A 57671-nucleotide genomic window follows, 5' to 3' on the forward strand; every position below is an offset into this window, starting at 1 on the left:
ATCCCGACGGTTTCCCGCCGTTCACCAATGCCACGTCCAGCCAGCATGAGTGGCAGACCCCCGTAGTGGGGCCGGACGGTGACCCAAGGCCTCCCGAGTGCGTGAGGGAACGTCTCCCTCCCGCCCGCAGGCGCCACATCCCGCCCCGCGCTAACAAGCGTCCCTGGCAACGCCCCTCAAAGTGGGACGGGATGCAAGGGAATATAATCTGAACTGGAATGACGTCAAGGATTATTTTCAGATTTCGCCGAACGAATGCGCGCAGCGCACCGCGCCCTCGGCACCTGCTACCACGTATAACGCGCAACGCCCTTGCCGGCATAGCTGCGCGTGACGTCCGAGAACTCGCCCTCGAATGTCGCTGCCAGCGAGAAGCCGCTGATGAAGCTCATCTCGGCCGACGCGGTGGTCAGCGCCGCATCGCGTGCCGGCGCTGCGCCGGACACCGTGAACGATGCGCCGGGCAGCGACTGGAACGTGGCGGCCACGCTGCGATCGCTGTTGAAGTCATGCGCCCACGCCGCGCGGCCACGCAGCGTCAGGATCGCATCGTTGACGGCGAAGGACTTGTCGGTGCGCAGGCCGAGTTCGCTGCGGGTCGATGTCACTGTCTTGCCCGCGTAGTTCAGCGCAAAGGTGCTGGCGCCGCCATTGACGGTTTCCGTATAGGACGGCAGGTCGAATGCGATCACCTGCGCGGCGACATAGGGCGTCACGCCGACGCCGCCGAGCCATGAACTCACAGTGCGGTTACCGCCTTCGACCCGCGCCGAATAGGAATTCGCATTGAATTGCGCATGCAGGCGATCAAGGCCGGCGACGGTCACGATGCGATCGGTGGTGATGTCCTGCCAGCCATAGGCGGCCGCGGCGGTGATATAGGCAGACGACACGCTGTGGCGCACGAAGGCGCCCATCTGAAACATGTCCGAATGACCGCTGCCGCCATTGGCCACGGAGAAATTCGTGCCGGCGCCCGCAAGCGAGAAACCGGCCACCGTGTTCGGCGACAACAGCACATCGGCGCCGACGGCGGTGCCGCCGATGCTGCTGCGCGCGGTGTTCGATCCCGTCGCCGCATTGCCGTCGGTGGTCTGCGACCCGCCGAAGCCCGACGCCCAGACGCTCCAGCGTGGATCGTGGGACTTCGCCAACGGAGCCTTGGTGAACATCGCGAAGGCATCACGCGGCTTGCGCGCATCCGCATATCCCATCGCGCCCGGCGCATCGAATCCCCTGCCCGCGCTGAACGGATCGGTCATCATGCCCATGAACTGCGTCATGGCGTTGAAGGTCGTCTGCTGCGATCCCGTCGCGGTTTCGCCCGAGGTCTGCGTCAGCGCGTTGCGCAGCGCGTCGCCGGTGAGCGCAAACAGCGCGTTGAACTGGCTCGGCATCGTGCCGCCGCTCACCAGCGCATTGTCGATGGCGGTTGCGACGGCCTTCTGATTGCGGCTGGCACTGTCCGGCAGGTTCGGGCTGAGCAGGCCGGGATCGACGGTCAGCAACACGTCGTTGCCCACATAGCTCAGCCGCGCATTGCGCGCGAAGTTGTTGAGCAGGGTTGTCGTGTCGAAGCTGCCGCTGATCGTGCCGGCAGTCAGGATCGTATAGGTCGTCGTCGCGGCGATGCGCGCCAGCGGATCGACCGCGACCTTGCCGGCCAGCGTCGCGGTGCCGGTGACGATGGTCTTGTCCGATGATGCTCCGGAGATCTGCACCAGATAGGTCGATGCCGCCGTCATCGTCAGGCTGCCAGTGACATTGAGCGTGCCGATCGAGTTGCCCGGCGCCAGCGTGCCGCCATTGATCAGCGTGTCGCCGACAAAACCGTTGCCGCCGAGCGTGCCGCCTGGATTCACCGTAGTCAGCGACGACGATGCGATCGAACCGTTGACGCTGAGCGTGCCGACGTCGACCGTCGTCGTGCCGGTATAGGTGTTGATCCCGCTCAGCACGGTGTTGCCCGCACCGGTCTTCACCAGTTTGCCCTGGTCCGCGCCGCTGTCGGAAATGACTCCGTCGAAGCTGTAGAAGTTCGAGCGATTGAAGATCAGCGTGCCGCCGTTGGTGACATCTCCGACAATCGAACCGGTGGTGCCGCCATTGCCGATCTGCAGCGTCGAGCAGAAGCAGATCGCGGTGCCGCCGGTATAGGTGTTGGCGCCGGTCAGTGTCGTGACGCCGGTGCCGTCGATCCACAGCGACATCTTCGCCGCCGCGCCATCCTGGATCACACCGGCAAAGGTCGTGCTGCTGTTGTTGAGGCCGACGACCAGAACCGCATCGGCGGCGTTGGCATTGGTCACGTTGCCGGCGCCGGCCAGCGAGCCGATGAACTGGAACGGGCTGTCGAGGGCCAGCGTGGCGCCGGCCGCGATCGTATAGGCGCTGTCCGGGCTGAGCGAGCCGCTCGCGAGCAGCGTGCCGGTAAGAATATTGGTGGCGCCCGTATAAATGCTGTTGCCGGTGAGCGACAGTGTACCGGCGCCGGTCTTGGTCAATGCGCCAGGCGTCCCGCCGCTGTCCGCGATATTGCCGGACAGTTCGAGAGTGCCGGTATCGACCTGCAGGGTGCCGCCGCCAGTGCCCAAAGCAATGCTGCGCGCCGATGAAAAGCCGGCAGTCGTCTGCAGCGTGCCGCCGGTGAAGGTCAGCGCACCCGCTGCAGCGCCGAGGTTGGCATCCTGCGCGACGCTGATGGTGCCGCCGGCAAAGGTCGTGCCGCCGGTGTAGGTGTTGATCCCGGACAGGATCATCGTGCCGGCGCCGGTCTTCACCAGCGAGCCGCCGGTGCCGCCGTCGGCGATGACGCCGGTGACGTTGGTCGAGAGGTTGTTGCCACCGACCGTCAGTTCGTTTTGGCCCAGTCTGAAAGTGCCGCCGCCGTTGATCGAGCCGGCGCTGAGCTTGTTGTCGCCAAGGGGGCCGGTCGATCCGCCGAAATCCGTGGTACCCGCCGCGCCATTGGTGATGGCCGCGTTGCCGGCCGTGCTGGTGTTGATGAATTGCAGTTGGAAGTTGTTGGCGATGGTGGCACTGCCGGCCGTGCTGGAGTTGGCGAAAGTCATGACGCTGTTGTTGGTGATGTCGACTGAGCCGCCGTTGACGACGATGCCGGCGCCGACGAAAAAGAGACTGCTGCCGACGGTGAAGCTGTAAGCCGAAGCACCGGCATTGAAGGTCCAGCCGCCGAGGGTCGTAGAGGCCGAAAACGACAGCGCGGCGACGCCGGACGTGCCGAAGAACGCGGTGCCGGTCGGCACCGCGGCCGGACCCCAGTTCGCTGCCGTGTTGAAGTCGCCGCTGCCGGGGGCGTTCAGCCATGTGGCGTCCTGCGCTGCCACCGGCAGCGTCGTCAGGACCAGCGCCGTTGCGGTGACAAGGCGGGCGAGCCAGCAGCGCGCCACTCGTTGATTCAAAACCCGCATCCTACCCGCCACCCGTTGCAATTTAACGCAGAGAGCGCGGTGAGTTCATGCACTCGAATCCAATATGGCATGATGCTACCGCGTCGTCGCCTCATTATTTCTCACCGCAAGCGACTGGACGAGCTGGCCGGCTTTTTGGCAGCGAGATTGCCGGAACACTGAGGCCGCCCGGCCACGCTCGGTAATATTCGACCATTGATTTGCCTTCAATTCTCGGCAAAACCCGTCGCAGATCTGCTATATTCCGCAGACCGCCTCAAATGATGTTGCCACCATGCCAGTAGCCCGCCGCGTTCCCGCCCTCGTCTGTGTTGTGCTGCTGTCCTGCAGCCTTGGCGGTTGCGGCTCGATCAGTTCATTCATGGCCGGCGGCATGGCCGACCTAATCCCGGCATGGGCTGGCGGCCTGCCAGCAGACGCGCCGCCGCGTCCGGGCTCTCCTGAATACGAAGCCTATGCGAAGCGGCACGAGCAGCAGCAGTCCGGCGCCATGACTGGGCCGGACCCCGCCACATCACCCTCTGCAGAAGCCGTTCGCTGATCGCGCTATCGTGCGGCGCCGCGACGGCGTCGCTCAGTTCATGAAAACAACGGTCTTCATGCCGTTGAGGATCACGCGATCCTCAAGGTGATAGCGCATGGCGCGTGCCAGCACGCGGCGTTCGATGTCGCGGCCCTTGGCCACGAGTTCTTCCGGCGTGTCGCGATGGCTGATGCGCTCGACGTCCTGGTCGATGATCGGACCTTCGTCGAGATCGCTGGTCACGTAATGCGCGGTGGCGCCGATCAGCTTGACGCCGCGCGCGTGCGCCTGGTGATAGGGCCGCGCGCCCTTGAAGCCCGGCAGGAACGAATGATGGATGTTGATGCACTTGCCGGAGAGTTTCGCCGACATCTCGTCGGACAGAATCTGCATGTAACGCGCCAGCACCACGAGTTCGGTCTCGGTCGTGCCGACCAGATCCCAGATCGCCTGCTCCTGCTCGCGCTTGGTCTCCTTGGTGATCGGCATATGGTGGAACGGGATGTCGCCGAAATCGAGATCCTTGAAGGCTTCGCGCGGATGGTTCGAGACGATCGCGGTCGGGATCATGTCGAGATCGCCGGTACGCCAGCGATACAGGATATCGACGAGGCAGTGATCGGACTTCGACACCAGCAGCATGACGCGGCGACGCGTCGCCCGGTCGCGCATCTGCCAGTCCATCTTGAAGCGCTCGGCGATGGCCCCGAAGCCGGTCTGCAGCGCCGCCAGACCGACATTCACGTCGGCGGCGTTGAACACCACGCGCATGAAGAAGTGCCCGGTTTCGACATCGTTGAACTGCTGGGCATCGAGAATATTCTGGCCATTATGGGCCAGGAAGGTCGATACAGCGGACACGATGCCGGGGCGATCTGGACAGGACAGGGTCAGGACGAATTGATGGGACATGGGACGGGCTGATCTGCTTCAAGTGAACCGGAAATCGAGGCCCTGCTCTATCATCCGCGGCGGCCTTGCGCCAATCCAATTGGCGCGCTGCAATATGGACGTCATTGCCAGCGAATTAACGAACGAAAACAGGCAGAAAACGGATATGGCTGACAAGCTCAACGGTTATCGCATCCTGATCCTGGAGACCCGCGAGGAAGCGCAATTCTCCCGGCTGCTGACCGAACAGGGCGCCAATGTGCTGCAATGTCCGATGTTCACCATCGAGGACGCGCCGGATTCCGCCCCGGTCGAGGCCTGGATCGGCCGATTCATTGCTAACCCGTTCGACGACCTCGTTTTAATGACCGGCGAAGGGCTTCGCCGGATGATGAAAATCGTGCGTCAACGCGGCATCGAAAAAGAGTTCGTCGCCGCAGTCGGTAAATCCCGCAAATTCGCCCGCGGACCGAAGCCCGGGCGCGCCTTGCGCGAGATCGGCCTCGAGGCTGACATCACCACCGAGAAGCCGACCTCCGAAGGCGTCGCCGAAATGCTGTCGCGGCTCGATCTCAAAGGCCATCGCCTCGGCCTGCAGCTCTATCCCGAGAAGGACCACACCGTCCTGATATCAGCGATCACCGCCTGCGGCGCCGAGGTCGATACGGTGCTGCCTTACGTCTACGACTCCAAGGCTGCTGAAACGAACATCCTCTCGGCCATCGACGAAATGGAAGCCGGCAGCGTCGATGCCATCGCGCTGACGAGTTCGGGTCAGGTGCGTCGTCTCGTCGATGCTGCGAAGGCGCACGGCCGCGAGGATCAATTGCGCAGTGCACTTGCAAAGACACCGATCGCGTCGGTCGGCCCTGTCGTGTCAGACGAGTTGAAATCATACGGCCTCGAAGCCGACATCACTCCGGCCAATGATGCGTTCTTCATGAAGCCGCTGATCTCGGCGATGTCGATCGCGCTCGACAAGGCTGCAGCGCGCGCCGAATGACTTGACGCCCGCATACATCTCGACATGATGCCCCGACACATAAAAAAATGATCGGGCGGAAATGCCAAACTTGCCATTATCGGATTTGCGTGTCGCGGAAATCGGATCCGGCGACACGCTGGATTACTGCGGCAAACTGTTTTCCGATTTCGGCGCCGAGGTCATCAAGATCGAACCGCCTGGCGGCGATCCTGCGCGGCACTATCCGCCGCTCGTCGATGCCGGCGATGGCCGCCGCGAGAGCGGATATTTCGCCTGGCTGAATACCAACAAGCGCAGTGTCATCGCCGATCTCGATAAGGCCGATGATGTCGCGCGTATCCGCGCATTGCTTGCGACATGCGACCTGCTGATCGACGCGCGCGCGCCTTCGGAGATTCCGAGCTCACTCCTGACGCATGATGATCTACGCAAGGAGCAACCGGGCCTCGCGATCACCGCGATCTCGTGGTTCGGCGAACACGGCCTCTACAGCAATTATCAGACGACGGACTCCGTTTGTCGCAGCCTGTCCGGCAGCGTGAAACTGGTCGGTGCGCAGGAAGGCCCGCCGGTGCTGCCGCGCGACGGACAGATCGCTGTCATGGCCGGCCTCACTGCGTTCATCCCGACGCTGGCCGGCATGTATGGTCGCAACACCGGCGCACGACGCTTTGCCGTCAGCGCACATGAAGCGATGTTGCAGATCAGCGAATTCGACACCGGTCTCGCACTGGAAGTCGGCTTCACGCGGCCGCGCATGGCCATCAATCGCTTCGGCCGCGGCTATCCCGTCGGCAATTTCCCAACCAAAGACGGCTGGCTCGGCATCACGGTCGTGACACCAGCGCAATGGGCTGCGTTCTGCGTGATGCTCGGCCTTCCCGAACTGGAGACAGAGCCGCAGTTCAACGACGGTCTCGCGCGCACCAATAATTCGAAGGCGCTGTTCGATATCTTCCAGCCCATCCTGATGCACAAGAGCGCCAACGAATGGTTCGAGATGGGCATCAAGCTGCGTCTTCCGCTCGCTGTCGTGCCGGACATGGAGACGCTGCTGAAGCAGCAATACTACCGCGACCGCGGCGCCTTCGCGAAGGTCGACATCGGGACGGCATCATTCGATGCGCCGGTGCTGCCGCAAACGCTAACCGGCTCGCGGCCGAAGCCCAATGGCCGCGCGCCATTTGCCGGCGATGACACAATCGACGCCCTGCCCGCGCATCGGCGCGTGGCCACGCGGCAGGCAACACCTGACGATCCGCAGCCGCTGAAGGGCCTGCGCATTATCGATCTCACCATGGGCTGGGCCGGTCCATCGGCCACGCGGCAGATGGGCGATCTCGGCGCCGACGTCATCAAGGTCGAGTCCTGCCAATATCCGGACTGGTTTCGCGGCACCGATCCGCGCGGCCCGTATTTTCCGGAACGCACCTACGAGAAGATCTACTGGTTTCAGCAGATGAACCGCAACAAACGCGGCATCACGCTGGATCTCACCAATTCGCGCGGCAAGGAGCTGCTGAAACAACTGCTCGCCGGCGCCGATGCTGTGATCGACAATTATGCCGCCGACGTGCTGCCGCGCATGGGCCTCGATGCGGCGGCGATGCACAAGATCAATCCGCGTCTCGTGGTGGTGACGATGCCCGCCTTCGGCATGACCGGTCCATGGAGCGGCGTGCGTGCCTATGGCTCGACGCTGGAGCAAGCTTCCGGCCTGCCGTCAGTGACCGGGCGTGAGGGCGATCCGCCGACCATGCTGCATGCCGCGCTTGGTGATCCCTTCGGCGGCGTCAGTGCTGCGGCGGCATTGATGCTCGGCTTCATGCATCAGAAGAATACCGGCCTCGGCCAACACATCGATCTCAGTGCGACGGAAGCCCTGCTGCCTCTTGTCGCACCCTCGGTCATCGAGCAATCAGCCACCGGCAAATCCGGCCCGCGCATCGGCAACCGGCATCCGCGCTTCGTGCCGAATGGTTGCTTCCCGTGTCTCGGCGAAGATCAGTGGATCACCATTGCCGTGCGCAGCGACGACGAATGGCGGGCGCTGTGCAAGGTCATGCATCGCACTGACCTGGCCGATGACGCCGCACTTGCCACAGCCGAGGGACGCCGCGCTGAAGAGGACCGTATCGAGGTCGCGGTCCGGCATTGGACGACGACCGTGCGGCCGGATCTGGCCATGGTGACGCTGCAGGACGCCGGCGTGCCCGCGGGTACCGCGCGACTGCCGCTCGATCTGGCCGGGGATCCGCACCTGCTCGCAGTCGGACATTGGCAGCCTGTGACCAAGGTATTTATGGGCCCGCATCTGCTGCCCTCCGTTGCCTATCGCGAAGGCAGTGCAAAAATGCCCTACCCGATCACCCGGCTGGCGCCGACGCTCGGCCAGCACAATGAGGAAGTCCTGCGCGATCTCCTGGGCCTCAACGCCACCGAAATCGACGAATTGCGCGCCGCGGAAATCATTGGCGACGCTGCGATATCCAAGAAAGCGAAGGCCGCGCCTACGACCAAGTGAGGCAGCAAGTGAGGCTTGCAGCTTCTACCGCCTTGGCTCACACTCCCGGCATAAGGCCAGCGACGGATGGATCAAAAGATTCGGCGTCGCGACAACGGCCAGCACAAATGCTTCCAGGGAGAAACACCATGCGCAAACTAGCCCTCATTGCGTCCATTGCGCTGCCGATGCTCGGCGGCTCGGCGATGGCGCAGGAGACCGTGAAGATCGGTTATATCGATCCACTCTCCGGCGGCGGCGCCAGCGTCGGCGAAGTCGGCCTCAAGACCTTCCAGTTTCTCGCCGATGAGCTGAACGCCAAGGGCGGCATTCTCGGCAAGAAGGTCGAGATCGTCCCCCTCGACAACAAGACCAATCCGCAGGAAAGCCTGATCCAGGCGCAGAAGGCGATCGATGGCGGCATTCGCTACATCACCCAGGGCAACGGCTCGTCGGTCGCCGGTGCGCTGTCGGATTTCGTCACCAAGTTCAATGACCGCAATCCCGGCAAGGAAGTCCTGTACTTCAACTATGCCGCCGTCGATCCGGTTCTGACCAACGAGAAATGCAGCTTCTGGCATTTCCGCTGGGATGCCAATTCAGACATCAAGATGGAAGCGCTCACCAACTACATCAAGACCGTGCCTGCGGTGAAGAACGTCTACCTGATCAATCAGGACTACTCGTTCGGTCAGTCGGTGCGCAGCCAGGCGCGCGCCATGCTCGGCGCCAAGCGGCCCGACGTGAAGATCGTCGGCGACGAACTGCATCCGCTGCTGAAGATCACCGACTTCGCGCCCTACATCGCGAAGATCAAGGCCTCCGGCGCCGATAGCGTCATCACCGGCAACTGGGGTCAGGATTTTGCCCTCTTGCTGAAGGCTGCGGCGGACGCAGGCCTGAAGGTGAGCTGGTTCACTTATTACGCCGGCGGCACCGGTGGCCCGACCGCCATCAAGCAGGCCGGCCTGAACCATCAGGTGTTCCAGATCGCCGAAGGCATCCCGAATCTCGGCCACGCCTCGGCCGACGTGTTCGAAAAGGCACTGCGCGCCAAGTATGACTTCAGCCTGTTCTATCCGCGCGCCGTGAACGAGATGCGCATGTTCGCCGCCGCGGCGGAGAAGGCCAAGTCGCTCGATCCGGTGAAGGTGGCCGCAGCCCTCGAAGGCATGGAGTTCGAGGTGTTCGACGGCGGCAAGGGCAATATGCGCAAGGACGACCATCAGTTCTTCCAGCCGATGTATATCGCCTCGTTCGGCGAGCGCACCGACAAGGAGCCGTTCGACGAGGAAAAGACCGGCTGGGGCTGGAAGCTGGCCGCGAAGATCGACACGCCGCAGACGGTGCTGCCGACCACCTGCAAGATGGAACGGCCGTAAGCCCTGCCTTCTCCCCGCCTGCGGGGAGAAGGTGGACCGAACTCGCAGAGCAAGTTCGGGACGGATGAGGGGGACTCTCAGTTTCACTCACTGCCTCCCCCTCACCCGGATTGCTGCGCAATCCGACCTCTCCCCGCAAGCGGGGAGAGGTTAAGACGCCGCCGCACTCCGGCACACTCCTCACCCGAGAGGCAGATACTTCGTGCTTGAACTGATCGTCATTTCCACGCTCAACGGCGTCCTCTACGGCATGCTGCTGTTCCTGATGGCCTCAGGCCTGACGGTGATCTTCAGCATGCTTGGCGTACTGAACTTCGCCCATGCCAGTTTCTATATGCTCGGCGCTTTCTTCGGCTTCCAGATCAGCCGTTGGTTCGGCTTCTGGCCGGCGCTGATCCTTGCACCGCTGCTGGCCGGCGCGCTCGGTGCCGCCGTCGAACGCTACGGCCTGCGTCACGTTCACAAGAACGGCCACGTCGCCGAGCTGCTGTTCACCTTCGGACTTGCTTTCGCCATCGAGGAGATCGTGCAGATCATCTGGGGCAAGAGCCCGGTCGATTTCCGCGTACCGCCGCTGCTCGACTTCCCGGCCTTCACGCTGTTTTCCACCAACTATCCGGCCTTCAAGATCTTCATGCTGGTCGTCTCCATCGTGATCTTCATCGGATTGCTGGTAGTGCTGAAGCGCACGCGGATCGGCCTGATCGTGCAGGCGGCGCTGACCCATCCGCATATGGTCGGCCATCTCGGGCACAATGTCGGGCGCATCTTCATGCTGGTGTTCGGCGTCGGCACTGCGCTCGCCGCCGTCGCCGGCGTGATCGCAGGCCCGGCGCTGGTCACGCAATCCAACATGGCCGGTCTGCTTGGTCCGATCCTGTTCGTCGTCGTGGTGGTCGGCGGCCTCGGCTCGCTGCCCGGTGCCTTCATCGCATCATTGCTGATCGGCCTCGTGCAGACCTTTGCCGTATCGATGAACGGCTCGCTGGCCGGCGCCTTCGGCCCGCTCAGCCCCGACTATGCCGCTACCTGGCTCTCCGATATCTGGAACGTCACCGTCGCCCAGATCGCACCGATCATGCCCTATCTGCTGCTGGTGCTGATCCTGATCTTCCGCCCGATGGGCCTGCTGGGAACACGCGACACATGAGCGACGCCACCGCCAAAATTCCGGCAACCATCGCGCCGCCCCGCCCTGCCGCCTCCGACCGGCTGAAGTTCTACGGCATCTGGATCGGCGCCGCGCTGGCGCTGCTGGTGCTGCCGAAACTGTTTTCATCGGGCGGATCGCTAACCACCTTCAGCCTGATCGGCATTTCGATCATCTTCTCGCTGTCCTACAATATCCTGCTCGGCCAGACCGGCATGCTGTCGTTCGGCCATGCCGTCTATTACGGCCTCGGTGGCTTTCTCGCGATCCACGCCATCAACATCATCGCCAGGAACAAGTTTGCGATCCCGCTACCGCTCGTTCCGTTGGTCGGCGGCGCGGCTGGCCTCGTCTTCGCCATGCTGCTCGGCTGGGTGTCGACGCGGCGCTCCGGTACGGCCTTTGCGATGATCTCGCTTGGCGTCGCAGAACTCGTCGCATCCTCGGCGCTGATCCTGCGCACCTTCTTCGGCGGCGAAGCCGGCGTCTCCGCCAACCGCACCAAGGTGCTTCGTCTGTTCGACTGGAGCTTCGGCCCGCAGATCCAGATCTATTATCTGGTCGCGGCTTGGACGTTGATCGCCGTCATCGCCATGTATGCCCTCACCCGCACGCCGCTCGGGCGCATGTGCAACGCCGTGCGCGACAATCCCGAACGCGTGCAATTCGTCGGCTACGACCCGCATATCATCCGCTATATCGCCTTCTGCTTCTCCGGCCTGTTCGCCGGCATAGCGGGCGCGCTGGCCGCGATCAATTTCGAAATCGCCAATTCGGCCTATCTCGGCGCCGTGCAATCGGGCACCGTGCTGTTCGCCACCTATATCGGCGGCGTCGGCTTCTTCATCGGTCCGATCGTCGGCGCGATCTTCGTCACGCTGCTGTCGCTCGGCCTCTCCGATCTCACGCAGGTCTGGCAGCTCTATTTCGGTCTGATTTTCATCGCCGTGGTGATGTTCGCGCCCGGCGGCATCACCGGACTGCTGATGATGCACCGACCGCTGCTGAAAGGCGGCACGCTCAGCCGCGTGCTGCCGAGCTATCTCGTCGCCTTCGTACCGACGCTGGCGATGATCACCGGCCTGATGCTGGCGATCGAGACCACCGTCCACTTCACCGTCAATCCCGGCGAGGATTCACACATCAAAGCCTTCGGGATTCCATTCGATGCAGCGAACCCTGCGATCTGGGCCGTTGCCGCCGTGCTGCTGATCGGCGGCTTCGTGATTGCGCGCAAGACATGGGCGCGCGTCGCCAGCAGTTGGGACGACGCCCTGACCGCCGCGCGCGAGAAGGGAGTGGCCGCATGAGCCGGAATAATCTGAGCAATGCCATTGAATTGCGCGGCGTCGAGAAGACCTTCGGCATCACCTCCGTGATCCGCAACGTCAACCTGACGGTCGCCCAAGGCGAACGCCACGCGCTGATCGGCCCCAACGGCGCCGGCAAGTCGACGCTGTTCAATCTGATATCAGGCTATATGAAGCCATCAGTCGGCAGCATCCTGCTGCGCGATCAGGTGATCTCCGGCCTGCCGCCGTTCCAGATCAACCGCCGCGGGCTGTCGCGCAGCTTTCAGGTCACCAACGTCTTTGCCAAGATGAGCGTGTGGGAGAACCTGCGCTGCGCCGTACTCTGGGCCACCGGCCATCGTTACGCGTTCTGGAAGAATGTCGACAACCTGCCCGAGGTGCGCGACCGCACCGCGCAGATCCTGCAGGATATCAACCTCGTATCGCGCCGCGACGTGCCCGCGGGTCTTTTGACCTATGCCGAGCAGCGCGCGCTCGAAATCGGTATCACCATTGCAGGCGGCGCCGACGTTATCCTGCTGGACGAGCCCACGGCCGGCATGAGTCACGCCGAGACCGAGCGTGCCGTGGCACTGATCCGGCGGCTGACCGAAGGCCGCACGCTGCTGATCGTCGAGCACGACATGAGCGTGGTGTTCGGCCTCGCCGACCGCATCTCGGTTCTGGTCTACGGCCAGATCATCGCCTCGGGCACGCCGGAGGAAATCCGCGGCAATCCCAAGGTCAAGGAAGCCTATCTCGGCGAGGAAGTGGCGTGATGCTCCAAGTTCAGGACCTGCACGCCTATTACGGCAAGAGCCACATCCTGCAGGGCGTCGATCTGCATATCGATGCCGGCGAGGTCGTCAGCCTGCTCGGCCGCAACGGCGTCGGGCGCTCCACCACCGTGAAGGCCATCATGGGTGAAGTGCCGCCGCACGGCACGATCACCTTCAAAGGCACCAATATCGCCGGCCTGCCGAGCTTCAGGATCGCGCATCTCGGCCTCGGCTATGTGCCGGAGCATCGCGACATCTTTCCGGGCCTCACGGTGCGGCAGAACCTGATGCTGGGGATCAAGGATCCGCGTCATCCCGGCAAGTGGAAGCTCGATGACATGCTCGGCATGTTTCCGAACCTCGCCGCGCGCGCCGATACCGCAGCGGGCGTGCTGTCCGGCGGCGAGAAGCAGATGTTGACGATCTGCCGCACGCTGATGGGCGATCCTGAACTGGTGATGATCGACGAGCCTACCGAGGGCCTTGCACCGATCATCGTGCAGCAGGTCGGCGACCTCATCGCCGAGATCGCACGCCGCGGCGTGGCGATCCTGCTTGTCGAACAGAAGCTGTCGATCGCGCTGCGCATCTCGCACCGGGTCTATGTGATGGGCCACGGCCGTATCGTGTTCGAAGGCACGCCCGCCGAACTCAAGGCCAATGACGCCGTGCGCAGGGAATGGCTGGAAGTCTGAACGCTCTTCCTTACCTCTCCCCGCTTGCGGGGAGAGGTCGATGTCCGCATGCGAAGCATGCGGGCGTCGGGTGAGGGGGAATCTCCACATGCTTCGAGCCCGCTGAGAGTCCCCCTCACCCGACCGCGCTTCGCGCGGCCACCCTCTCCCCGCAAGCGGGGAGAGGAAACGCGCCACCGCTGCGTCCTAGCCACGGCCTAGTCGCCGTAGCTACCCAACTTTTCGAGATCGACCACTGTCACGCCGCCATATTCGAGCCGCAGCAGACCCTCCTTCTCCAGCGTCTGCAGGCACTGGTTCGCCCTCTGCCGCGAAATGCCGCTGATGGCACCGAGCTCTTCCTGGGTGATGTCCAGATGCCTGGTCGCGTCGCGATAGAGGATCGGGTTGAACAGCGAGGCAATGCAGCGCGCGAGGCGTCCTGTGGCGTCGAGCCTGCGGCCATATTCAGTCAGTGCGATGAACTGACCGAGCCGTTCGTTCAACAGCGAAACCAGGAAGCGGTTGAAGCCGACACTGTTCTCGAACAGCCACATGAATGCCGGGCGCTCCATGAATGCCAGCTTGGAGTCGCGTAGCGGCACAATGTCGTAACGTCGCGGTTCGTTCTTCAGCACGCTGCCCTCGCCGAACCATGCGCCGGCCGTGAGACCAGTGATGCTGACCTCCTTGCCGCTGCGTGAGATGGTGCCGATCTTCGCCAGACCGCTCACCACGCCGGTCCAGTATTCGAACTGGTCACCGCGCATGCAGACGAATTCATTCGCCTTGAACGACTTCTCGACGATGCCGGCGCGCGCGACCTCGATCTCCTTTTCGTTCAGGTCCCGCGCCCACGCCGCGATGCGCTTGAGATGATCTGCAGCAATCATAGGGTCCGGCTTCACTTCGAATGTTGCAGCGCAAAAGAACGCTCGCGCGACAAATTGGCAGGCAGATTGTCCGCCGCGAGACATTTCAGGATACCGATTTGACGTAGGGAAGACCATCACGAAAGGTCATTAGTAGAATGGCTTAGCGTGACCGGGCGATATAGGCTCGGGACCATCCGAGGAACGTCGATAAAGAGCGCGACAAGCGCCGTATCTGGGAGGATTTGAGTGGCGGTTGCTCTGGACGTGCGCGGGGTGTCACTGCGCTTTGGTGGCGTTCGCGCGCTCACCGATGTGAGCTTCGCTGTCAATGACGGCGAGCTGTTCTCGATCATCGGGCCGAACGGCGCCGGCAAGACCTCCATCGTCAACTGCATCTCGGGCCGCTACCGCCCGACCGAAGGCCAGCTGTTCTATCACGGCAAGGATATCACCGGACTCAACCCGAATGCCCGCCCCGGTCTCGGCATCGGCCGCACCTTTCAGAACCTCGCGCTGTTTCATCATATGAGCGTGCTCGACAACATCATGGTCGGCCGCCATCACCTCCTGAAGAACAACTTCCTCACCGGCTCGCTGTACTGGCTGACCGGCGCACGCAAGGAAGAGCTCGAGCATCGCCGCAAGGTTGAGGAGATTATCGACTTCCTCGATCTGCAGAGCGTGCGCAAGGCGACCGCCGGCACCCTTCCCTATGGTCTGCGCAAACGCGTCGAACTCGCCCGCGCGATGGCGCTGGAGCCGAACCTTATCCTCCTCGACGAGCCGATGGCCGGCATGAACTTCGAGGAGAAGGAAGACATGGCGCGTTATATCGTCGATCTCAACGAAGAATACGGGATGACGGTGATGATGATCGAACACGACATGGGCGTCGTGATGGACATCTCCCATCGCGTGATGGTGCTGGATTTCGGCCGCAAGATCGCCGAGGGCGATCCGGCTGCCGTGCTCGCCGATCCGCACGTCAAGCGCGCCTATCTCGGTGAAGAAGACGAAGCCCTCGTCGATCCCGACCATGCGCCTATCGCTGCGGAGAGTGCCGCATGATGGACTATGCCGGACGCGTCAAACAGGCCGATACTTATCCGAAGCTGCTGCGCCTCAACGCCAAAGAACATGGCAGCGAAATCGCGCTGCGCGAAAAGGACTTCGGCCTGTGGCGGGAGTTCACCTGGAACGATTACCATGCCCGGGTGAAGGATTTCACGCTTGGCATGGTCGAGCTCGGTATAGCCCGTGGCGACGTCATCGGCATTATCGGCGATAACCGGCCGGACTGGGTCGCTGCCGAGATCGCCGCGCATGCCATCGGCGGGATGAGCCTCGGTCTCTATCGCGACGTACTGGATGAGGAGGCCGCCTATCTCCTCAACTACGGCGAAGCCAAGATCGTGTTCGCCGAGGATGAAGAACAGGTCGACAAGTTGCTGACCCTCGCCGACCGCGTCCCGGCTTTGAAGCACATCGTCTACAGCGATCCGCGCGGGATGCGGAAATACGACGACCCACGGCTGCTGGAAGCCGACAGGCTCGCCCAGATGGGCCGCGACCGTGCGGCGCGCGAGCCGGGCCTCTACGATCAGCTGGTCGATGCGACCAAGGGCGAGGACGTCGCGATCCTCTGCACCACGTCAGGCACCACATCCAACCCGAAGCTGGCGATGCTCGCGGCAGGCCGCGTGCTCGGCCATTGCGCGGTGTATCTCTCCTTCGATCCCAAGGGACCGGACGACGAATATGTCTCGGTGCTGCCGCTACCCTGGATCATGGAACAGGTCTATGCGCTCGGCAAAGGCCTCCTGAGCCGGATGAAGGTCAACTTCGTCGAGCAGGCCGACACCATGATGAACGATTTCCGGGAGATCGCGCCGACCTTCGTGCTGTTCGCGCCGCGGGTCTGGGAAGGCATCGCGGCCGATGTGCGTGCCCGGGTGATGGATTCGTCGCCGTTGAAGCAGAGCCTGTATGAGATCGGCATGAAGTCCGGCCTGTCCGCACTCGCGCAAGGCAAACGCTCGGCCGTAGCCAATACGCTGCTGTTCCGTGCCCTGCGCGATCGGCTCGGCTTCACACGGCTGCGCTCGGCCGCCACCGGCGGCGCCGCACTAGGCCCCGATACGTTCAAATTCTTCCGCGCCATGGGTGTGCCGCTGCGCACGCTCTATGGCCAGACCGAAACACTCGGCGCCTTCACGCTGCATCCGCCGGACGCCGTCGATCCCGACACCACCGGCATTGCCATGGGCAGTGACATCGAGATCGAAGTCCGCGATCCCGATGTGCAGGGCGTTGGCGAGATCGTGGTCAGGCACCCCAATATGTTCCTCGGCTATTACAAATCGCCCGAGGCCTCCGCGGCCGACTTGCGTGACGGCTGGATGCATTCCGGCGACGCCGGCTATTTCAACGACGCCAAACAGCTCGTCGTCATCGACCGCATCAAGGATCTGGCGCAGACCGCGCGCGGCGAGCGCTTCTCCCCGCAATATATCGAGAACAAGCTGAAATTCTCGCCCTATATCGCCGAGACGGTGGTGCTGGGCGATAACCGCGATGCGCTCGCGGCGATGATCTGCATCCGCTTCTCGATCATCTCGAAATGGGCCGAGAAGAACCGCATCTCGTTCACGACCTATACCGACCTCTCCTCGCGGCCAGAGGTGTACGAGATGATCCGGAAGGAAGTCGAGACGGTCAATTCCACACTGCCGCTCGCACAGCGCATCGCCAAGTTCCTGCTGCTCTACAAGGAGCTCGACGCCGACGACGGCGAATTGACCCGCACCCGCAAAGTCCGCCGCAGCGTCATCAACGAGAAATACGCCGATATCATCGACGGCATCTATGGCGGCGCCCGGGATATCCCCGTCGATACAACGATCCGCTTCCAGGACGGCACATCCCAGCGCATCCGCACACGGTTGGTCGTGGTGGACATGGCGCGGGATGCAGCTCAGGCACAGGCCGCTGAATGAGACCGTCAGCATGAACACGCAGTTCCTCCTCCAGCTTCTGGTCAACGGCCTCGTGGTCGGCACGCTGTATGGCGTGGTCGCAATGTCATTCGTGCTGATCTACAAAGCCACCCAAGTCGTAAACTTCGCGCAAGGCGAATTACTGCTGATCGGCGCCTGGGTGTGCTGGACGCTGCTGACCAAATATCAGGTGCCGTTCTGGCTCGGCATGCCGATGACCCTGGTGTTCATGTTCGCCTTCGGCATCCTCGTGCAGGTCGTGATCCTGCGCCCGCTGATCGGCGAGCCGATCATCTCGGTGATCATGGTGACCATCGCGCTGTCCGCCGTGTTCCAGGCGGCGCTGAAGTGGATCTATGGCGTCAACCCGCAGCCGTTCCCGCGCGTCTTCACCAGCCAGTCGGTGACGATCGGTAGCCTACAGATCCAGACCGTCTATGTGATGAGCCTGGTTGTCTCCGTCGCGATGATGATCGGCATGGCGTGGTTCTTCAAAGTGTCCAAATGGGGCCTGGCGATGCGCGCCACCGCGTTCAATCAGCAGGTGGCGCAATCGCTCGGCATTTCCGTCAAGACGGTCTTCGCCATGGCCTGGGCGATCTCGGCGATGGTCTCCGCTGTCGCTGGCGTCGTCGTCGCCGTCGTCAACGGCGTGTCATCCGGCCTGTCGATCTACGGCATCAAGGTGTTTCCGGCGGTCATCCTCGGCGGTCTCGACAGTATCGGCGGCGCGGTGGTCGGCGGCATCATCATCGGGCTTCTGGAGAACTTCGCGCAGTTCATCGACAGCGAATATCTGCACTGGGGCAATCTCTATGAAGTGGCGCCGTTCTACGTCCTCATCATCATTCTCATGATCAAGCCTTACGGCCTGTTCGGCACCAAAGACATCGAGAGGGTGTAAGCATCATGGCCAGTCCCTCCCTCATCCCGGCCGGCGACTTCCGCACCAGCTATGCGGTCGACACCACAATCTTTCCGACCACCACCAGCCGCAACGCGGCGATCCTCGGCGTGGTGCTGATCTGCTTCGCGCCGCAATTGCTCAGCGAATACTGGCTCAGCCAGCTGATCACGATCGGCATCTACGGCATCGCGGCGCTGGGGCTCAACATCCTGGTCGGCTTTACCGGCCAGATCTCCATCGGCCACGCCGCCTTCTTCCTGTTCGGCGCTTTCACCTCGGCCTATATCTCCAACCGCTATCCAATCCCGGTGTTTTTCTCGATTCCCATCGCCGGCGCGGTAACGGCCATCGTGGGACTCATTTTCGGCCTGCCGGCGGCACGGTTGAAAGGGCTGTACCTCGTTATCGCCACGCTGGCCGCGCAATACATTCTGCTCGACTTCTTCTCCCGCGCCGACTGGTTCAGCGGCGGCTCGGTGCCGGCGACGGCCAAAGAGTTCTCGATCTTCGACCATACGCTGCGCGGCGACCGGCAGTATTTCTATGTGGTGCTGGCCTATGTGGTGGCGAGCTATCTGCTGGTTACCAACCTGATGCGCTCGCGCGACGGCCGCGCGCTGGTGGCTGTGCGTGATCACTATCTCTCGGCCGAGATCATGGGCATCAATCTCACCAAATATCGCACGTTGTCCTTCGGCCTCGCGGCGTTCTTCGCCGGCATCGCCGGCGCACTGTACGCGCATAACCAGCTCGTGGTCTCCAACGAGGGTTTCGGCATCGAGCGCTCGATCCTGTTCCTGGCAATGGTCATCATCGGCGGTACCGGCTCGATCATGGGCACGCTGATGGGCACGGCCTTCGTCGTGCTGCTGCCGGAAGCGATGGAATGGATCAGCATGGAGCTGAAGGGCGGCGTCATCGACAAGGCGCTGGCGCTCAACAACAACCTCACATTTTTGCGCGAGATCGCCATCGGCCTCGTCATCATCGCGTTTCTGGTGTTCGAGCCGGACGGGCTCGCGCATCGCTGGCGGCAGATCAAGACCTACTGGAAACTCTACCCGTTCTCGCATTGACGCTTGAACAGGATGGACGACACGAGACCACAAAAATATAAAATCCAACGGGAGAATGCTCATGACGATGAAATCATTTCTAACGTCCGCGTCCATTGCCCTTCTCATTGCGGGGGTGTCCGCCAGTGCGCAGGCGCAGATAGCCGTCGGCCATCTTGCCGATTATTCGGGCGGAACGTCCGACGTCGGCACGCCGTATGGCCAGGGCGTGGTCGATACCTATGCCTGGATCAACAAGAATGGCGGCGTCGGCGGCAAGCAGGTCAATCTCGATAGCAACGACTACGGCTATCAGGTGCCCCGCGCCATCGCGCTGTACAAGAAGTGGTCCGGCGCTGACAAGGTCGCGGCGATCATGGGCTGGGGCACGGCAGATACCGAAGCGCTCACCGGATTCCTGGCACAGGACAAGATCCCCGATATCTCGGGCTCCTACTCGGCGGCACTGACCGACCCGACCGGTGCCGGCGGCAAGGCGAAGCCCGCGCCCTATAATTTCTTTTATGGCCCGTCCTATTCGGACGCGCTGCGCGCAGAGTTGACCTGGGCAGCGGAAGACTGGAAGTCCAAGGGCAAGTCAGGCAAGCCGAAATATGTCCATATGGGCGCCAACCATCCCTACCCCAACGCGCCCAAAGCGGCTGGTGAAGCGCTTGCTGCCGAACTCGGCTTTGAAGTCCTGCCGCCATTGGTCTTCGCACTCGCGCCCGGTGACTACAGCGCGCAGTGCCTCAGTCTGAAGAGCGCCGGCGCCAACTACGCTTATCTCGGCAACACCGCAGCTTCGAACATCTCGGTGATGAAGGCCTGCAAGGCCGCCGGCGTCGACGTACAATTCATGAGCAATGTGTGGGGCATGGACGAGAACGCCGCAAAGGCCGCAGGCGATGCTGCCGACGGCGTGATCTTCCCGCTGCGCACGGCGGTGAGCTGGGGCGGCAACGCGCCAGGCATGAAGACCGTGCAGGAGATTTCCAAGATCTCCGACCCGTCGGGCAAGATCTATCGCCCGGTGCACTACATCGCGGCCGTCTGCACCTCGCTTTACATGAAGGAAGCGCTGGACTGGGCCGCGAAAAACGGCGGCGCCACCGGAGAGAACGTCGCCAAGGGCTTCTACCAGAAGAAGGACTGGGTGCCGGCCGGCATGGAGGGCGTCTGCAATCCCTCGACCTGGACCGACAAAGATCACCGCCCGACCACCAAGGTCGATCTGTATCGCTCGAAGGTTTCCGGCGCGACCGATGGCGATCTGAACGACCTGATGGCCAAGGGCACGATCAAGCTCGAGAAGGTCAAGACAGTCGAGCTGCCGCGCAAGCCGGAATGGCATGGGTGGTAGTTTGAACTAGGACGCCGATGTTCCCCTCCCCTTGCGGGGAGGGGTCAGGGGTGGGGGTGCCACGAGCGGCGGCGCTTGTGGCACCCCCACCCGACCAGTGGGCCGGCCACCCTCCCCGCAAGGGGGGAGGGAAAAGAACAGCGACCGGAGTGACATCTGTGCAAACTACACTTCAGCCCGAGACGAAAATCACAGTGGCCCCGGCCACCACCGCCCCCCTGCTCGACATCCGCAATATCGAGGTCGTCTATGACGACGTGATCCTCGTACTGCGCGGCCTCAGCATGGAAGTTCCGAAGGGCGCGATCGTCGCGCTGCTCGGTGCCAACGGTGCTGGAAAGTCGACCACATTGAAGGCGATCTCGGGCCTCCTGAAAACCGAAGACGGCGAAGTCACGCGCGGCGAGATCCTGTTCGATGGCGCGCGCATCCACGGCATCGATCCCGACAAGATCGCCCGCCGCGGCATCTTCCAGGTGATGGAAGGCCGCCGCATCGTGTCCGACATGACGTCACTGGAAAACCTACGGCTCGGCGCCTTCACGCGCAGGGACAACGAGGTCTCCACCGATATCGACATGGTCTACGATTACTTCCCGCGGCTGAAGGAAAGAACAGGCTTGGCCGGCTATCTCTCCGGCGGTGAGCAGCAGATGCTGGCGATCGGACGCGCGCTAATGGCGCGGCCGAAGATGATCCTGATGGACGAACCCTCCATGGGCCTGTCGCCACTGCTGGTGAAGGAGGTGTTCGCCATCATCAAGAAGATCAACCGCGATCTCGGCGTCACCATTTTGCTGGTGGAGCAAAATGCCCGCGCGGCGCTATCGGTCGCGAGCCACGGCTACATCATGGAACAGGGTAAGGTGGTGCTCGACGGAACCGCTGACGAACTCCGCGACAACGAGGACGTGAAGGAGTTCTATCTCGGCGGCGCCGGCGACCAGCGCAAGAGCTTCAAGAATCTGAAGAGCTTCAAGCGACGCAAGCGATGGCTTTAGCTGCTGGCAGCCTCTGCCGTCATGACGCCGGTCTTGCACGCAAGGATCGCGCGAATGCGGCGCGACACCAGCAACAGGATGACGAGCACAATGACCAGGGCCATGGCAATCAGCACACGGTTGAGCGGCACTGGTCCATCATCGAGCAACAACGCCCGTCCGGACGCACCGAGATACACGTAAAGCACGATCTGCGGCAGCGTGAACACGAAAGTGACGAGGGCGAACGGGAGCAGTCCGATATTTGTCAAACCGAACAGATAATTTTGCACCGAATTGGGCAATGGTCCGCCGAACCGCATCAGTGCGACGATGCGCCAGCCTTCGTCATCGACGGCCTGGGCAATGAGGCGCCAGGCCGCGCGTTTTTCGGTCTGCCGTTCCACCCAACCGCGCAGAACGGAGCGCGCCAGCATGAAGGCCAGAACGGATGCAGCCGCGGCGACTGGAACAATGACAACGAGAGAGCGCAAGCCGAATGCAGCACCGGCACCGAGCACGATGAAGGTTCGCGGGACCGGCAAAAACGAAGAGGCAACCACCAATGCGGCCAGCACAACGGCAGCAGGAAGATCGAGTTGGCCGAAGCTTTCGAGCCATTGGACGATACGTTCTGACGACATGATTTCCCACTAGCACGGCGCGACAGGCTACCGGAATAATCGCGACGACGCCAAACCACCAGGATTCATCCAGATGCGCCACTTCGACACACTCGAGAATTGCGATCCGTCGCAGCGCCAGGCCAATCTGTTTTCGCGCCTGCCGGATGTGCTGCGCCACGCGATGCAGGCGCCCGCTTATGCGGAGCATCTCAAGGGCATCGATCCCGCTGCGATCGTCAGCCGCGCGGCACTGGCGCACCTGCCGGTGCTGCGCAAATCCGACCTGCCGGCCCTGCACAAGGCCAGCCCACCGTTCGGCGGCTTCGTGTCAGGCGCGACCGGCTCGTTCGGCCGGTTGTTCACCTCGCCGGGGCCCATTTTCGAGCCGGAGTCGAAACAGGCTGATCCCTGGCGCGGCGCGCGGGCGCTCTATGCCGCAGGGTTCCGCGGGGGCGACGTGGTGCTGAATACTTTCAGCTATCACCTGACCCCCGGCGGCTTCATCTTCGACGGCGCTGCGCGGGCGCTCGGCTGCGCCGTGATCCCTGCGGGCCCGGGGAACACCGAACAACAACTCGAACTGATCGAGACCTATCGTCCATCCGCCTATAGCGGCACGCCGGATTTCCTGAAGATCCTGCTGGATGCCGGCAAGGCCGCCCTGCGCGACATGTCATCCATCAAGCGCGCCATGGTGTCCGGCGCGGCCTTCCCGCCATCGCTGCAGGCGGAGATCGCATCGCGCGGTGTCGAGGCCTATCAGGCCTTCGCCACCGCCGATCTGGGCTTCATCGCCTATGAGAGCACGGCCCGGGACGGCCTGATCGTCAATGAGGACCTGATCCTGGAAATCGTGACCCCTGGGACCGGCGCGCCTGTGACCGAGGGCGATGTCGGCGAGATCGTGGTGACGTCGCTGGATCCGCACCACCCGTGGATCCGGCTGGCACTGGGCGACCTGACGGCCGCCCTGCCCGGCCCCAGCGCCTGCGGCCGGAGCAATATGCGCATCCGGGGCTGGATGGGCCGCGCCGACCAGGCCACCAAGGTCAAGGGTATGTTCGTGCGGCCCGAACAGGTCGCCGAAATCGGCAAGCGGCACCCGGAACTCGGCCGGCTACGGCTGGTGGTGTCCAGAGACGGTGAAAACGATGCCATGGTGCTGAAAGCCGAAGCGGCGGCCCGGGACAAGCCCGGCCTGCAGGAGGCCGTCACAGCCACGCTCAGGGCCGTCAGCAAGCTTGGTGGCGCCGTGGAGCTGGTGGCGCCGGCCTCGCTGCCCAATGACGGCAAGATCATCGCGGACGAGCGCGGGAACTGACCACGCAGGACTGCCGCGGCGCATCATAAAAAGCCGGACTTCCCCGGGCGATCCTGCTATGCAGCCGCCCAGATCGAGGATGCCTGCTGCCGTGAGACTGATTTTACCACAAATTGTCGAGACCTGGCTGTCGCGCCCCACGGTGTCGAAGATCATCAGCTTCGGCGTGATCGGCCTCGGCAACACCCTCATCGATCTCGCCATCTTCACCCTCGCCTATCAGGTGCTGAAGCTGCCGCTGGTGCCCGCCAATGTCATAGCCTGGCTGGTGGCCGTATCGTGTTCCTACGTGATGAACACCATGATCACGTTCCGCGCCGAATCCGGCCGCGTGCTGCGACGGAAGGATTATCTCAGCTTCGTCGCCTCGGGTGTATTAGGCGTGATCGCGACCACCACCACGCTCGTGATGCTGTCGCACTTCATGCCGGTCTATGCCGCCAAGCTTCTGGCCATTTTGGTCAGCTTCATCGTGAATTTCACGATGTCGCATTTCGTGGTGTTCCGGACCAAGCCGACGGATCCGAACGAAGCCATCCGCTAGATCGCACAGGCGGTCAGGCGCCGAGCACCCGTTCGGCTTCGGCGACCGCGCATAGAATATGATAGAAGGATGACGCCGGGATCGTATCGACCAGCGAGCGTCCCTCACCGTCGAACTGATCGTACCAGCCGCCTTTGACGGGATGCTGGAGATAATACTTGTCCAGCCGCATCAGCGCTGCCCGTGCCTCGTCGGCCGCGCCCTCGACTCCTGACTCCGCCTGCGCGACGAAGGCCTTGACGATCTCGGTCTGCGGCCAGCAGCGCCGTGTGGCCTTGACGATATTGCCCTGGGCGTCGCCTTCGTCCACCAGGCAGCCGGTAGCGTCGCGATAGCGCAGCGCGGATTCGAGCAAGGCGGCGCGCTGCTTGCCGGTCGGGCAGCCGGTGATGCGTTCGAAGCCCTTGAGCAGCCAGACCCATTCTGCCTGATGACCGGGCTCGACGCTGACCGGCTCGATCCGCGACCAGTCCTGTTCGAAATATTCGCCGAGCACGCCCTTCTTCGCATCGAACAGATTCGACGAGAACAGACCGAACAGATCGCCGGCCCGCGCCTGGAATGCCTGATCATGGGTAGCATCAAAAGCCGCGATGAAGGCCTCCAGCAGATGCATCTGCGGATTCTGCCGTCGCGGCATCGAAGCCGGCGCGCCCTCGAGATAACCGCCATCTGGCGAGCGCAACTGCGTATCAATGAACTGCATCAATTCGTCGATCTCGGCGCGCACACTGGCATCACGATCAAGCTGATAGACCGTCGCCAGTGCCAGCAGAACGAAAGCGTGGTCATAGGTGTCACGCAGCGGGTTCAGCACCGAACCATCGGGCGCGAGAATGTGCACGAAGCCCGGCTTGCCATCCGGCGCCTTCGCTTTGGCCAGCATGTAATCGAGACCCTTGCGCGCAATCTCGGCGCCCTGCGGGTACCAGCCGAGCTGCGCCGCCTTGGCGAAACAGTAGATCTGGCGAGCCTGCACGCGGACACGGCGGGGGGCGGACGTCTCGGGCGTGCCATCGGCAGCAAGACGTTCGATGAAGCCACTTTCCCGAGAATCCCAGCCTTCTCTAGACCAGAGCGGCAGCGAATTCGCCACAAGGCCGGCTTTCAATACAGTAACGATACCTTGTATCTGGCCCGTACGAGCGCCCTTGGTCGTTTCAATCATAAGAGGTCCAACTTTGCTCACACTAAGTCAGTGTAGTCGCGCTGATCGCTCATGCCAAGGCGACAGCCGAGCGTGTCTCTCGCAAAATCTCTCGTACGATTTGTCACTAGGATGACGCACCGGCAGCGTGTTGGGCGGCTTTAAATTGGCTTCGTTCTGCAATTTTTCCTAGCCGCCTTCTTAAGACACCAGCGATGCGCTGGCAGAGGTCCACAAGACCAACTTCAAACTGTCGCCTGAGCGCTCGTCGCTGCATGACTCACCTCCAGCTGTCATGGGGTCTGGCCCGATACAACTGAGCTCGTGCGTAATACATTTGAGTCGCAGCCCGCCCAGCACAAACGCCCGCTGTTCCTGATCATCTTTCGGAGGCGATCAAGCGGCCTTGCTACAACTGTGATGAGAAGCAGCGAACCAAATATCGACAATCCGGCAACGACGAACGCGCTCAATTCCTTATGACCCGTCAGGAATGCACCCCAAAAATAGGACGACAGGCTGATCATCAGCCAATGAATGATGTAGATCGGGTAAGATAACTCGCCGATTGCGCGGTCCGCCTGCCAGTACCCGATCTTGAAAGACCGCTGAAACGCGAAAAGCGCCGGCAGCGCGAGACTGAACAGGACACAGGTTGCTGTCGGCTCCCACAGGCCGGGCATGATCGTCACGTTCCACGCGCGGGCCCAATATCGCACGCCGACGAGCAAAAGCATTGTCACGGCAACGACGATCGCGTCGATGAGATGCGGCCGAAAGCGCGCCGCCAGCATTCGATAGGCGGGGACAAACCATTGGTGCGACACCGCTCCGAGCAGAAACAGCGACAGCTCGAATGCGAACATCCGGTACAGCCATGGATCTGATCCGCCGAAATAATTGAGTGACCAGATTTTCAGTGCTGCTGCAGCCATGAAGGCCAGCAGCAAAGTCCGCTTATTCAACAGCAGCAGTGGCGCGAGCACATAGAACGACACCTCTATACCGAGGGTCCACGCCTGAGGAATGGGATAAAACGTCCACAACGGAGGTTGCGACTTCCAAAAATCAGGCTGGATAACCAGATGACCTCGATCAAGGCCAAGGAAGTAGCTCCAGTCCTGCCCGAACAGCAAGATGTTGGATAGCCACAGATAAAGTTTCGCTCCGGTCGACATCTCGGCGGACAGAAGCGCGGGCCGTGCGAAAACGTCCGGAAAGACAAGAAAGCCGCCAGCCGCGAACAGCAGAACGGCAAAATAGATCGGGTAAAGCCGAAGAGCGCGGTTGGCGTAGAATGATGCCCAGTTGGTGCGATAGACTGGATTGCCGAGCAAAGCGAAGGAAATCAGGAACCCTGAGGCGACGTAGAACATCTCTACTGCCATTCCCGGCTCGATGAAAGAATACGACGAACCCGCATGGCTCAATACGACTGCCAGCGCCAGCAGCGTTCGCACAATGCCCATTTACCCTCGTCATCCCCGCATCTAGAGGACAATCCTCCGTTAGGTTGATTAATGCCGTGCAGCCGCGGTTCGTTCCCCGGCGAAGGGGACTGAGTCAAACCGTGGAACGGCGCGTCCGCGACTTGGTCGGTACCGCAGAAATTTAGGTACGCTAATGATCGGGGATCGCCTACCGACCGGACGTCCTGCTCCCGTTTGCAGCCTATCCCTTGATTGGCTTTCTTTTTCAGCGTATGCCGGCGTCGGATTGTGCTCAAAAATACCGGCCAGGGCGTTCAGAGAATGACAATGATTGTAGGAGGGCGAGGAAAATCCTTCACGTTCAAATTTCCCGTCATTCCAGACGCGCGCGGCAACCTTACTTTTGTCGAAGGTAACCGGCACGTTCCCTTTGAGTTGAACCGGGTCTATTACCTCTATGACGTTCCGAGTGGCGCCGTGCGCGGTGGACACGCGCATCGCGATCTCGAACAAGTGCTGATCAGCCTTTCGGGAAGCTTCGACGTCAGCGTCGACAACGGTGTCACGCGCGAGCGCTATTCGCTGAACCGATCCCATATCGGCCTCTACATCGGCCCAATGGTCTGGCGTGAAATGGAGAACTTCTCCTCCAACGCCATCTGTCTAGTGCTTGCCTCCAAGATCTATGACGAGAGCGACTATTTCCGCGACTACGACCAATTCATCAAGGAACTGGCTGATCAACAATGAAGGTCCCCTTTTTTGATTTCGCGGGATCCCTCATCGACATCAAGCCCGAAGTCGATAGCGCGATCAGTCAGGTGATCGACAGCGGCCGCACCATAATGGGCCCGCAGCTGGAAGCGTTCGAGCGCGAATTTGCTGCTTATTGCAATGCGTCTCACGCTATCGGCGTCGGCAATGGGCTCGATGCTCTGACGCTGGTGTTGCGCGCGATCGGCGTCGGTCCGGGCGACGAGGTGATCGTCCCTTCGCAGACATTCATCGCCACCTGGCTGGCTGTCTCCCATGTCGGCGCTACGCCCGTACCGGTGGATATCGATCCTGTGACCTATTCGCTGGACGCCGGTCGTCTCGAAGCTGCGATTACACCGCAGACACGTGTGATCATCCCGGTTCACCTGTTCGGCCACATCGGCGATATGGACAAGATCTGCGAGATCGCTGACCGGCACGATCTATTCGTCTTGGAGGACGCCGCGCAGGCGCATGGCGCGCGCTACAAGGATCGTCGCTGCGGCACGCTCGGCCGCGCCGCGGCGTTCAGCTTTTATCCGACAAAGAATCTTGGCGCGCTCGGCGACGGCGGCGCCATCACCACGAACGACGCAACGCTGGCCCGCAGCCTGCGAGCGCTTCGCAACTACGGCTCCGCTGAAAAGTACGTGCATGAGGTCATCGGCTACAACTCGCGGCTCGACGAGATGCAGGCGGCCATCCTGCGGGTGAAGCTGAAATATCTCGACTCGTGGAACACGACACGGCGTTCGCTTGCGCGGCAATATCAGGACAAGCTGGCCGGCATTCCCGGCCTCAAACTGCCGACCCAGGCGAACTGGGCGGAGCATGTGTATCACCTTTTTGTTGTCGAGTGCGACGACCGGGATGGACTGGCAACCTCGCTACGCGAGCAAGGTATCGATACGCTGGTGCACTATCCCGCTCCGCCCGGCCAACAGATGGCCTATAGCTACCTAGCCGCCGAGGGCAAGTATCCGCTCGGAGAAGCCGCAGCGCAGCGCTGCCTGTCGTTGCCTATGTGGCCGCAGATGACCACGGAACAGCTCGATTATACCGTCGCCTGTATCCGCAAGAGCCGCGCCTGATCGCGCAAGGTCGCACCGCGCTAGTCTTCCAGCGTGGTTCGGTCGACGTTGTTCTTGGCGAGCCAGAACCATAGCCCCGGGATCGAGGCCAGAATTGCGACGAAGCCCATGCACAGCGAGATCATGACTGCGTCCGGCTCCGACAGCCCCACGCGCGCGCCCATATAGGCCATCAGGCCTTCGCGGATGCCCCAGCCGTTGATCGAGATCGGCACCGAAATAGCGAGAATAACAATCGGCATGATCAGCATCCAGGTGAGACGCGCCTCGACGCCAAGCGACTGCGCCAGAAAATACGCGGACAAAATCGTGAGGCCGTGCACCGCCACCGAATAAGCGAGCGCGGCGACGACGACGCGCGCCGGCACCGCGGCTATCGGGCCGAGCAGTGTCCGGATCCAGGGACCGAACCTGCGCCAAAGAAGTGTCGAGCACGCGGCGAGCAAAATCGTACCGCCGGCGCCGGCCCAGAGCAGCGGATAGATTTCGTCGGGAAAATAAGGAAAAAGCCCCGGCAAGCTGGCAACAATCAACAAGAATACCGCGACCAGCGCCGAGAGCCGATCCAGAATGAGGCTGGTGACCAGCGGTCGGGCCAGCGTGCCGGGCCCCCACACGAGCCAGCCGCGGATCACGTCGCCGCCGATCGCCCCGGGAAGAATCTGACCGACGAACAGTCCCGCGAAGGTGGCGCGCGTGGCGTCCGCCTGCGAAATTGGGAAACCGAGGGTCCCTGCAATCAGCCGCCAGCGGGCTCCCACCAGCGGCACCGTAATCAGCGCGGCGAGCAGCGCGGCTGCGACGTAGCCCGGATGCGCTTCCGGTATTCGCGACAGGATGTCGGAAACGCTCAGGCGCCGCAGGATGACGAACAAAGCTACCGCAGACAGCGCAACCTTGATTGAAATGAGAGCAATTTTCCGTCCACGCCGGGCCGTCACGCGACACCTCATATTGAAAAAGATCGCGCACAAAACGTGGCAACCGGCGTAGTCGCCGGTGATCGTCAGGTGTGGGCCAAGTTGCCGGGCTGGTATCATCTCGCCGACGCGGTCGCAAGCGTTCTGCCTGCCCGGAACAGCGGTAGACAGCCTGAAACGCCTGTTGGGAACACAATCGGCGATGGACATTGAGGGGGCCGGATGATAGCCGCACAGAGCACCCTGAAAAGTGGAAACAATGTCCGGAAAGCCCGTATTAGCGCGTATAATCACCGAGGATGCGGGCCGCATCTGCGAGCGGCTGAACCTCGGCGCGGTCGCCGACAAACGGGTTCTGATTACCGGATCCTCCGGGCTGATCGGCATCTACTTTCTCGCCTCGCTGCGGCAGCTCATCGACCGCGGAGCGGGCTGCAAGGTGACGCTCGTGGTGTTTTCGGCGCCCGATGCCCTGTTCTCGGAACTGGCCGCGCATGCGGATATCAACGTGGTGCGGGGAGACATCGCCGATCCGCTGTTCTGTCGGGCTTTGCCGATGTCCGATCTGATCATCCATTCGGCCGGCTACGGGCAGCCCGGGCGCTTCATGAGCGATCCGGTGAAAACCATCGCGCTCAATGCCATGGGTACGATGGAGCTGATGAACCGGCTTTCTCCCGACGGCAAATTCCTGTTCACCAGTTCGGCCGAGGTGTACACTGGGCTGGTCGACGGGCCGTTTCATGAAAGCCGCATCGGGACCACCAATACCGACCATCCCCGCGCCTGCTACATCGAAGGCAAGCGTGTCGGCGAAGCCATCTGCCACGCCTATCGCCAGCGCGGCGTCGCCGCGAAGTCCGCGCGCATCGCCCTCACCTACGGGCCCGGTACAAAACCGCACGACCGGCGGGTCCTGAATATGTTCATCGAAAAGGGACTGTCCGGCACCATCGCCATGGTCGATGGCGGTGAGGCGCTGCGCACGTTCATCTACGTGACCGATACCATTGAGGCGCTATGGAACATTCTGCTCACCGGCCGCGACGGCGTCTATAACATCGGCGGACAGGAAGAGGTCAGCATCCTCGCGCTCGCGGAAACCACCGGCCGGCTGATGAACGCCACCGTCACGCGCGGCGCCACCGACGGCGTCGCCGGCGCGCCGGCCGTCGTCCGGCTGGATATGTCTCGCTACGAGACCGAGTTCGGCAAGCAGCAACTCGTGCCATTGCAGGCGGGCCTCGCACGCACGATCGAATGGCAACGCGCGCTTTATGCGCTAGGCAATTAAACGGTCGCAGCTCGCGCGCGCCTCCGAATTCCATAAAGGATTTTTCTCAATGAATGTGACGCTGCTTGTTCTGACCTGGAACGAATACGAATCGATGCTTGAGATCATGCCGATGATCGATCGTTCGCTGTTCAAGCAGATCCTTGTCGTCGATGGCGGTTCGACCGACGGCACGATCGAGTACGCCCGCGAGCAGGGCTACGAAGTGTATGTGCAGAAGCAGCGCGGCCTGCGCGCGGCCTATCGCGAGGCGCTCGAACATATCGTCGGCGACGTCGTCATCACCTTCAGCCCGGACGGCAATTCGCTCGCGGAGAAGCTGCCCGAGCTCGTCGCCAAGATGCGCGAGGGCTATGACATGGTGATCGTGTCGCGCTACCTGCCGCCCGCAAAGAGCCAGGACGACAGCTTAGTGACCGGGTTCGGCAACTGGTTCTTCACGCGCCTGACCAATGTGCTGCACGGCAGCAACTACACGGACGCGTTCGTGATGCTGCGCGGCTACCGGACCGCGCTGCTCACCGAACTCGACCTGCTCGGCGACAACGGCTTCAAGACGCCCGAGCGGCTGTTCAAGACCAACATCCCGATCGAGCCCCTGCTCTCCGTGCGCGCCGCGCGGGCGAAGTGTCGCATCACCGAAATTCCCGGCGACGAGCCCGCTCGCCTGAAGGGCGAGCGCAAGATGCGCGTGATCCGCTGGGGCCTCGGCTTCCTGTACCAGATCGTCCGCGAGGCCTTTCCGCAGCGCAAGTCAACCCAGACCGCCAAGGCAAGCCTTGACCGCCGCCCGAGTTAATGAAGCCCGCCGCGGGAGTTCGCCCGCCGCTCATAAATGTCTTGTTCGAAACACTCAACCAATCGACCAGCAGGTAACGGCATGACTGCAGACCGTATGGCCAAAGAAGCCGCTCCCCAGGCGAAGCGCAACACCGCCGATGCCGAACAGCTCTACCGCGACCTGAAATTCATTCGCCGCGTCGAGGAGACCATCGCGGTCATCTACCCCTCCGACAAGATCAAGAGCCCGGTGCATCTGTCGATCGGACAGGAGTCGATCGCGGTGGGCATCTGCAGCGCGCTGCGCCCTGACGATATCGTCGCCGGAACGTATCGCGGTCACGCGCTGTTCCTGGCCAAGGGCGGCGATCTCAACGCCATGATGGCCGAACTGTACGGCAAGACTACCGGCTGCTCCGGCGGCAAGGGCGGCTCGATGCATCTGGTCGGCTTTGACCAGGGCATTCTCGGCACCTCGGCCATCGTCGGCAGCACGATCCCGATCGCCGTGGGCTATGCAATGGCGCTGAAGCGCGAAGGCAAGGGCCGCGTGGTCACCGTGTTCATGGGCGACGGCGCGACCGAAGAAGGCGTGTTCTACGAGAGCGTCAACTTCGCGGCGCTGCATAAGCTGCCAATCGTGTTCGTGTGCGAGAACAACGGCTATGCGATCTATACCGCGCTCAACAAGCGCTGGTCGTCGAGCACGATCTGCGACCGCGTGAAGGGCTTTGGCGTGCCGGTGCAGCGCTTCGAGACCGGCGACGTGTTCGAAATTCGCGATGCCCTGCACTCGCATCTTAACGGCATCCGCCAGGACAACGCCGGGCCGCTGTTCTTTGAGTGCCTAACCTATCGCTGGCTCGAACATGTCGGGCCTCACGAAGACTACAATCTCGGCCATCGCAGCCGCGACGAAGCCAAATTCTGGCTCGAGAACGATCAGGTGGCGCTCACCGGCGCAATGATCGACCCGGCACGGCGCGCCATCATCGACGAGGAGATCGAAACCCGGATCGCCCGTGCGGTGGAGTTCGCCGAGACGTCGCCGCTTCCCACAGACGGCGAGCTCTACGCCAACGTTTTCGCACCATAGGACGCCTTCGGCGTGGGCGGGCACTGCGACGTGCCATCCGCTGGCCGGGTCCGTTACAAAATTTCGATCCAGGAGTTTGCCACATGACGCAATCGACAAAATCCGGCCTCCGCGAACTCCGCTATGTCGAGGCCGTGCGCGAAGCCATGGCGCAGGAGATGGAAGCCGATCCCAGCGTCTTCATCATGGGTCTCGACGTCGACGATCCCAAGCGCATCCTTGGGTCGACCAAGGGTCTGGTCGAGACGTTCGGGCCCGACCGCATTTTTACGACGCCGCTGTCGGAGGACGCTATGACCGGCGTCGCGATCGGCGCAGCGATGGCCGGCATGCGCCCGATCCATATTCATATCCGCGTCGATTTCCTGATGCTGTGCATGAACCAGCTCGTCAACATGGCAGCGAAGACGCACTACATGTACGGCGGCAGCGTGCGCGTGCCGCTGGTCGTGCGGGCGATCATTGGAAAATCCTGGGGCCAGGGCGCGCAGCATTCGCAGGCGCTGCACTCAATGTTCATGCACGTTCCCGGCCTCAAGGTGCTGATGCCGTCGAACGCCCACGACGCCAAGGGCTGCATGATCGCCGCCATCCGCGACAACAACCCCGTGCTCGTTCTAGAGCATCGCACGCTGTTCGACATCCCGAGCGAAGTGCCAGAGGAGCCTTACGCGGTGCCGTTCGGCAAGTGCCGCGTCTACCCGAAGGGGAACGACATCACCATCGTCGGCATCTCCAACATGGTGGTGGAATGCCTCCGCGCGCAAGAACTGCTGACGGAGGTAGGAATTGGCGCCGAGGTAATCGACCCGATCTCTCTGGTGCCGCTCGATATCGAGACCATCCTGACGTCGGTGAAGCGGACCGGGCGCCTGCTGGTGATCGACAATGCGTGGACTAACTGCGGAGCCAGCGCGGAGATTATCGCGCGCGTTGCGGAGACGCCGGGAATGCCCGCCGGGCTGGTGATGCGACGTTCCGGCTTCGCGCCAACGCCCTGCCCCACCGCCAGCAATCTCGAGAAGCTGTTCTATCCCAACCCCGCTACCATTGCCGCCTCCGCGAGCCGGATGGTGCGCGGCGACGACGGCTGGGTGCCGGACGCGTCGCGCTACGATCGCTCGCATACAACGCCGTTCCGCGGGCCGTTCTGATCTCAGCCCAGCCTGACGAGGGTCTGCTTCAGCAGGCGGATATGATCGTCGATCGGGAACTGGTGGTTGCCGACGAACAGTCCGTGCTCATGCACGCGGTCGGCGTGGCGCAGCGTGCCGTGGATTTCGTGCGTCATCCACTTGATCACCGGATTGCGGGTGAAGTTGCCCGCCACCACGGGACGGCACTCGATGCCGGCCTGCCGCAGCGCATCGACAACCTGCTTGCGGTCAAAACCCGCGCGCTCGGTGACCGTCAGCGCGAAACCGAACCAGCTGCTCTCGCCAATCTCTTGCTGGATCGAGAACCGTGGATCGTTGCCGAACAACTCCTGGAACACCACGGCGTTGTGGCGCCTGGCTTCGATGAAGCCCGGCAGCTTGCGCAACTGATGCGATCCGATCGCACCTGAGAATTCGATCGGGCGCAGATTATAGCCGGGCAGCACGAAGCGGAACGACTCGAAGAACGGATCATTGCTGAGCTCGCCGGCGATGTGGTTCTTCTGCGGTAGCCCGCGTGTCCAGCCGTGCGAGCGCGTCGACTTGAGGATCTGGTAGAGCTCCTCGTCGTCGGTGACGATCAGGCCGCCTTCCATGGTCGACATGTGGTGGCTGAAGAACGTGCTGAAGGTGCCCATCACGCCGAAGGTGCCGCACTGCTTGCCCTTGAACGTGGCGCCCATCGACTCGCAGTTGTCTTCCACGATGATGATCTGGCGGTCGCCGATGATCTTGCCGATGGCTTCGAAGTCGTTGGAATTGCCGAGCAGGTTGACGGCGAAGATCAGCCGGGTGGAATCCGTGACGGCCTCTGCCAGCGCCGTGAGGTCGAAGTTCAAGGTATCGGGATCGATATCGACGAACTTCAGCTTCAGCCCATACTGCGACAGCGGATAGTAGGTGGTGGCCCACGACACGGCGGGGACGATCACCTCATCGCCGGCCTTCAGCGCGCCGGCGCCGCGGTAGAACAGCGCGGCAATCGCCAGCAAGTTGGCCGACGAGCCGGAGTTCACCATGATGCAGTACTTACTGCCGGTATAGGCGGCGAACTCTTCTTCGAACTTCCGAACGTGCTCACCCATGGTGAACATGCCGGTGGCCATCACCGACTGGATGGCACCCAACTCTTCGTCGTCCCAGGAACTGCTCGCGAGGGGATATTGAATGGTCACTGGATGTTCTCGTTCAGGATGTCGTGTTGATAAAAAGCATAGGACTTCCGCAGTCCGTCGGACAAGGAGGTGGGCGCGCGCCAGCCCCACGCCGCGATCCGCGAAACGTCGAGCAGCTTGCGCGCCATGCCGGAGGGCTTGGTGAGATCGTGCACGAACCTGCCCTTGAAGCCAACGATCGCGGCAATTTCCGAGTAGAACGTATTGATGTCGTGGTCCTCGCCGGTGCCGACATTGGCCAGCGCAGGCAGATCGTCGAAGCGCTCCACCGCGCGGAGCACGCAATCGGCCAGATCGCCAGCTAGCATGAACTCGCGGCGCGCCAGGCCATCGCCCCAGATATCCACCTCGGCCACATGGGCGAAGCGGGCGGCGTGCACCTTGGCAATGACCGCCGGGACCATGTGCGAGCTGGACGGATCGAACGAGTCGAAACGGCCGTAGAGATTGCTGGCGATCAGCGTCTTGTAGGCGAAGGACGGATCCTCTTTGCTGATCGCCTCGCACAGCTTGAGCGCCGCCATCCGGGCCAACGCATAACCTTCGTTGGTCGGCTCGAACTCGCCCTGCAGCAGACTGCTTTCCTGCAGTGGATTGGGCGCGTTGCGCGGATAGACGCAAGAGCACGACAAATTCAGCAGCCGCGTCACGCCAGCGCGGCGCGATTCCGCGATCACGTTGCGGCCGATGTCGAGATTATCCAGCAGAAACCTGACGGGCTCGCGGATGTTGGCCTGAATGCCGCCCACGACGCCCGCGGCGTGGATCACGAAGTTGGGCTTTTCCGCTTTCAGAAAGCCACGGACTTGGTCGCGGTCGCGCAGGTCGACCTTGTCGCGCCCCGGTGTCAGCCAGACATAGTTTTGGGCGTCGGAATGCTCCAGCAGGTTTCGCCCGACCATTCCGGTCGCGCCAGTGAGCAGTATTCTCATGCTTCGCGAATCCCGAGCGGGTATTCATTCGGGACACGGCCGTCTCGCAGCGCCTGGATTTCTAGGTCGACCATCTCCTGCGCCAGTTCCAGGAAGCTGATCTGCGGCACCCAGCCTAGTCGCTCGCGCGCCTTGGTGGCGTCGCCGAGCAGGAACTCAACCTCGGTCGGGCGGAAATAGGCGGGGTCGACGAAAACCAGATCGACGCCGGTTTCGGCGTTATAGCCGACCTCTTCGAGACCCTGGCCGCGCCATGCAATCGGGATGCCGGCACGGGCGAACGATACTTCGACGAATTCGCGCACCGAGTGCACTTCGCCGGTGGCCAGTACATAGTCCGAGGGTTCGTCCTGCTGCAGCATCAGCCACATGCCGCGCACATACTCCTTGGCATGACCCCAGTCGCGTTGCGCTTCGAGGTTGCCCAGATAGAGATGCTTCTGCCGGCCGGCCGCGATGGCGGCGACAGCGCGGCTGATCTTGCGCGTGACGAAGGTCTCGCCGCGCATGGAGCTCTCGTGATTGAACAGAATGCCGCATGACGCATGCATGCCGTAGGCCTCCCGGTAGTTCACCGTGATCCAGTGAGCATACAGCTTGGCGGCGGCATAGGGGCTACGCGGATAGAACGGCGTCGTCTCGCGCTGCGGGGTCTCCTGCACCTTGCCGTACAGCTCGGACGTGGAGGCCTGGTAAAAGCGGATCTTGTCACCGAGCTTCAGGATGCGGATCGCCTCGAGCAGCCGCAGCGTGCCCAGCGCGTCGGAATTTGCAGTGTATTCCGGGGTTTCGAAGCTGACCGCGACATGGCTCTGAGCGCCGAGATTATAGATCTCGTCGGGCTGAACGTCCTGAATGATCCGGATCAGATTGGTGGCGTCGGTCAGATCGCCATAGTGCAGGAAGAAGCGTGCGGAGGGTTCGTGCCGGTCATTGTACAGATGGCTGAGGCGGCCGGTATTGAACGACGAGGAACGGCGCTTCACGCCATGGACGATATAGCCCTTCTCAAGCAACAGCTCGGAAAGATAGGCTCCATCCTGACCGGTTACGCCGGTAATCAAAGCGACTTTCGACATCGACAACTCTTAATATTATGGGTCCAGCCTAACAGGCGACGTTGGGTCATTCTGTAAAGCAGCAAGCCGCCCCAGCGACTTCGCCGACCTGCCCGCGCGGACAGACATGGCCCTGTTCATGGCAGGGCGTCAAGTTGCCCCAAGAACCGGCGGCCGACCAAGATTTTGCTCCCGCCGCGCAACCGGACTTCCGGTGCACACCGCCACTGACGCCATTGGCCGGATCGGCCCTATGCCTCCAGCCCGCGGATCGTCTGCTTCAATTCCTCGAGGTCCACCGTGTAATTGTCATGAATTGAATAGATATCGTCTCGGTCAAATGCACGCTTACAGCGCATTGACGTCACACCACACCCCGCAATCTCGCCCAGTTGCACCCAGATTTCCACGGGCATGGCGTCGTGCTCGGCTGAGAGCACGCAGATTGGGGTATCGGGCTGACACCACAGGATGTTTGTCACAGCCGCACCGGTCGGCGCAACCACCAACCGGGCCTGCCTAAACAGGGCGATCTGGGCGGCGACGGACAGACCGTCCATCAGCACAACCTCGAACCCCTCCCGAATCAGCATCTCCTCCACCGCCTGCTCGTTCAACAGCCCACGATACCGGCTACCGCGGCGGACATAGAGCCGTCGCGAGCGTTGCGGCGGCTCGCCCGGATCCAGCGCGGCAATCACCCGGTCCGCCAGACGTCGAGTCAGGCCGCGATGCAGGACGGTCTCTTCGCTGTGCCGCGGCCGTTCATAGACATCCTGGATGCTGGCGACGTCGGAGATGAAGTGCAGTTCGTTTACCGTGTAAATCTGCCGGCTCCTCAGCGCAACAAGCGGCCGGTTTCGCTGATTGATGACGCCGAGCAATTCCAGCAGATTGGGATGCAATCCCTCCTGGATTAGTAGCGGCAGGTCGGGATCGAGACCACCGTCTTCAGCCGCGATCAGCCGCGGCAGAAGCTCGGTGATCATATGAAAATAGTTGCTGGCGTATTCGTGCATCAGATGCGCGCCGCGCTCGATATGCGATGGATAACGCCGGTGCAACGCAACCGACAATGTCCCCGAACCATCGATCTTGTAGCCATGGGGACGGACGCACCATCCCGGCGCCTCCCAGAAGGTTGCGATTTCGTCCGAAAAAACAGTGTTGGTGTCGGTGATGACCAGCCGCGTGCCGCCGACGATTCCGACATCGCGGAAAACCGCGGTATAGGGCCTGGGCGGAAAAAGCTCGGCCCGGCTTCCCGGCACGAAGTCCTGCTTGCCCGTCGCGGCCGCATCCCAAACGCCGATCTTGCGCTGGGCGCCCGGCACCGGCGCCACGTCGAACCGGCCGGAAAGCTCGGTCTCCCCCTCCTGCGGCGTCGCGGCACGCGTCAGATTGAAATTTCGAACCGGCGCCTGAACAGCAATGTTCAGCGGCGACGGAATTCGTCCCTCACGATGGCCGTCGGACATGAAATGCCGCAACGGGTTGACGCCCGCGGCCGCAACATCCGGGTATTGCAACAGGTACCAGCCACAATCGAACCCCAGCGAAGGATTTCGCTCGTATTTTGGCGCACGAGACAGGAAGTCGAACAGCGCATTCCGACCTTCGCTAACCACATCGGGATAGGTGGATCGATACCACTCCACGTCAAAAAACGGATTTGGATTCAGCCCGGCGCCTTCGCCCTGAGCGATGTAGTGCCGGACAGCATCGCGCCGCTTCTTGAAAGGCGTCGACGACTGAACATTATAGAATCCGAGATCGAACAGTCCCGACATCAAGATCGAACTCAGCGCCGAATCCGATTCCACGACCCCGTACCGGTAAAATTTTATGGCGCGACGGGACAAGCGTATGAGCATCGGGGATGTCATCGGTTCAATTGCTTTTCTTTCGGGCTGGCATCCACATAGCCTCTTCTGCACTTTCAGCACTGACCGAGCGAATGCCCGATTTCAAGATGGTCCTTCCGGCGGAAAAAACCGGCAGCGGCAGATCGCTAAGGCGTGCCATTAGAAACGTGTCGTCCGGATCGGCCGCATCGCCGGAAAGGAAAGCGCGAAGCAGAAAGACGTTGCTGAGCGCCGGCGCATGACGATGCGCCATAGCAATCAATGCACGGTCGACGCGCGTCGCCGAACGCTGCCCCGGCTGCATCATTTCAGGGAAGGCTTCGGCGATCATCAATGCGGGTGCGTCCGCCAGCGCCCGATGCAGACAGACCATCATTTCGGCCATCATCGCGTCATCAGCACTAGCGCTGGAAAGATTGCCGGCGTGCCGCCGGTAGCGTGTGGTCCGGCGCTGCATCACCGAGATGACCTTGCCGGCTGCCGCAGCGCGCATCCAATACTCATAATCCTGCAGTTGAATGAGCTCGGGACGAAACAGCCCGATCTCCTCGAAAACGTTTCGCCGAAACATTACCGTTGGCGCGCAGAGGAAGTTTCCGTCCAGAACGAGTTGCCTAAAAATCGACGGCGCGCCCCGGTGCCCCGCATGCGAGTAGAAATTCGGAACGACCGTGTCCTGTAGAACCCTTCCCTCGCGGTCGATCAATGTGGGTTCCGAGAAGATGATGTCGATACCGCGCTGTACCATCACCTCGACTTGGTGGGCTAGGCGCCAAGGCTCAGCGACATCGTCGCCGCCCAGCAAGGCAATGAAGTCGCCCCGCGCGCGCAGCATGCCGTCATTGATGGCGACGCTGGGCCCACCGTTCGGCCGGCGGATCAAGACCAAGCGCGGATCAGAGAACGACTCCACGATCGATGCACTGTCGTCGATCGACCCGTCATCGACAACGATGATCTCGATATCGGCAAGAGTCTGCGAGAGAAGACTTTCTACCGCTTCCGCAACAAAAGCCTGCTGCTGATAGACCGGTACAACGACAGAGACGATGGGCAAGACATTCACCGCGTTGGCTCGAAGGCATCATCCTGCTGAAACGGCTGTAATCTGCACGCCTCGCTCTCACCCTGTAATGGTCTCATATTCCTCGCTCCCAATCCGGTCAAGGAACGCTTGGATCGGCAGTTTCCAAGCATCATCCGGGCCGTCCTCAAGCCCGGGCTTGCCCGTCCTGTAGAAACTTTCCACCGCCTCCAGGGAGGCCGCGGACCATCCCTTTATCTCAAGCCCGCGGCTGTTGATCTTGGTAAACCGCCGGTTGACCAAGACGGCATAGGGCGGGACATGCCGCATCACCACACCGTTCATCCCGATCATCGTATAGCCACCCACCACCGATCGCTGATGAACGACGGCGTTCATGCCGAGATAGGCATAGTCGCCGATCTCGACGGAACCCCCCAATGTCACCCCGGTTCCGGTTTTGACGCCTTGCCCGATCCGGCAATCATGATCGATCTGGGTCCGCGCCATCAGATAACTGTCGGCGCCCACCGACGTGAGAGGCGACAGGATAGGCTGGGCCACGATAACCCCTTCTCGCAGCACGCAGCGGTCGCCGATCTCGATACGGCCATCGCGCTGGTGATGTCCGGGAAATTGTCCAGGGTTGCCGACGACGACGTTGTCGAACAACTGGGCTTCCGCCCCGATCGTCAGCGTTCCGCGCAGCCGGCAACCATCGAAAATCTCGGTGCCTGCGCCGACCGTAACCTGTCCTGTGATCCGGCAGTTAGCGCCGATACTGACGCCGGGCGCGAGCACCACTGTGTCGGATTGCGCCCAGGAAGATGGTTGCTGCGCATCGCTCCCGATCAGGCTTCCGGTACCAATCGAAACGTTCTTTTCGATTGTGACGCCGACGCCGATGACGGCGTACGGGCCAACGCGCACGCCGGCGGCCAATCGCGACGACGGATCGATGATGGCGGTGGGATGAATCAACATAGGAACTTCCATACCGAACCATCAGCGACAGAGCTAGGTTTGCAACAAGCATGTATGCGGACCCGCCGGGGCCCGCCCCCCAAACCGTCAAACCTCGGATATGTCACAGAGATCCCTTGACGGCGGTGATGTTTTACGGTGTTTCAATGAGGATAAGAGCCCCCCGATAGGCTGTCCAGCCGATACCTTCCACTCTGTTCCCAGCGATTGATCCGAAGGCACAATGCAGCGTGGCACGGCCGTCCCCCAACCAACATATCCTGCTCCATCCGACAGCGAGCATTCCGGCGCGGCAGGTCTGGTGACGGCGGATACGCGAGGTAGGATCGAACGGATCGGCGAGATTGTATTTGTCCTCGCCTTGTCCGCCGCTCTGCTCTTTTTCTGGCAGCACGTCGTGATCGGGATCCCCGTGTCGTTCTGGGGCGTGCCGCTGGACTGGTCGATCATGTCGCTCGCCCAAGCGGTCAACATCGACTTCTGGGCACGGGAAAGCGGTCCGAGGGCTCTCAGCCAGGCGCAGTTCTACCAGCCCGGCCTGTGGTACCAGTTCGCCAGCTACGGAATCTACCGCGTCACCAGCGGCAGCGGATCGGCGCACCAGCTGTTTCAAAAAGTCATTAGCGATCCGCAGCGCTACTGGGACGTGCTGCAGGTGATGCCGCTGGCATTGACCGCGCTCGGAACAGTCCTGCTATGGCGCGCTTCGCGGGGAATCGGCGCACTGGCGCGCTGCGCCGTTATCAGCAGCTACTTCGTCTGCAGTGCCGCGCTCGCTTTCGGCGTTTACCAGTATTTCAACGAGAGCTTCACGCTGCCGCTTGCGGCGTGTTTCTTCCCGGTCGGACTGCGCATCCTCTCCACCGAGCAACAGCGTCCTTATTTCAACGCGTTACTTTGCGGCGTTGTCGCCAGCTTGCTGTATCTTCACAAGATGAACTACATCGTGTGGGCCATTGCGCTGATACCGGCTTTTCTAGCTGCCGCCGTCACCGGGCGAACCACGTGGACCAACGGGCTACTACGCTCGCTGCTGCTGGTCGCCGGCATAGTCGTCGGCGTCCTGGCCCTCGGCTATCTGCTGCTCGGACCGACCGGGCTGCAAATGATGCTACAGTCTCACAAGGAGATCCTGCTGAGCAGCGGCATCTACGGCCAGGGGGGACATACCGTCGTCTCGCTGGAGAGCATGATCGCGAGCGCCCTCGGCCTTGTGCAGCATGAATACTACCTCGTACTGCTTCTGGCGGCGTGCGCGCTGCTCGCCGTCGCCATCACCCTGCTTCACCTGCGTGATTCTGCTTGGCTCGCTAGCCAACTGCCCGAGGGAATTTTCATCTTCGCAGCGGCAGCCGCCATGCTGCTGGCCGTGCTTAAACACTACCAGCCGTACTACATCGTTTCGGTGGCCGCGGTGCTTCCGTTCATGATTTTTTGGTTAGCGCGCGCAAGAGTCTGGATCATTGGTCCGGTCGCCCTGCTTCTCACGGCGTTGGCGGCGCTCGGCACTGTCCCCGCCCTGATCCTGGTGCAGAAAAGCTGGGCGGAAACCGAGGCGAAAATGAAGGCCGATCACGAGGTGATCGTCAGCCGCGCGCTGAGGCCGGGAGCGGTCCGGCTGTGGATGTATCGGGACGTCGACCCCTTTTGCGGTCGGCTGTTCCTCGTCAATTTCACAGGTATCCCAAGCCTGCTCAACGACATTACGGAAGTTCAGGGGCCTCAGCGGTTTGTCTCGCCGTGGCACGATATGATCGAAGAAGCCTCCGGCTATGTGAATATGAAGGCGGTTCCCTGGCAAGCCATCGTCGTCGACAAGACATCGGTCGCCTACCTCAACAAGACTGCGCATCCGTGGTTCGACGATCCGAAAGTCAAGCGGACCGAGTTGCAGCAGGTCGTTTTGTTTGAGCGAGAACAACCGTCCGAATAGCAAATGCACCAAGGTGCAATTTCCCACTGCCTGAGGCAGCACCAGCGACTATTGCGGCTGCAGACAATAAGGCTTGCATCGTGAAATTCCCATCTTCGACATCGCATCCAAGTAAGCGATCAAAGGCTGAGGCGATGGACATAACTCCGAGCACGTCCGGTGCCGCTCTGTATCAGTCGAGGTGGGCTCAGCTGCTGGAGTTCGGGTTTTTCCTCGGCTTGACGGTAGCGGGCGTTCTGTTCTGGCACCGTATCGTGGTCGAAATCCCGGTTTCTTTCTGGGGATTTCCCTGGGACTGGCCGGTGATGTCGCTGGCCCAGGCGGTCAATATCGACTTCTGGATTCGCGAGCCGGGGCACAGGACACTCAGCCAGGCGCAGTATTACCAACCCGGCTTGTGGTTTCAGTTCGCAAGCTTTGCGATGTATCGCGCGACAAGTGGCAGCGGTTCGCCGCGCGAGCTTTTCGATGCCGCTCTCCGCGATCCCGAACATTTCTGGGCGGTCAACCAGGCTGCCCCTGTCCTGCTGACACTTGTTGGTCTCGTTCTGCTCTGGCGCTATTGCCGAAATCTCCCCCCGCTGGCGCGCTGCGCCGCCGTGAGCTGCTATTTTGTGTCGCTGGCCAGCCTCCAATACAGCACGTATCAGTTTTTCAATGAAAGCTTCTCGCTCCCGATCGCCGCGCTGTTCTTTCCGCTGGGGCTGGCGATGCTCGCTCCGGGGCAACGCCGGCCGCTCCTGAATATCTTTCTGTGCGGGCTCGCCGCCAGCGGGCTATATCTGCATAAAATGAACTACGTCGTCTGGCCGGCGGCCCTGATCCCCGCTTTGTTCGCGGCGGCGTGGGCACAACGTCTGAGCTGGAGGGACGCCGCGATCCGGTCCGTGCTGCTCGTGGCCGGAATCGTCATCGGCGTCGTTGTGTTCGGGTATCTCCTGCTGAGCCGCCAAGGCCTGCAGCTGATGCTCGACGCCCACAAGGCGATCCTGTTCGGAAGCGGAATCTACGGCTCTGGCGCCAAGACCTTTGTCTCGTTCGGTGCCCTGCTCGCCAATCTCGGAACGATCTGGACGATGGATCGCTGGATACTCGTTTTTTTGGCGGCCTGTGCGGTCCTTGCGATCTGGCAGATTGTCCGACGCCGTCACGACGCGGATTGGCTGCGGCGTTTTCTCCCGGAGGCGGTGTTTCTTTACGGCGCAGCGGGCGTCATGCTCATCGCGGTGCTGAAACACTTTCAGCCCTACTACGTCGTCTCCTTTGTCGCCGTGTTTCCATTCCTAGTGGTGTGGCAGGCACGCGCCGGCGTCAGCTGGGGCGCACCGGTTGCGATGCTACTCACCGCCATCGGTCTCTATGTCGCAGTGCCGGATGCGCTGGCACAGAAGCAGCAGTTCGCCACCGCCGAAATCCGGACGAGGAACGATCGGGAAGTCATTCTCGCGCGCCAACTGCCGCCAGACCGCGACAGGCTGTGGATGTACCGCAGTGTCGATCCGGCATGCGGCCGGTTGTTCCTTCTCTCCTTCATCGGCATCTACGATCTGATGAAAGATACGGTCGCGGTGCAAGGCCCCGAACTTTTCATGTCACCGTGGCATTCCAGCGTTCTCGACCGATCCGGTCATTTCGCGGATATGAAAGACCTGCCCTGGCAAATGATCGTCGTGGACAAGGATAACCTCGCATGGATCGACAAGTTGGCGCATCCTTGGTTCACTGACCCTGCCGTCACCCGCACGGACTTGAGCCAAGTCGTGTTGTTCGAGCGTAAATAGAACCCGAGATTCATACAGCATGACCGACTCCGATGCCCTCGCGGCAATTCAGACCGAGCTGAACTCGGCCAATCTTTCCGAGGCCGAACGGCTTTGCCAGAGCGCCGTCGAACAGTTCGGAAGCGCGACACTTCTTGCCTTGCTCGGTCACATCTGCCTGCAATCCGGCAAGCCTGCGGAAGCCGTTGTCCATTGCGACAAGGCAATCGGCAAGGATCCGTCCTCGTGGCTGGCGCACCGAGTTCGCAGCATCGCACGCAAGGCCGCCTGTCTCGCAGAAGAAGTCGTCAAACCAAAATCGATGGCGATGCGGGTCGATCCGAAAGCCGCGCTTTACCGACGAATGGAAGTCGCGATGGCCACCGACGGCATTGCCGCAATGTATTCCCTCTATGCGGAAGCTCCTGCCGACGTTCGCTCCAAGATACCCACTGACCAGTTGGACGAAATCGTGCAGCGCGTGGCCGGAGGCGCCGCCGTTGTTGATCTTGCCGCCATCCGCGCTCGCCTCAATTCTGGCGACGCCAGCGGCGCGGAGGCTTTAGCCCGAGAAAGTCTGACGCGCTTTGCCGAACTCGGTGAGTTGCAGGGCTTGCTCGCCTATTGTCTGCAGCAACAGGGAAGGCTCGAAGAGGCGGTCGCGACCTCCTCGACTGCAACGGACATTAGCCCCGGTGACTGGCTTGCTCTGTTCACCCGCGGGATGGCGTTGCGGGCGCTTGGCCGCGCCACGGAAGCGCGCGCAGCGTTCGGCCGTGCCGTTCAGGTGTATCCATCCGACGTCAGCATGCGCACCAACCTGCTGGAGACCACCCTGGAATCGCGCGGATTCGGCGCGGCCCGTCTTGTCATGGAAACGGCCCCGGCAGACTTTTCCAGTCCTGCGCTGCAGCTTTCCTGGCGCACGCATCTGGTTGAGCATGGCGAGCCGGACGCGGCACCGGCAGGCAGCACTACGGTGGCAGCGCGTATTGAGACGGCCCGCACATGGGCGGAACGCCATGGCATCGCCGTCGTCGAAGCCGGCCCGGTCGAGCACGTACCGGTCGGCCAGTTGCGCATCTGGGGCGGCGCTGAGCCCGCCGCGCCAACGCTGGTCGCGGGCTACAAACCCTATGTCGTCGAATTGCCTAACGCGATCATCGCCTCGCAATCGAGCCTGATCGTGATGGCCGACAACGGCATCGTGAATGACGTCGGCGCAGACCCTGAATTCGGCCATATGGTCACTTGGGCCTATGACAAGCGCGTGCTCGGACAGAGCGGCCGGACCGTCATGGTCGACAAGGCCGCTTACGCGCCCATCGATATCGAAGGCGGTATCATGCTGTCCGGCCTCGCATCGAATGCATTCGGGCACTGGATTCCGGAGTATCTCTGTCGGCTGCCGACGCTCGAGCAGCACCCGTCGTTTAACGATCTGCCTGTGATCGTTGATGCCGACATGCCGGCCTCACACATAGACTACCTCACGCTGGTTTGCGATCGGCCCATCGTTCAGATCCCGCTCGGCGAAGCATTCCGCTGCCGGCGCCTAGTGTACGCGCCGCCGCCGGGCTTCTTCCCGGTTGAGCTCGTTGCGGGGCACGGCGTGCCTTCCGAACGTCAGAACATACTGTCGGCACCGACGCTTGCGATCCTGCGCGAACGGGTGTTGGCCGGATCAGCTTCCGATCCGGCCTTCACGCCCGGGGCACGACGCAGCCGCTTGTTCTTGGGACGGCGGAATTTGCGCTGGCGGCGATTGACCAACGAGGTCGAGATCGAAGCGGCTTTGCATATGGTGGGATTCGAGACAGCGTATCCCGAAGACCTGACGCTGGCACAGCAGATCGCATTGTTTCGCGACGCCGAGGTCATCGTCGCGCCGAACGGATCCGCACTGCTCAATCTTCTGTTCGCGCCGCAGGGGGTGCCGACTGTGGTGCTCGCCCAGAGCGAAGCCTTTAACTGGGGCGGCTTTCAGTCCGCGCTGGAAGTGCTCGGCTATCGGCCACTCTGGGTTTGCAGCAAGGACGCTTCGCCGAGCAAGCATGCGGACTACAACATCGAACCGGCTGCCGTGATAGCAGCCCTCGAATCTCTGGGCGTCCGGTAGGCAGCCATGAAGACCCCCGCCCCTTTCAGACCGATCGGCGGATTCTTCGAACTGCACGAGGCGGATGGCGCCTCCGAGGGCGCCAGCGTCCTCGACGCCTGGGCCGGGAGCGGCGATTATGTAACCTTCGTCAATGCTCGATCGGCGTTCGCCGGCCTGGCACGTCAGTTGCCGACGGCCTCGATCTGGCTGCCGGCGTTTTCCTGCGTCGATTTGCTCGACGGGCTCGATATGGCCCGCGTCAGGTTCTACCCGCTGCTCGACGGATTTCAGCCAGACCTGAATGTGCTGGACAGCCTCGCCGAGGCAGGCGATCTGATGCTGGTTAACGCCTATTTTGGCCAAGGCGCAGCCGCGGAAACGCGGGCCTTCGCCACCAGCCGCCCCGACCTGTGGACGATCGAAGATTGCGCCCAGGCCTTGGATCCAGGCACTATGTGGAGCCACTGGCGACTGTACAGCCCGCGGAAACTGTTCGGAGTGGCGGATGGCGGTATCCTCGTGGCCCGCAACCGGGGGGGCTTGCTGCCCGCCCCTGAGCGCGCTCCCGACGCCACCAGCCTGTGGGTCGCTCCGTTACTACGCCATCAGGACCCCGACGGCCTCAATAATGCCGCGTGGCATGCGGCCAACCAGGAAAAAGAACGAAGGATGACGGCGTCGCCGGAGGCGATCAGCCAGCGCAGCCTCGACCTGCTGTCGCGGACCTCGCTGCAGAGCCTTCGCGAACCGCGGCTGCAGAACTGGCAATTCCTCGATCGCAGCCTGCGCGCGTGGTCCGCGCTGCCCTGCCCCATCACCTCGCCGCCATTGGGATATGTGATCCGAGTGCCGTCCGGCCGCCGTAAATCGCTGCTCAGGAAACTGCACGCGGAGCGGATCTTTGCGGCGGTGCACTGGGCCGAGATCGCCGGCCCGGCGTGCGATTTTCCGCTGGAACGGCAGTGGAGCTGCGAACTCGTCACGCTGCCCTGCGACCACCGCTACAGGGAGGCCGAGATGGACAGGATCGCCAACCGTGTGGCAAGCCTTTTGGAATGACCCACCCCTATGGAACCGAACGTTATGCCGAAAGCCTGCCTCACGTCGGCGAGCCTTTCGCCGTACCAGAGTGGGACACCCACGTTCTAGTTCGGCCCGTGGCCGGGGGTCGTCACGACGCCGTCGGGCCATATCCCGTGACGTCCATCGCGCCGCACGCCAACGTTGAAGCCGGACTAGCACGGCTGGCGGGCGGCGGTCTCGTCTCCGTCGTCCTCGTGGTCGAGGACGCCCTACGGCCTCCCACGCACGCCCTGAGAGCGTTTGACTTCGCCAGGCCGTTCAAGACGCATCACCTGCACGATCGCACGCTAGGGCCGTTCGCCTATGGCAAGCATCATCGCTACGAGATCAAGCGGGCCCGCGGTCAGGTCGACGCGAAGGAGATCGCGCTTGCGGACCATCTCGGCGACTGGCAGCGGCTTTACGGAAAGTTGCACGAACGGCACGAACTGACTGGAGTCCATGCCTTCCCCGACGCGCACTTCCGGCTGCTGTCTGATCTCTCAGGAGTCCGGATGTTCGGCGCGTTCGCCGAGGGCGAACTGGTCTCAGCGCATCTGTTCGTAACCCACGGTAACCACGCCATCAGTCATCTCGCGGCATCTACCGCGCGAGGTTACAAATTGGGCGCGGCCTACGCCGTCAACGACGCCGCACTGGGCGACCTCGACGACTGCGACGTGATCAATTTCGGTGGCGGGGCCGGGAGCGGCGACGATACTTCCGGCGGGCTGGCGCGCTTCAAGGCCGGCTTCTCCAACCGGACGGCGCAATCGCTTTTGTGTGGCAAGGTACTAGACCGCGCGGCCTACGACAAACTCAGCGCGGACGCAGCAGCCAGCGATTTCTTCCCCGCCTATCGAAGCCCGAAGATGCCCGAACATTCCGGCGCCGAACACTGATCGCGTACGTCGCAAACGGCACCGAGCCGCATCCTATCCGGTCGAACTCATCTTCACGAACAGCGCCCCGCCGGCCACGAACTTCCGCTCAACAAATCCGGCATATTTTCCTACGACTTCATCGGCAACCACTTTGGGCCCGTCGCCGTGCGTCCATTCGTAATCGTCGAAAATGATCCACCCGCCCGGAGCCAGTTTCTGAGCCCAAAGGTCGAAGTCCAACCTGACCGCAGACTCATCATGGTTCCCGTCGATGTGCAGAATGGCGATCGAGCCTGCAAGTTCGGTGCGCCCGAATTGTTCCGATACGACAACAGCCCCGCCATCATATTGGCCATATGCCGACATCGAGCTTGCCCGAATGTAGTTGAAATCCCCGCAGCAGCACGCCTGCATGGTCAGCAGAAATCCGTCGAATATCCGATTCCAGTCCCACACCCGGGTGTATTGCTGAATGAGAACCGACGAATCCTTCTGAACCGAAGTCTCCATGTCCCATGGATCGACGGCGAGCGTTGCACCTACCCCGAAATGCGTCGCCAGCCGGTTGAGAACGTAAGCGCTCTTGCCAAACAGGCTGCCTATCTCGATGACGTCGCCGCGCGGGCTGTCTGAGAAAATGCCGCATATCGCGAGCAGTTTTTCCTTCGTGCATTCGCCGTGAATCTGGTCGGCCTGGGCCAGGATGGCGCTCAGGAGGCCGACCGGAATCGAATTTTCCTTGTCGGCAATGCCATCGACGATCAGCGCGCATCGTGCGCCCTCGGCGTTCGCGCGGGACACCCGCTCCATTTGCGCGCCATAGGGACTTGTTCCCCTGAGAGATACTCCGGGAAGAATGCGCGGCAGACTCTGTTCAAGCGCCAGATAGGTGGGTGAGTGCGGCGTAGCGATTTCCTGAATGCCTTCACGCTCGATCAGCTCGCATAGTTTCGTCAGAAAATCCTGCTCCCCGAGATACGGCAGATGTTCCCAGCGATCAAAGAAGGCCGCGTTCGGATCTACCGCCAAAGACGAGGAGCCGATCACCACATCGCCGGAACGACGGGCATCGGCGGCCAGCCGAACCGATTCATCGACGCTTGAGGGAAAAATCAGAACGTTCATTTCTAGCCTTCGGCTGTCGGTACCCGATTGAATTGACTAGGCCTGTTGCAGCTTCACGCATATTGGTCAATAGTGATTTGTCGTTTGCGGGCCGTCAAACCGCGAAACCTGTGACGCATCCGGGGATGTTTCGTTGCGGCAATCAAAAGTCCTATTTATCGGCAACCGCACCCACGCCGTACCGATGATATTGAGCGATCTCGATGCAGCGCCGACACTTGCGGTTCATCGGGGCAGCTATGCGCATCGAGAACTTGCGCACGAAGGGTGGAATTTCGACCTTTTTGATAGCAGAGAAGAACTCGCCGAGATCATACGGTCCACCAAGTTCGAGATTCTGATATCAGAGGGTTGTCCGTTCATCATTCCGATATCCGAGCTGCAACGGCCTGGTCAGCTTTTCATCAATCTCCACCCGGCCATTCTGCCGGATCATCGCGGCCCGATCCCTGTCATATCGGCGATGTACTACTTCCGGAACGCTGGCGCGACCTGTCATATGATGACGGACCGGGTCGATGTCGGGCCATACATCGCGCAAGTACCGATCAAGCTCGACCCGTCGATCAGTCTCGAATTGCTGTATCAACTTTCCTTTCGGGCGGAAGCCAAGGCCCTAAAAATAGCGATCGCGCGCAACTTCGAAGTGGCGGCCGGCATTGCACAGGCTCCTTGGCGGGAAACGGTATTTACGCGGCGAGACGCCATCGAACTGAGGGACATGCACCTAGACATGACCTCCGGCGAGATCGAGGCCCGGGTTCGCGCCCTGGCCATTGGCAATCGCTTCGCGACTATTCAGGTCAACGGCCAACACCGCATGGTGCATGCCACACGCGTGCTACAGGCTTCCACGATGAACACATTCTACCCCGACACAAAACCGTCCCAGATCGTTCACGCCTTTGGCGAAACGCTGATCGTCCGGACCCGGGACGAATGGATGGCTCTTGAACTGGTCCCCTGATCGCGAGAGGGAACCCTCATAAGGCTCCGCACTTAGCCGCGGGCCAGTGACTTCTGATCTCTGACCAGCGCGGATCGCACCACGGCAAATATCTCGGCGAAATCGTCGACTGTCAGGCCGAGCCAGAATGGCAGTCCGACAACCTGCCGGCCGAGCCGCTCCGTTTCGCGGAGCGCGCCGCGGGCACAGTCCTGGTAGGCCGGCTGCAAATGGCAGCCCGTGCCCCACCACTGCCGCGTCTCGATGCCGTGCTGTTGTAGACTGGCGGCAAATGACGCCGCCGACATCCACAAGGGCAATTCCACCAGACCGTAGGACGAGATCCAGCCTTCATGGAAGCCGGGGGCCAGACGAAGCTCGGGAATGGCCTCGACCTGCGCGGCAAAGGCCGCGCTGAGATCGCTCCACCCCTGGCGCCGGTCGGACCATTCCGCCAGCAAGGCGAGCCCGCTGGCCGCAGCGTATTCGCTCATCTTGGTGTTGGCACCCGCCATTTCGGAATTGCGGCTGCCGTGAAAGCCGAAATTGCCGAACTGCCGGATCCGCCGCGCCAGTGCCGCGTCGCGCGTCAGAACGACGGCGCCCTCGCCGATGCCCGACACCTTCGTCGCATGCAGGCTGACCACCACCGGTACGCTGCTTTGCTGCTCGCCGCAGCGCGCGAAACCGTCAAAGCCGGCCGCGGCATCGATCACAACCGGGATGCCGGTCGACCGGGTGAACTCTTCCCAGACCGCCAGATCGAGGGGGGCGCCGAATGCCGACACCACGATGACCGCGCCGACGCGCTGCGTCGCGGCGATCCGCTTCACATCCTCGAGCCGGATTAGCCAGCTGACGGGATCGACATCGACGAAGTACGGCTGCAGCCCGCCCCAGATCGCAGCGGCCGGCGTTGCAACGAACGTCCATGACGGCATCACACAGAGGCTGCCGGGCGGAATATCGAAAGCCCGCAGCACCTGCGACATCGCCAGCGTGGCGTTGGTACAGGTGACAAGCTGGTCCTCACCGACGGCGAAATGGCGCGCCAATCCTGCTTCAAACTCCCTCAGGAGCGGACCGTGATTGGTGTACCAACGGGTCGCATCAATCCGCTGCAGGTAGGGCAGCAGCTTGTCGGCCGTCGGGAGAAGAGGCCTGAGGACAGGAAATCGCACCAGCTTCTACGTTCTCATACAGGGCTTGAAAAACGATGCCGCGCGCAACCCGCGAAGCCGACGAGGTTCGTAGCACATAACCTGGACGGACAAAACCGCGGATCGGGCCGGATGGTTACGCTTCGCCATTGGCAGCAATATCGCTGATATATTTGCCGTAGGTGCTCTTGCCGAGCGCTTGCCCGAGCTTCTCGAGCTGCGCACGGTCGATGTAGCCTTGGTTGAACGCCACCTCTTCCGGACAGGCAATCCGAAACCCCTGGCGCCGCTCCAGCGTGGCGACGAATTCCGCCGCTTCCAGCAGGCTGTCCGGCGTGCCGGTGTCCAGCCAGGTGAAGCCGCGGCCCATCTTTTCCACGCCGAGCTCGCCGCGCTCCAGATAGATCCGGTTAAGGTCGGTGATCTCCAGCTCGCCGCGCGCCGACGGCTTGATGTTGGCGGCGATATCCACCACCTGCTGGTCGTAGAAATACAGCCCCGTCACTGCAAAATTCGATTTCGGCTGCAGAGGCTTTTCCTCGATCGAGGTGGCCCTGCCATCGGCGTCGAAGGCGACCACGCCGTAACGCTCCGGATCCGCTACATGATAGGCGAACACCGTGGCACCGGAGGCGCGCGAGGTCGCGCTGGCCATGAGGTCCGGCAAACCGTGGCCGAAGAAGATATTGTCGCCGAGGATCAGCGCGGACGGACCGCCCTCGACGAACTTTGCACCGATGATGAAGGCCTGCGCCAGGCCTTCCGGCTTCGGCTGCTCGGCATAGGACAGCGACAGGCCCCAGCGAGCACCGTCGCCCAAGAGCGCTTGGAACAACGGCAGATCGTGCGGGGTGGAGATGATCAAAATCTCACGGATTCCGGCCAGCATCAGTGTGCTGAGCGGATAGTAGATCATCGGCTTGTCATAGACGGGCAGCAGCTGCTTCGACGTGACCAGCGTCATCGGATAAAGCCGCGTCCCGCTGCCGCCGGCCAGAATGATGCCCTTCAAAAACCCACCCTCGTCTAAGATTGCAGGAGACGATCCAAGCAATTCGCAAGGGACGTTTCCATCGATTGCAGCCGGATGTCAAACACCTCGGCCAGCCTCGCCGTCGACAGCCGCGAATTGGTCGGCCGCGCCGCCGGCGTCGGATAATCGGCCGTGGAGATGGCGTCCACGGGCACGGCGCGCCGGCCGCGCGCGGCCGATTGCCGGACGATTTCGCGAGCGAACCCGCACCAGCTCACGGCGTCTGGCCCGGCCAGATGGGTGACGCCGGCATGGTCGGGGCGCCAGCCCTGCCCCGCGATCCGCGTGGCAATCGCCAGCGTCGCTTCCGCGATGTCTGGCGCATAGGTCGGGCAGCCGACCTGGTCGTCCACCACCCGTAGCCGGTCGCGCTCAGCGGCTAGACGCAGCATGGTGCGGACGAAATTGCTGCCGAACGGCGCATAGACCCAAGAGGTGCGCAGAACCACGTGACGGGGATGTGCGGCGGTGACCGCCTGTTCGCCCGCCAGCTTGGACTGGCCATAGACCCCCTGCGGCGCCACCGGATCGCTCTCTACATAGGCGCCCGTCTTCTTCCCGTCATAGACGTAATCGGTCGAGAAGTGAATGACCGGCGCGTTTTGACGGGCCGCCGCCGCCGCCACCGCCCCGGCGCCGTCGCTATTGATAGCGAAGGCCAGCTGCGGTTCGACCTCGGCCTTGTCGACGGCGGTATAGGCCGCCGGATTGACCACGATATCGGGACGAAAATCAGCCAGCGCCTTGTCGATCGAGGCCGGATTCAGGAGATCCAGCTCGGCGCGGCTGCTGCTGCCGAACACGATGTCCGGGCGGCCGGCCACCGCCTCGCGGAGCGAGCGGGCGATCTGCCCTTCGCCGCCAATCACATACAAGCGCATGCGCAACTCATGCCTTGACGAGGCCAAGGCGTTCGCCACCATAGACCTTCTGGCGCAGCGGCTCCCACCAGCCAGCATTATTGAGATACCAGCGCACCGTCTTCTCGATGCCGGTTTCAAAAGTCTCCTGGGCTCGCCAGCCCAGCTCGTTTTCAAGCTTGCTGGCGTCGATGGCATAGCGCTGGTCGTGGCCGGGCCGATCGGTGACAAAGGAAATCAGGTCGTGATGCGAGGTGTTGGCCGGGCGCAGCTCGTCCATCCAGGTGCAAATCTGTTCGACCACGTCAAGATTCTTGCGCTCGTTGCGGCCGCCGATGTTGTAGGTCTCGCCGGGCACGCCCTTCGACAATATGACGCCGAGCGCGCGGGCGTGGTCCTCGACGTAGAGCCAGTCGCGCACGTTCGATCCGTCGCCATAAACCGGCAGCGTCTTGCGGTCCAGCGCGTTCAATATGACCAGCGGGATCAGCTTTTCCGGGAAATGATACGGACCGTAATTGTTCGAGCAGTTCGACACGATCACCGGCATGCCATAGGTGCGGTGCCACGCTTTGGCGAGGTGATCGGACGCGGCCTTGGTCGCCGAATAGGGCGAGGACGGATCGTAGGGCGTGGTCTCAGTGAACAGACCCTCGGCGCCGAGCGATCCGTAGACCTCGTCGGTGGAGACGTGGATGAAGCGGAAGTCTATCGCGTTATTCGCGCGCGTCTTGAGATAACTGCGCGCAGCCTCCAGCAGCGTGAAGGTGCCCATGACGTTGGTCTGCACAAACACGTCGGAGCCGGAGATCGAACGGTCGACATGGCTTTCAGCGGCGAGATGCACCACCGCGTCCGGTTGGTATTTCTCGAAGATCGCGTTAACTACGACTGCGTCGCAGATGTCGTGCTTCTCGAACGCGTAGCGCGGGCTGGATGCCACCGGTACCAGCGAGGCGAGATTGCCCGCATAGGTCATCTTGTCCAGCACGACGACGTCATAGCCTAGATCGGCAATGAAATGCCGGCAGACCGCCGACCCTATAAAGCCGGCGCCGCCGGTGACGAGAACCCGCATCCATTACTCCTGACGAATATAGTCGAATGCCGGCAGCATCTCCGCCAGCTTGGGTTGCTTGCGGTCCTTGTCCGACAACACCACATCAGCGGCCGAAATGCCCCACTCGATCCCCAGCGCCGGATCATCCCAGGCGAGGCCGCGATCACATTCAGGCGCATAATAATCGGTCACCTTGTAGATGACTTCGCAGTCATCCTCCAGTGTCAGATAGCCGTGCGCGAAGCCGGCCGGCACCCACAACTGGTTCCAGTTGTCTGCCGACAGCTCGGCCGCCACGTGGCGTCCGTAACTCGGCGAGCCGGTGCGGATATCAACGGCGACGTCGAGGATGGTACCGCGTGTACAGCGCACCAGCTTGCCCTGGGCGTGCGGAGGCGTCTGGAAGTGCAGGCCGCGCAGGACACCCTTCTGGGTGGAGCGGACGTGGTTGTCCTGCACGAACGGCACGGTGAAGCCAAGGGCGGCGAAGACGTCGCTCCGAAAGGTTTCGGAAAAAAATCCGCGGGCGTCACCGTGTTTCTTAGGCGTGACCAGCCAGATATCGGGGATTTCCAGGCGTTCGATATGCATGTTGGGCAGTTCCTGAGCCGGTCGGTCGATCTGGTCGGGTTTGCGCCGCACGATCGTCGCTACGCCAACGCCCGGCTACGATCGGGCACCAAGCGCGACGTAGCCTTACAAGCCTTTGTCGCGGTTCGTCAATTTGAGGTAGCCCCTATTGAGGTCGCTATGATGGCTGCTTTATGCCTTTCCAAAGGGCATATGTTGCCGATCTTAACGAGTGCGGATTTGACCAGCTTAGTCGAGGTGGCCACTATTTGTGCAAGCTCGAATAGCCCCCCAGAATTGTTCGTCAAAAGCTTTCCTTTGCTACAGTTTACTTGAGCAGCCTGGCTGCTTTGGACCCGCGCACCCGACGCTTTCGCGCATCACTATCCCGGCTCGCTCCATGCCCGCGAGCGACTGAAAATCGAGATCGACCGCGAGGCCCGTAACGATCAACGCGAAAACACATTCCAGCGGTTTTGCTCAAGAAACATCACGAGCCCTCTGATCAGTTCAGTTCGTCCCGGATTTAGTTTCCCGATTTCCGCATCGGAGCTTGCGCCCTGCTTCAGGACGATCTGCGTGAGCATTTTCGCATCGCCGCCGATCAACTTCGCCTGGGCTATCCCCGCTCTGGTCGCGATAAGCGCAGAATAAATGACTAGGGCAATCAAAGGAATGGCAATACGCCGCTGCCAGTAATAGTCGATCCTCCCGATGGTGAGCGAGATCATAGCCACGACCAACGGGATGGCAAACGTGGCATAGCGCGGCGGGTTGATGCCTCCCATGTCGCCACGACCGCAGGCCAAGATGCCGATAAATCCGAGGGACAGCAGACCCATTGCGATCATCAGCCGCTCGGAGTCCGTCCCGTTCCGCCTGATGAAAGCGAACACCATGAAGAAGCAGATCACCACGATACCCGTCGCCAATGAAGCGGGGATGGATTCGAAGAGCGGAGATCCGGCGAGAATGAATAGGCCCTTCACAATATCCGCAACAGGCGGCCGCCCGGCGTTCATAGCGGTTATCACGGGCACGTAGTGGTAGAGCCAGAGCCCCGCCAACAAGACGACAAGCAGCGAAGCCAAGACTAATGGGCGCCTGCTCAACAGCAGGAAGGTAACCATCACCGCTGGGAACACGGCAAAGGAAGCCGCCGAACTCGTCGAACCGCAAAGAAGACAGGCCAGCAGAACCAGCAGCGCCGCCGACCGGCCTGCGATGCTAACGACTCGGCCCGTAGATGCTGCGGCCATAACGGCGCCGAGGCCGAACATTACCGTGAGCGGAAAGCCAAGCTGAAATCCGAACAGGACATTCTCGTATTGCCGGCAAGACAATGAGATCACGGCGATCGCAAGCAAAGCGGCGATGGAGTGAAGGCCGCACTTGCGGCTCTGGTGAAACAGGATGGCACCGTTCGCGACGACTGCCAGGGTGCTCATGATTGCCATCGGCTTCAGGCTATAGTCCCAGACCGACCCGAGGTAGACGAAAACCGCGGTTGGAAATCCGTAGGGGTGTTCGATATGGGTCAGCAGCAGCAAGTCGCGGAATCCGATTTCTCCGGTCTTGATCCGCTGCAGCCAAAGGATCCAGCTCCAAGAATCCCACACCGGGATTTTCGGCGCCGCCATCACGCAAAAGACCAGCAGCAGGATGGCGGGAACAACAAAAGCAACACCGCGCAACGCGGTGCGGCGAGGAGCCGTGAGCGCGCTCTCCTCAAGGTCCAGAAAGCGAGCGGCAACTAAAGATATTTTCATAGTCCAGCATTCGTCGACGGCAGATTGATGGTGCGAGGAAGTCGGATGAACTGTTAGGGCACGGCGGCAGCCAGATCCGCCTTGCTCCAGTACGACCACGCCCAACTGCAATTTTCAACGCAGGACGTCCGGAGCTTGACCTCTCCTGTTCCGGCAGGAATCTTGACATTCGCCGCCTGCGGTCCGCGATCGGATGCCACAGACTTCGGATTCAGACAGCGCGAGAACAGTACCTGCGCGGACTCGCCGACGATCGAGAAGCACACGCCTCGTGAGTTGTTTTCGCCTTGCCAGGCTGAATCGCGCATGCCGAAGCCGATCGTGATCGATGGCGACGAGTCGACGGCCAATGTTAGTTCTGCCGGCGCATGCGCGAACAGACCCTCAACCGACGGCGCCACCATCGGCGGCGTGAGACGATT

The 57671-nt window shown here is 61.9% G+C and carries 49 protein-coding genes (1 of these 49 running past the window's edge); 28 read left to right on the top strand and 21 right to left on the bottom strand.

What is annotated here, in order from left to right; genetic code table 11:
• Positions 1 to 287: 287 nt before the first annotated feature.
• Positions 288 to 3422, bottom strand: a complete 3135-nt coding sequence (locus tag BLW80_RS23180) for an autotransporter outer membrane beta-barrel domain-containing protein (protein ID WP_170849771.1) — start codon at positions 3420 to 3422, stop codon at positions 288 to 290.
• A 283-nt stretch (positions 3423 to 3705) separates the two neighbouring features.
• On the opposite strand from BLW80_RS23180, the gene BLW80_RS23185 reads away from it, so the two are divergent.
• Positions 3706 to 3972 (top strand): hypothetical protein, encoded by a 267-nt coding sequence (locus BLW80_RS23185; protein ID WP_139285897.1) that lies wholly within the window; start codon positions 3706 to 3708, stop codon positions 3970 to 3972.
• Between the two features lie 33 nt (positions 3973 to 4005).
• On the opposite strand, the gene purU is transcribed toward BLW80_RS23185, so the two are convergent.
• Positions 4006 to 4866, bottom strand: a complete 861-nt coding sequence (purU, locus tag BLW80_RS23190; RefSeq protein WP_089268114.1) for a formyltetrahydrofolate deformylase — start codon at positions 4864 to 4866, stop codon at positions 4006 to 4008.
• A gap of 145 nt (positions 4867 to 5011) precedes the next feature.
• Between purU and BLW80_RS23195 the strand changes: the two genes are divergently transcribed.
• The 7 genes from BLW80_RS23195 to BLW80_RS23225 all read left to right on the top strand — a co-directional run bounded on the left by BLW80_RS23195 (position 5012) and on the right by BLW80_RS23225 (position 13631).
• Positions 5012 to 5848, top strand: a complete 837-nt coding sequence (locus BLW80_RS23195; RefSeq protein ID WP_093761090.1) for a uroporphyrinogen-III synthase — start codon at positions 5012 to 5014, stop codon at positions 5846 to 5848.
• Between the two features lie 61 nt (positions 5849 to 5909).
• Entirely contained in the window at positions 5910 to 8354 is a 2445-nt protein-coding gene (locus BLW80_RS23200; protein WP_093760113.1) for a CaiB/BaiF CoA-transferase family protein, read from the top strand.
• A 128-nt stretch (positions 8355 to 8482) separates the two neighbouring features.
• Positions 8483 to 9715 (top strand): branched-chain amino acid ABC transporter substrate-binding protein, encoded by a 1233-nt coding sequence (locus BLW80_RS23205; protein WP_093760115.1) that lies wholly within the window; start codon positions 8483 to 8485, stop codon positions 9713 to 9715.
• Positions 9716 to 9917: 202 nt separating this feature from the next.
• Positions 9918 to 10865: a branched-chain amino acid ABC transporter permease gene (locus tag BLW80_RS23210; RefSeq protein ID WP_068738207.1), complete on the top strand. Its 948-nt coding sequence runs from the start codon at positions 9918 to 9920 to the stop codon at positions 10863 to 10865.
• Positions 10862 to 12175 (top strand): branched-chain amino acid ABC transporter permease, encoded by a 1314-nt coding sequence (locus BLW80_RS23215; protein WP_093760117.1) that lies wholly within the window; start codon positions 10862 to 10864, stop codon positions 12173 to 12175. The genes BLW80_RS23210 and BLW80_RS23215 overlap by 4 nt, the downstream gene beginning before the upstream one ends.
• Positions 12172 to 12936 (top strand): ABC transporter ATP-binding protein, encoded by a 765-nt coding sequence (locus BLW80_RS23220; RefSeq protein ID WP_502688629.1) that lies wholly within the window; start codon positions 12172 to 12174, stop codon positions 12934 to 12936. Before BLW80_RS23215 ends, BLW80_RS23220 begins: the two co-directional genes overlap by 4 nt.
• Positions 12936 to 13631, top strand: a complete 696-nt coding sequence (locus BLW80_RS23225; RefSeq protein WP_093760119.1) for an ABC transporter ATP-binding protein — start codon at positions 12936 to 12938, stop codon at positions 13629 to 13631. Before BLW80_RS23220 ends, BLW80_RS23225 begins: the two co-directional genes overlap by 1 nt.
• 197 nt (positions 13632 to 13828) lie before the next feature.
• Here BLW80_RS23225 and BLW80_RS23230 read toward each other — a convergent pair whose 3' ends face one another.
• Positions 13829 to 14503: a Crp/Fnr family transcriptional regulator gene (locus tag BLW80_RS23230; protein ID WP_093760121.1), complete on the bottom strand. Its 675-nt coding sequence runs from the start codon at positions 14501 to 14503 to the stop codon at positions 13829 to 13831.
• A gap of 228 nt (positions 14504 to 14731) precedes the next feature.
• Between BLW80_RS23230 and BLW80_RS23235 the strand changes: the two genes are divergently transcribed.
• The 6 genes from BLW80_RS23235 (at position 14732) to BLW80_RS23260 (ending at position 21807) form a co-directional block, all read left to right on the top strand.
• Positions 14732 to 15553: an ABC transporter ATP-binding protein gene (locus BLW80_RS23235; RefSeq protein WP_093760123.1), complete on the top strand. Its 822-nt coding sequence runs from the start codon at positions 14732 to 14734 to the stop codon at positions 15551 to 15553.
• A complete protein-coding gene (locus BLW80_RS23240; RefSeq protein WP_093760125.1) occupies positions 15550 to 17481 on the top strand; it encodes a long-chain fatty acid--CoA ligase in 1932 nt (643 codons plus the stop codon). The genes BLW80_RS23235 and BLW80_RS23240 overlap by 4 nt, the downstream gene beginning before the upstream one ends.
• Positions 17482 to 17491: 10 nt before the next feature.
• Positions 17492 to 18385 carry a branched-chain amino acid ABC transporter permease gene (locus tag BLW80_RS23245; protein WP_092148213.1) on the top strand — a complete coding sequence of 298 codons (894 nt, stop codon included), beginning with the start codon at positions 17492 to 17494 and terminating at the stop codon, positions 18383 to 18385.
• A 5-nt stretch (positions 18386 to 18390) separates the two neighbouring features.
• Positions 18391 to 19464: a branched-chain amino acid ABC transporter permease gene (locus tag BLW80_RS23250; protein ID WP_093760128.1), complete on the top strand. Its 1074-nt coding sequence runs from the start codon at positions 18391 to 18393 to the stop codon at positions 19462 to 19464.
• 61 nt (positions 19465 to 19525) lie between these two features.
• The gene (locus BLW80_RS23255; protein WP_093761094.1) at positions 19526 to 20806 is read left to right on the top strand and encodes an ABC transporter substrate-binding protein; all 1281 of its coding nucleotides are present in this window, start codon (positions 19526 to 19528) and stop codon (positions 20804 to 20806) included.
• 158 nt (positions 20807 to 20964) lie between these two features.
• Entirely contained in the window at positions 20965 to 21807 is an 843-nt protein-coding gene (locus BLW80_RS23260) for an ABC transporter ATP-binding protein (protein WP_093760130.1), read from the top strand.
• Here BLW80_RS23260 and BLW80_RS23265 read toward each other — a convergent pair.
• Entirely contained in the window at positions 21804 to 22430 is a 627-nt protein-coding gene (locus tag BLW80_RS23265; protein WP_093760132.1) for a TVP38/TMEM64 family protein, read from the bottom strand. The two genes, BLW80_RS23260 and BLW80_RS23265, sit on opposite strands and share 4 nt — an antisense overlap.
• A gap of 73 nt (positions 22431 to 22503) precedes the next feature.
• On the opposite strand from BLW80_RS23265, the gene BLW80_RS23270 reads away from it, so the two are divergent.
• Together BLW80_RS23270 and BLW80_RS23275 are read left to right on the top strand one after the other, a co-directional pair.
• Positions 22504 to 23733 carry a phenylacetate--CoA ligase family protein gene (locus BLW80_RS23270; protein ID WP_093760134.1) on the top strand — a complete coding sequence of 410 codons (1230 nt, stop codon included), beginning with the start codon at positions 22504 to 22506 and terminating at the stop codon, positions 23731 to 23733.
• Positions 23734 to 23824: 91 nt separating this feature from the next.
• On the top strand, positions 23825 to 24277 hold the full coding sequence (locus BLW80_RS23275; protein ID WP_093761096.1) for a GtrA family protein: 453 nt from the start codon (positions 23825 to 23827) through the stop codon (positions 24275 to 24277).
• Between the two features lie 13 nt (positions 24278 to 24290).
• On the opposite strand, the gene BLW80_RS23280 is transcribed toward BLW80_RS23275, so the two are convergent.
• Positions 24291 to 25445 (bottom strand): AGE family epimerase/isomerase, encoded by a 1155-nt coding sequence (locus tag BLW80_RS23280; protein ID WP_093760136.1) that lies wholly within the window; start codon positions 25443 to 25445, stop codon positions 24291 to 24293.
• Positions 25446 to 25717: 272 nt separating this feature from the next.
• Complete coding sequence (locus BLW80_RS23285; RefSeq protein ID WP_093760138.1) at positions 25718 to 26893, bottom strand: acyltransferase family protein; 1176 nt, start codon at positions 26891 to 26893, stop codon at positions 25718 to 25720.
• Positions 26894 to 27142: 249 nt separating this feature from the next.
• Here BLW80_RS23285 and BLW80_RS23290 point away from each other — a divergent pair, with 249 nt between their 5' ends.
• The gene (locus BLW80_RS23290) at positions 27143 to 27604 is read left to right on the top strand and encodes a sugar 3,4-ketoisomerase (RefSeq protein ID WP_244528426.1); all 462 of its coding nucleotides are present in this window, start codon (positions 27143 to 27145) and stop codon (positions 27602 to 27604) included.
• Positions 27601 to 28701 carry a DegT/DnrJ/EryC1/StrS family aminotransferase gene (locus BLW80_RS23295; RefSeq protein WP_093760142.1) on the top strand — a complete coding sequence of 367 codons (1101 nt, stop codon included), beginning with the start codon at positions 27601 to 27603 and terminating at the stop codon, positions 28699 to 28701. Before BLW80_RS23290 ends, BLW80_RS23295 begins: the two co-directional genes overlap by 4 nt.
• Before the next feature lie 20 nt (positions 28702 to 28721).
• On the opposite strand, the gene BLW80_RS23300 is transcribed toward BLW80_RS23295, so the two are convergent.
• Complete coding sequence (locus BLW80_RS23300) at positions 28722 to 29831, bottom strand: lysylphosphatidylglycerol synthase transmembrane domain-containing protein (protein ID WP_170849772.1); 1110 nt, start codon at positions 29829 to 29831, stop codon at positions 28722 to 28724.
• A gap of 49 nt (positions 29832 to 29880) precedes the next feature.
• Between BLW80_RS23300 and BLW80_RS23305 the strand changes: the two genes are divergently transcribed.
• From BLW80_RS23305 to BLW80_RS23320, 4 genes are all read left to right on the top strand, one after another.
• Positions 29881 to 30915 carry an NAD-dependent epimerase/dehydratase family protein gene (locus tag BLW80_RS23305; RefSeq protein WP_093760144.1) on the top strand — a complete coding sequence of 345 codons (1035 nt, stop codon included), beginning with the start codon at positions 29881 to 29883 and terminating at the stop codon, positions 30913 to 30915.
• A 49-nt stretch (positions 30916 to 30964) separates the two neighbouring features.
• Positions 30965 to 31714: a glycosyltransferase family 2 protein gene (locus tag BLW80_RS23310; RefSeq protein WP_093760146.1), complete on the top strand. Its 750-nt coding sequence runs from the start codon at positions 30965 to 30967 to the stop codon at positions 31712 to 31714.
• 81 nt (positions 31715 to 31795) lie between these two features.
• Complete coding sequence (locus BLW80_RS23315) at positions 31796 to 32791, top strand: thiamine pyrophosphate-dependent dehydrogenase E1 component subunit alpha (protein WP_210185346.1); 996 nt, start codon at positions 31796 to 31798, stop codon at positions 32789 to 32791.
• 83 nt (positions 32792 to 32874) lie between these two features.
• Positions 32875 to 33945 (top strand): alpha-ketoacid dehydrogenase subunit beta, encoded by a 1071-nt coding sequence (locus BLW80_RS23320; protein ID WP_093760150.1) that lies wholly within the window; start codon positions 32875 to 32877, stop codon positions 33943 to 33945.
• Between the two features lie 2 nt (positions 33946 to 33947).
• On the opposite strand, the gene BLW80_RS23325 is transcribed toward BLW80_RS23320, so the two are convergent.
• The 6 genes from BLW80_RS23325 to BLW80_RS23350 all read right to left on the bottom strand — a co-directional run bounded on the left by BLW80_RS23325 (position 33948) and on the right by BLW80_RS23350 (position 40986).
• Positions 33948 to 35123, bottom strand: coding sequence for a DegT/DnrJ/EryC1/StrS family aminotransferase (locus tag BLW80_RS23325; protein ID WP_093760152.1), 1176 nt, complete (start codon positions 35121 to 35123; stop codon positions 33948 to 33950).
• Positions 35120 to 36055 carry an NAD-dependent epimerase/dehydratase family protein gene (locus tag BLW80_RS23330; protein ID WP_093760154.1) on the bottom strand — a complete coding sequence of 312 codons (936 nt, stop codon included), beginning with the start codon at positions 36053 to 36055 and terminating at the stop codon, positions 35120 to 35122. The genes BLW80_RS23325 and BLW80_RS23330 overlap by 4 nt, the downstream gene beginning before the upstream one ends.
• Entirely contained in the window at positions 36052 to 37134 is a 1083-nt protein-coding gene (gene gmd, locus BLW80_RS23335; protein ID WP_093760156.1) for a GDP-mannose 4,6-dehydratase, read from the bottom strand. Before gmd ends, BLW80_RS23330 begins: the two co-directional genes overlap by 4 nt.
• 230 nt (positions 37135 to 37364) lie before the next feature.
• Positions 37365 to 38903 (bottom strand): glycosyltransferase family 61 protein, encoded by a 1539-nt coding sequence (locus tag BLW80_RS23340; RefSeq protein ID WP_170849773.1) that lies wholly within the window; start codon positions 38901 to 38903, stop codon positions 37365 to 37367.
• Positions 38904 to 39003: 100 nt separating this feature from the next.
• Entirely contained in the window at positions 39004 to 40035 is a 1032-nt protein-coding gene (locus tag BLW80_RS23345; RefSeq protein WP_170849774.1) for a glycosyltransferase, read from the bottom strand.
• A gap of 66 nt (positions 40036 to 40101) precedes the next feature.
• Positions 40102 to 40986 (bottom strand): acyl-ACP--UDP-N-acetylglucosamine O-acyltransferase family protein, encoded by an 885-nt coding sequence (locus BLW80_RS23350; RefSeq protein WP_170849775.1) that lies wholly within the window; start codon positions 40984 to 40986, stop codon positions 40102 to 40104.
• Between the two features lie 223 nt (positions 40987 to 41209).
• On the opposite strand from BLW80_RS23350, the gene BLW80_RS23355 reads away from it, so the two are divergent.
• From BLW80_RS23355 to BLW80_RS23375, 5 genes are all read left to right on the top strand, one after another.
• The gene (locus BLW80_RS23355; protein ID WP_093760164.1) at positions 41210 to 42919 is read left to right on the top strand and encodes a sensor histidine kinase family protein; all 1710 of its coding nucleotides are present in this window, start codon (positions 41210 to 41212) and stop codon (positions 42917 to 42919) included.
• Positions 42920 to 43053: 134 nt separating this feature from the next.
• Complete coding sequence (locus BLW80_RS23360) at positions 43054 to 44700, top strand: hypothetical protein (protein WP_093760166.1); 1647 nt, start codon at positions 43054 to 43056, stop codon at positions 44698 to 44700.
• A 19-nt stretch (positions 44701 to 44719) separates the two neighbouring features.
• Positions 44720 to 46798, top strand: coding sequence for a glycosyltransferase 61 family protein (locus BLW80_RS23365; RefSeq protein WP_093760168.1), 2079 nt, complete (start codon positions 44720 to 44722; stop codon positions 46796 to 46798).
• A gap of 6 nt (positions 46799 to 46804) precedes the next feature.
• On the top strand, positions 46805 to 47839 hold the full coding sequence (locus BLW80_RS23370) for a PLP-dependent aminotransferase family protein (protein WP_093760170.1): 1035 nt from the start codon (positions 46805 to 46807) through the stop codon (positions 47837 to 47839).
• Positions 47840 to 47976: 137 nt separating this feature from the next.
• Positions 47977 to 48744 (top strand): GNAT family N-acetyltransferase, encoded by a 768-nt coding sequence (locus tag BLW80_RS23375; protein ID WP_170849776.1) that lies wholly within the window; start codon positions 47977 to 47979, stop codon positions 48742 to 48744.
• A gap of 33 nt (positions 48745 to 48777) precedes the next feature.
• Here the strand turns inward: BLW80_RS23375 and BLW80_RS23380 are convergent, their stop codons facing one another.
• Positions 48778 to 49851: a class I SAM-dependent methyltransferase gene (locus BLW80_RS23380; protein WP_093760174.1), complete on the bottom strand. Its 1074-nt coding sequence runs from the start codon at positions 49849 to 49851 to the stop codon at positions 48778 to 48780.
• Between the two features lie 133 nt (positions 49852 to 49984).
• Here BLW80_RS23380 and BLW80_RS23385 point away from each other — a divergent pair, with 133 nt between their 5' ends.
• Entirely contained in the window at positions 49985 to 50818 is an 834-nt protein-coding gene (locus tag BLW80_RS23385; RefSeq protein WP_139285899.1) for a formyltransferase family protein, read from the top strand.
• 32 nt (positions 50819 to 50850) lie between these two features.
• Here the strand turns inward: BLW80_RS23385 and BLW80_RS23390 are convergent, their stop codons facing one another.
• The 7 genes from BLW80_RS23390 to BLW80_RS23425 all read right to left on the bottom strand — a co-directional run.
• Positions 50851 to 51978, bottom strand: a complete 1128-nt coding sequence (locus BLW80_RS23390; RefSeq protein ID WP_170849777.1) for a DegT/DnrJ/EryC1/StrS family aminotransferase — start codon at positions 51976 to 51978, stop codon at positions 50851 to 50853.
• Between the two features lie 115 nt (positions 51979 to 52093).
• Positions 52094 to 52969 (bottom strand): glucose-1-phosphate thymidylyltransferase RfbA, encoded by an 876-nt coding sequence (rfbA, locus tag BLW80_RS23395; protein WP_093760180.1) that lies wholly within the window; start codon positions 52967 to 52969, stop codon positions 52094 to 52096.
• Between the two features lie 14 nt (positions 52970 to 52983).
• On the bottom strand, positions 52984 to 53871 hold the full coding sequence (rfbD, locus tag BLW80_RS23400) for a dTDP-4-dehydrorhamnose reductase (protein WP_093761100.1): 888 nt from the start codon (positions 53869 to 53871) through the stop codon (positions 52984 to 52986).
• Positions 53872 to 53878: 7 nt separating this feature from the next.
• The gene (gene rfbB / locus BLW80_RS23405) at positions 53879 to 54928 is read right to left on the bottom strand and encodes a dTDP-glucose 4,6-dehydratase (RefSeq protein WP_093760182.1); all 1050 of its coding nucleotides are present in this window, start codon (positions 54926 to 54928) and stop codon (positions 53879 to 53881) included.
• 3 nt (positions 54929 to 54931) lie between these two features.
• Entirely contained in the window at positions 54932 to 55501 is a 570-nt protein-coding gene (gene rfbC / locus BLW80_RS23410; RefSeq protein ID WP_093760184.1) for a dTDP-4-dehydrorhamnose 3,5-epimerase, read from the bottom strand.
• 428 nt (positions 55502 to 55929) lie between these two features.
• Positions 55930 to 57249 carry a hypothetical protein gene (locus BLW80_RS23420; protein ID WP_093760188.1) on the bottom strand — a complete coding sequence of 440 codons (1320 nt, stop codon included), beginning with the start codon at positions 57247 to 57249 and terminating at the stop codon, positions 55930 to 55932.
• Positions 57250 to 57302: 53 nt separating this feature from the next.
• A protein-coding gene (locus tag BLW80_RS23425) for a hypothetical protein (RefSeq protein ID WP_093760190.1) crosses the window boundary here: on the bottom strand, positions 57303 to 57671 show its end. Its footprint extends 2025 nt past the window's final position; the window shows 369 of its 2394 coding nt (coding positions 2026–2394); its start codon lies off the right edge, out of view; the stop codon is at positions 57303 to 57305.

The organism is Tardiphaga sp. OK245, from assembly GCF_900108575.1.
Taxonomy (GTDB): domain Bacteria; phylum Pseudomonadota; class Alphaproteobacteria; order Rhizobiales; family Xanthobacteraceae; genus Tardiphaga; species Tardiphaga robiniae.

Excerpts from the sequence above, each read along its gene's own strand:
- BLW80_RS23270 (WP_093760134.1), top strand. The coding sequence starts at position 22,504 with ATGCGCCACTTCGACACACTCGAGAATTGCGATCCGTCGCAGCGCCAG.
- BLW80_RS23305 (WP_093760144.1), top strand. The coding sequence starts at position 29,881 with ATGTCCGGAAAGCCCGTATTAGCGCGTATAATCACCGAGGATGCGGGC.
- BLW80_RS23220 (WP_502688629.1), top strand. The coding sequence starts at position 12,172 with ATGAGCCGGAATAATCTGAGCAATGCCATTGAATTGCGCGGCGTCGAG.
- BLW80_RS23205 (WP_093760115.1), top strand. The coding sequence starts at position 8,483 with ATGCGCAAACTAGCCCTCATTGCGTCCATTGCGCTGCCGATGCTCGGC.
- BLW80_RS23215 (WP_093760117.1), top strand. The coding sequence starts at position 10,862 with ATGAGCGACGCCACCGCCAAAATTCCGGCAACCATCGCGCCGCCCCGC.
- BLW80_RS23225 (WP_093760119.1), top strand. The coding sequence starts at position 12,936 with ATGCTCCAAGTTCAGGACCTGCACGCCTATTACGGCAAGAGCCACATC.
- BLW80_RS23365 (WP_093760168.1), top strand. The coding sequence starts at position 44,720 with ATGACCGACTCCGATGCCCTCGCGGCAATTCAGACCGAGCTGAACTCG.
- rfbD (WP_093761100.1), bottom strand. The coding sequence starts at position 53,871 with ATGCGCTTGTATGTGATTGGCGGCGAAGGGCAGATCGCCCGCTCGCTC.
- BLW80_RS23250 (WP_093760128.1), top strand. The coding sequence starts at position 18,391 with ATGGCCAGTCCCTCCCTCATCCCGGCCGGCGACTTCCGCACCAGCTAT.
- BLW80_RS23245 (WP_092148213.1), top strand. The coding sequence starts at position 17,492 with ATGAACACGCAGTTCCTCCTCCAGCTTCTGGTCAACGGCCTCGTGGTC.
- BLW80_RS23380 (WP_093760174.1), bottom strand. The coding sequence starts at position 49,851 with ATGAACGTTCTGATTTTTCCCTCAAGCGTCGATGAATCGGTTCGGCTG.
- BLW80_RS23420 (WP_093760188.1), bottom strand. The coding sequence starts at position 57,249 with ATGAAAATATCTTTAGTTGCCGCTCGCTTTCTGGACCTTGAGGAGAGC.
- rfbB (WP_093760182.1), bottom strand. The coding sequence starts at position 54,928 with ATGCGGGTTCTCGTCACCGGCGGCGCCGGCTTTATAGGGTCGGCGGTC.
- purU (WP_089268114.1), bottom strand. The coding sequence starts at position 4,866 with ATGTCCCATCAATTCGTCCTGACCCTGTCCTGTCCAGATCGCCCCGGC.
- BLW80_RS23285 (WP_093760138.1), bottom strand. The coding sequence starts at position 26,893 with ATGGGCATTGTGCGAACGCTGCTGGCGCTGGCAGTCGTATTGAGCCAT.
- rfbC (WP_093760184.1), bottom strand. The coding sequence starts at position 55,501 with ATGCATATCGAACGCCTGGAAATCCCCGATATCTGGCTGGTCACGCCT.
- BLW80_RS23195 (WP_093761090.1), top strand. The coding sequence starts at position 5,012 with ATGGCTGACAAGCTCAACGGTTATCGCATCCTGATCCTGGAGACCCGC.
- BLW80_RS23330 (WP_093760154.1), bottom strand. The coding sequence starts at position 36,055 with ATGAGAATACTGCTCACTGGCGCGACCGGAATGGTCGGGCGAAACCTG.
- BLW80_RS23280 (WP_093760136.1), bottom strand. The coding sequence starts at position 25,445 with ATGATTGAAACGACCAAGGGCGCTCGTACGGGCCAGATACAAGGTATC.
- BLW80_RS23310 (WP_093760146.1), top strand. The coding sequence starts at position 30,965 with ATGAATGTGACGCTGCTTGTTCTGACCTGGAACGAATACGAATCGATG.
- BLW80_RS23185 (WP_139285897.1), top strand. The coding sequence starts at position 3,706 with ATGCCAGTAGCCCGCCGCGTTCCCGCCCTCGTCTGTGTTGTGCTGCTG.
- BLW80_RS23320 (WP_093760150.1), top strand. The coding sequence starts at position 32,875 with ATGACGCAATCGACAAAATCCGGCCTCCGCGAACTCCGCTATGTCGAG.
- BLW80_RS23255 (WP_093761094.1), top strand. The coding sequence starts at position 19,526 with ATGACGATGAAATCATTTCTAACGTCCGCGTCCATTGCCCTTCTCATT.
- BLW80_RS23370 (WP_093760170.1), top strand. The coding sequence starts at position 46,805 with ATGAAGACCCCCGCCCCTTTCAGACCGATCGGCGGATTCTTCGAACTG.
- BLW80_RS23315 (WP_210185346.1), top strand. The coding sequence starts at position 31,796 with ATGACTGCAGACCGTATGGCCAAAGAAGCCGCTCCCCAGGCGAAGCGC.
- BLW80_RS23300 (WP_170849772.1), bottom strand. The coding sequence starts at position 29,831 with ATGTCCATCGCCGATTGTGTTCCCAACAGGCGTTTCAGGCTGTCTACC.
- BLW80_RS23360 (WP_093760166.1), top strand. The coding sequence starts at position 43,054 with ATGGACATAACTCCGAGCACGTCCGGTGCCGCTCTGTATCAGTCGAGG.
- BLW80_RS23340 (WP_170849773.1), bottom strand. The coding sequence starts at position 38,903 with ATGTCGGGACTGTTCGATCTCGGATTCTATAATGTTCAGTCGTCGACG.
- BLW80_RS23355 (WP_093760164.1), top strand. The coding sequence starts at position 41,210 with ATGCAGCGTGGCACGGCCGTCCCCCAACCAACATATCCTGCTCCATCC.
- BLW80_RS23240 (WP_093760125.1), top strand. The coding sequence starts at position 15,550 with ATGATGGACTATGCCGGACGCGTCAAACAGGCCGATACTTATCCGAAG.
- BLW80_RS23265 (WP_093760132.1), bottom strand. The coding sequence starts at position 22,430 with ATGTCGTCAGAACGTATCGTCCAATGGCTCGAAAGCTTCGGCCAACTC.
- BLW80_RS23230 (WP_093760121.1), bottom strand. The coding sequence starts at position 14,503 with ATGATTGCTGCAGATCATCTCAAGCGCATCGCGGCGTGGGCGCGGGAC.
- BLW80_RS23200 (WP_093760113.1), top strand. The coding sequence starts at position 5,910 with ATGCCAAACTTGCCATTATCGGATTTGCGTGTCGCGGAAATCGGATCC.
- gmd (WP_093760156.1), bottom strand. The coding sequence starts at position 37,134 with ATGTCGAAAGTCGCTTTGATTACCGGCGTAACCGGTCAGGATGGAGCC.
- BLW80_RS23295 (WP_093760142.1), top strand. The coding sequence starts at position 27,601 with ATGAAGGTCCCCTTTTTTGATTTCGCGGGATCCCTCATCGACATCAAG.
- BLW80_RS23350 (WP_170849775.1), bottom strand. The coding sequence starts at position 40,986 with ATGTTGATTCATCCCACCGCCATCATCGATCCGTCGTCGCGATTGGCC.